Below are 56963 nucleotides of genomic sequence, written 5' to 3' on the forward strand. Positions count from 1 at the left end.
GCGGTTCCGGCCGCAAATACAAGGTCTGCCACCTCGGAAAGGCCGATGAATCCGTCAAGGCGGACGGTCGGTGGCTGTACAAGAAGGCATGCCTGTTTGCGTTTGCCTCCGAATTCGTCGACATCGTGACCGGGCTCGACGATCTCGAAAACGAAAATCTCTCCGAGGACGAACTGATCGCGGCCACGATCTTCGACGGATCGGCACTGGACGTCGCTCTGTTCGAGGGTGGAATCTTTGCCGAATTCTTGGCCAGACGCAGCGAACTACTTCCGGAGGCGGAAGTTGTGACAGCCGCACAGTGGCTCGGAATCCGGAGGTCGGTGTACGAGGTGATCGAAACGTCCGACACCGGCGTCGTGCTGCTCGATCGTGGGTCCAAGGAGACCGTCACGGTTGCTCACTCGGTCGAAGGCAAGCCAGGTGATGTGATCAGTGCTCGGGTCCTGACGGCCCCCACTGGCGCGTTTGCGGTGGGTGTTGTGGTCATGGCAACGGAATCGCAGGCTGCGAGGGTACTCGAAGTTCTCGCTTCCGAAGATCTCGAGGCCGAAGAACTGGTGCGCGAGTTGCGTGGAGGCGCCGATCACTCGACCGATGACCGGTGACGATGTATCGAGTCGACCCCGTTAAAGTTGGATAGGTGAACGAACCGATGGATGCCAATGACTTGATCGCCGAAGCCGCGATGGAGTTGTTGCGTGAGCACGGCCCGCAGACAGCGGCGGACTGGGGCACCCTGTTGGCCGATGCCGGCCACGGTACAGCCGAGGACATGACCGAATTCGTCGAGTACGTCGAGGACCCACTGCTCGGCTACTTGAGTGAGGAGCGGTACGCCGCACTCGACACGTTGTTCGAGCATCGAGTGCTGACCCATCGGCTCACCGAAGCCGAAATAAAGTCCGGCGTTCTCGACGCGAACCCCGATCTGATGATGCTGCGGGTGTTCCTCGATCGTGACGACGACGAGATTCACGGCATCAGCGTCGTGCACCGCGGGATAGACGACGACCTGTTGGCTGATCGTGGGATCGAAGATCCGGAGTTCCCACACGACGAGGGTTTTCTCCTCGACACCGATACTCTCGCCGAATGTTCTGCGGGCGATTTGATCGGACTGTTCGTCGCTGACCGTGAGCTGACGCTCTGCACCATCCCCGAGGTACTGGATCCCGCACCCGGATTCGGCGAGCACCTGGCGACGGTCCTTGCCGACATCGGTGCTGACACCCTCGATGCCATTGTCTGGCAGTTGATGCTCGACGAGCCGTCGCTGTTCCGTCAGCCGACCGCCCCGCTGGGCGAGATGCTCGAGGCGTCAGGTTACGTCCGCGACGGTGACTACGTTGCGGTCGACGGATTTGATTTCGAGGCATACCACCTGGCGAACCGGGCCCGCATGCTCGAGGTCCGCGAGAATCTGCACCCCGAAGAAGCCGCGTCGGTGATCGCCTTCGTCGATGTGGTCATGGCCGCGAAAGCCGAAGGCGTCGAGGATGTCTCGGACTGGGCGCGCAAGCAGATCAAGGAGGATCCGCAGGCCTTCGCCGGCCTCGCCGAGCCGCCCGCGGCTGCGGCAGCGTTGGAGCTGTTGTCCGAACTCGACGATCATGATTCCGTATTGCATTCTGTTGCAACTGCTCTCGCCGAGAAAGGGTCGCGTCGTGTCAAGCCGGCAGCGCACTGGCTGGCGGGCAAGGCTTCGGATCGTCTCGGCAAGATCCTGGCCGCTGAGGCGTCGTACGAATCAGCGCACGATCTCGATCCCGACTGGACTCCCGCGATCTTCGATCTGGCGCTACTGGCCGCCGATCGAAGCGATGTGACGCGCGCGCTGGCTTTGCTGGGCCGAATCGAGGGTGGCGAGTCCGAGGTTCTGCACGAGGTTCTTCAGCGCTACGCCCCGGCCGAGCACCCCGAACTCGGACGAAATGACAAGTGCTGGTGCGGTTCCGGTCGAAAGTTCAAGGTTTGCCATCTCGGTAAGTCCGAGGTGACGTTCGACGACCGGGCCAGCTGGCTCTACGTCAAGGCTCAGTTGTTCTCGCGCACGCCGGAGTACTTCGACGCCGTGTTCGATCTTGCGCTCATCCGTGCAGAGCAGTTCAACAGCGAAGAAGCACTGACGCTGGCCGTCGAAGGTGGTTTGGCCGTCGACGCTGCCTTGTTCGATGCGGGTATTTTCGCAGCTTTTGTCGAGCGCCGCGGAGAACTGCTGCCTGCCGACGAACGCGAACTGGCCGATCAGTGGTTGTCGATTCCGCGCTCGGTGTACAAGGTCGCCTCGACGGAGCCGGGACAGTTGGTGACCCTCAGCGACGTCCGCAACGGCCATCTGGTGAAGGTCACGGACGAGTGGGGCTCGCTGAACCTCGAGCCAGGCACACTCGTGTGTGCTCGTGTTCTTCCGGCCGGGTCCACGATGCGCACGTTCGGTGGCATCGAACCGCTTGCGGTAGAAGACAAGAAGGAGTTGATCCAACTGATCGAGTCGGTGGATACCGAACCGGGTCAGCTGGTGGAGTTCCTCAGCCGCGGCCTTGCCGGTGCGCCTTTCCGGTAGCGCGAACTACCAAAAAGGCGCACGGGGCCGGAGGCCCTAGGGCGTTACCTGAGCCAACATCATCTGCTCGAAACCCTCACCGTACGGCGGGAGCATTCCCCATTCACCGCGTGGGTCATGCTGCGCTGCTTCGAATACCGTTCGCGCGTGACTGAACTCCAGGAAACCCTCACGGCCGTGGTAGTGCCCGATGCCCGAAGCCCCGACGCCGCCGAAGGGTGCGTCGCTCAGCCCGGGGTGAGACATCGCGTCGTTGATGGTGACGCCGCCCGAGACGGTGCGTTCGAGTACGGATTCCTTCTCGTCCAGATCGGTTCCGAAGTAGTACAACGCCAACGGTTTCGGTCGTGAATTGATGTCGGCGACGACGTTGTCGAGTTGGTCGTACGGCAAGACGACGACGGCCGGCCCGAAGATCTCCTCCTTCATGATCTGCGCGTCGGTCGGAGGGTCGACCACGATTCGCAGTGGGCGACGACGAGTGTCTGCGGAGAGTTCTTCGTCGGGAACGGTGATGATTCGTGCCCCACGTTCTTCGGCGTCCGCGATGTACCCCTCGATGCGTGCGAGGTGACGATCGCTGACTATCGAGACCATGTCTTTGTTGTCGGCAATCGTGGGAAACAGTCCCGTGAACTGGTCGGTGAACGCGTCGATGAATGCTTCCGTGTTCTCGCGCGGAACGTAGATCAGATCGGGAGAGACACAGAGTTGACCGGCGTTGGTGGACTTCGCGATAGCCAAACGCGAAGCAGCAGAGCTGATATCGGCACTGCGGCTCAAGACGCTCGGTGACTTGCCGCCGAGTTCGAGGGTGACCGGCACCAGGTTCTTCGCAGCATTGGCCATGACCAGCTTTCCGACGGTCGTGCTGCCGGTGAAGACGAGGTGGTCGAAAGGCAGCGACGTCAGCAGATCAGCGACTTCCGGGCCGCCGGTCACCACCGCGACCTCCACGGGGTCGAGAGTTCGACGCGCCGCCTCGGCCAGGACGGCCGCAGTATTGGGCACGATCTCCGACGGTTTGAGAACGGCGCGATTTCCTGCTCCGAGGGCGCAGGCGAGCGGGCTCAGGAGAGTGAACAGGGGAGCATTCCAGGTTCCGATGATGCCGATCGAACCCTTCGGCTGGTACGACACGTACGCCGTGGCACCCAACTGGTCCTGCATCGCTCCGGTAGCTCTCGGTGAGCGAATCATCCACTCTTCGAGCGAATCACGGACGTGCTTGAGTGAAACCATCGACCCGAGAACGTCATTCATCACCGAGTAGGCCGGGATTCGGCCGCCGAAGTCTTCGTTGATCGCCTCGGTCAGATCCTTGTGGTTTGCCACCAGGAGATCGACGACGCGTTGAATGCGCTCGCGTCGTGTCTGCGCGGACGGAAGACCAGCGGCTCGAGTTGCTTCCTGCTGAGCGCGCAGAATCTCTTCGAGATCAGTGGTGACGGCGGCATCGGTGCTCATGGGCACTCCTCGTAGTGGCGAAGTATTGACCGGACCGTATCGACGCGGTGCGAGTGGATGCCCTTTTCGTCTCGTTGACCGGGACGGATTCGATTGGTAGAGAGAACACATGTCGCAGACACAGGTAGAAGACACTGCAGTGAAGATTTCCGTCGAGGAATCGGTGGGACTCGGTTTCCTGACGCTCGATCGGCCGGCGCGGCGCAATCCGCTCTCGGCGGAGACCATGCGTGAGGTGACGGCTGCCCTTGTCGAATTGTCTGTAGACGAGCGCGTGCGGGTCGTGATCGTGCGCGCCGAAGGCCCGGTGTTCTCCGCCGGACACGATCTGACGGAGATGATCGGGAGAACCCTCGAGGACGAGCGGGCGATCTTCGACGGCTGTACCGAGATGATGGAGACCGTACAGCGGATTCCGCAGCCGGTGATTGCCGCAGTACAGGGCCCGGCTATCGCGGCGGGCTGCCAACTGGCCGCGTCGTGTGATCTGGTTGTTGCTGCGTCGAATGCTGTCTTCGGCACGCCGGGCGTCAAGATCGGACTGTTCTGCTCGACGCCCATGGTGGCGCTGAGCAGGGCAGTAGGGCGCAAGCGCTCGATGCAGATGTTGCTCACCGGGCAGACGATCGACGCCGACACCGCTGCGGACTGGGGTCTGGTGAACTTCGTCGTCGCGCCCGAAGACCTGGACCGAGAGGTGCGCGAACTGGCCGCCAAGATCACGACGGCCAGCCCCTTGACGGTGAAGATCGGTAAGCAGGCGTTCTATCGCCAGATCGATCTGCCGCAAGCGCAGGCGTACGAGGCGATGGCGGAAACGATGGCAACCAACGCCGTGACCTGCGACGCTCAGGAAGGTATGCAGGCCTTTGTGGACAAGCGAAAGCCCGAATGGCGCAATAAGTAACGATCGCTCTTCCGGTTTAGTTGGACGTCCTATAACCTGAGGCGCATGAGCCTGGATCCACGCACCAACACTGTCGACGGAGTGCTTCGGCGCTCGGCAGCCAAGTACCCCGACCGTGTAGCCGTCGTATTCGAAGATCGCACTCGCACCTACCGCGAACTCGACGACGCGGTGACGCGGGTCGCCGCATACTTGCTCGGTCTGGGGCTCGAACACGGCGACCGCGTCGCGGCATACGGAACCAACTCCGACGCCTATGCAATCGGATTTCTTGCCTGTGCACGAGCAGGTTTGGTGCATGTTCCGGTCAATTACGCACTGAAGGGGGAGGAACTCCGGTACCTCGTGGCGCAGTCAGGCGCCCGCGCGGTGTTGGTGGATCCGGCATTGGCGCCGACGCTCGACTCGGTACGCTCCGACCTCGATCTCGATCACGTGATCGCACTGCGGGACGCGGAACTGTCCGTGGTCACGATCGGTGAGGCGGGCGAGGTGCCGGTCTTCGAACCGCGTGCGACGTCGACCGATCTGGCGCAACTCCTGTACACCTCTGGCACCACCTCGAAGCCCAAGGGCGCCATGATGTCTCACGGTGCACTGGTTCACGAGTACGTGTCCTCGGTGATCGCGCTCGGCCTCGACAAGAACGACAACCCGCTGATCTGCATGCCGATGTACCACTCCGCGGGCATGCACGTCTTCATGCTGCCGTACCTGTCCGTCGGCGCGACGGTCAGTCTGATGCAGGCGCCGGACATCCCGGAAATCCTGCGCCGCGTCGAAGCCGAAAAGATCGGATCGCTGTTCCTGGCGCCGACCGTGTGGGTACCGCTGGCCAACCATCCGGACCTCGAGACCCGCGATCTGTCTTCGCTGAAGAAGGCGCAGTACGGCGCCTCGATCATGCCGGTCACCGTGCTCAATCGTCTGCGCGAGCGCTACCCGGACATCGGTTTCTACAACTGCTTCGGTCAGTCCGAAATCGGCCCACTGGCAACAGTTCTCCAGCCCAGCGAGCATGCTGATCGCCCGTCTTCCTGTGGTCGCGCGGTGTTCTTCGTCGAAACCCGCGTCGTCGACGCCGACGGAAACGATGTTGCCGACGGTGAGTCCGGCGAGGTTCTCTACCGCTCACCGCAGCTGTGCAACGGCTACTGGGAGAATCCGGAAGCCACCGCCGAGGCCTTCCGTGACGGCTGGTTCCATTCGGGCGATCTGGTCGTGCGGGACGAAGAAGGGTTCATCACGGTCGTCGACCGGATCAAGGACGTCATCAACACCGGCGGCATCCTGGTGGCGTCACGCGAGGTCGAAGATGCGGTCTACACGCACCCCGCCGTGGCAGAAGTTGCCGTGATCGGTACGCCCGACGAGAAGTGGATCGAGGCCGTCACCGCGATCGTCGTGCTCAAGGACGGCAACGACGCGTTGACGCCCGAGGCGTTGATTGCCCACGTCAAGGAGCGAATCGCTCCGTTCAAGGTGCCCAAGCATGTCCGTTTCGTGGCCGAGCTTCCGCGCAACCAGAGCGGCAAGCTACTGAAGCGGGAACTGCGCACCGTCTGAAGCTTGCTATAGGTTCTGCCTTACCTTCGGTTCGTTTTCAGGTCTTTGACTCCGATTGCCTCACGGTATTGACTTCGGGGGACGGCATGGACTTCGGAAACAGCAAGGTGAGTGGTGGGAATGCAGGTCGACGCAGATGACTTCGCAGATATCTTGGCGACTGCGCGGGAGTTCATCCGTAAGGAAGTAGTTCCGCGTGAGCAGGAGATAGCCGACACCGACGCCATTCCTGAGGACATACGCAAGAAGGCCGCAGCTATCGGGCTCTTCGGTTACGCGATCCCTCAGGAATGGGGTGGGCTCGGACTCGATCTCACCCAAGACGTCGAACTGGCAATGGAATTCGGCTACACGTCTCTGGCGCTGCGTTCGATGTTCGGTACCAACAACGGAATTGCCGGACAGGTGCTGGTCGGCTTCGGTACCGACGAGCAGAAGGCTCAGTGGCTCGAGCGCATCGCCTCCGGTGATGTCGTGGCTTCCTTTGCTCTCACCGAACCGGGCGCGGGCTCCAACCCGGCCGGCCTTCGGACCAAGGCAGTGCTGGACGGATCCGACTGGGTGATCGACGGCAACAAGCGGTTCATCACCAATGCTCCACTGGCGCAGCTGTTCGTGGTGTTCGCGCGCACTCGCCCGGCGGATTCCGATGGTCCGGGAATTGCAGTGTTCCTGGTTCCGGCTGACACGCCAGGTGTCACGGTCGGTCCCAAGGACAAGAAGATGGGTCAGGAAGGTGCTTGGACCTCCGAGGTCACCTTCGACAACGTCCGAGTTCCCGAGTCGGCCCTCGTCGGTGGCGACCAGGACACCGGATACCGCGCAGCGATGACGTCTCTCGCGCGCGGACGAGTCCATATCGCGGCGCTCTCGGTGGGAGCAGCACAGCGAGCGCTCGACGAATCTGTCGCGTTCTCCGTGGTCACGGAACAGGGCGGCACCGCGATCGGCGACTTCCAGCTGGTTCAAGCGATGCTGGCAGACCAGCAAGCCGGTGTGATGGCAGGGCGCGCGATGGTGCGCGAGGTGGCCGCGCGGTACGTCAGCGGTGAGGATCGCCGTCTCGGGCCTTCGGCGGCAAAGCTTTTCTGCACCGAGATGGTGGGCAAGGTCGCAGATCTCGCCGTGCAGATCCACGGGGGCAACGGGTACATGCGCGGTGTTCCGGTCGAACGCATCTACCGTGAAGTTCGCCTGTTGCGCCTGTACGAGGGAACCAGCGAGATCCAGCGTCTGATTCTCGGTGGTGGGCTCGTGGCGCAAGCGAAAAAGCAAAACCAGCGCTGACACATTTTCCAGACGAGCTTTAACCTCACGAACGGAGTGGACATGGGATTGTTGGACGGCAAGGTTGCGGTAGTGACCGGCGGAGCCCAGGGCATCGGGCTCGAAATTGCGCGCACCTTCATCAAGGAAGGCGCGACCGTCGTTCTCGGCGACATCAACGAAACCGTGGGAACGGCTGCGGTCGCCGAACTCGGTGGAGAGTCGGTCGCCCGTTTCGCTTCCTGCGACGTGCGTGACTCCGGACAGGTCGAGGCCATGCTCGATCTGGCCGAAAGCGCTTTCGGTCCAGTCGATGTCATGGTCAACAACGCCGGCATGACGCGCGACGCCACGATGCGGAAGATGACCGAGCAGGACTTCGACGACGTGATCGCCGTTCACCTCAAGGGCGCCTGGAACGGAACACGCGCTGCCGCCGCCCGCATGCGCGAGCGTGAGACGGGCGCGATCGTGAACATCTCGTCCATCTCCGGCAAGGTGGGCATGCTCGGGCAGACCAACTACTCGGCCGCGAAGGCCGGGATCGTCGGTCTGACGAAGGCCGCGGCAAAAGAGGTCGCGTTCAAGAACGTTCGCGTCAACGCCGTTCAGCCCGGACTGGTCCGCACGGCGATGACCGAGGCGATGCCCGAACGGATCTGGAACGAGAAGCTTGCCGAGATTCCGATGGGGCGCGCAGCCGAGCCTTCGGAAGTTGCTTCGGTTGTGCTGTTCCTCGCGAGCGACCTCTCGAGCTACATGACCGGCACGGTTCTCGAGATCACCGGCGGCCGCCACATCTGATCCGTCCTGTTCGAGTGCAAGAATTCAGAGTGTGAGAATTCTGGGTGTAAAACTTCTGGGGTGACTACTGACATGGGACAGCCGAACTCGGATCTTCCGCTCGACGGAATCACCGTAGTTGCACTCGAACAGGCGGTGGCGGCACCGCTCGCCACCAGACATCTCGCGGACATGGGTGCGCGGGTGATCAAGATAGAACGCGTCGGCGAGGGTGACTTCGCGCGTCACTACGACCAGGCGGTTCACGGTCAGGCATCACACTTCGTGTGGCTCAACCGTTCCAAGGAATCGATCGCCGTCGACGTGAAGTCGGAAGCCGGCCGGCAGATCCTTCTCGATCTGGTCGCGCGAGCCGATGTGTTCCTGCAGAACCTGGCTCCCGACGCAGCCGCGAGACTGGGGTTCGGCGCGGAGGAACTGCGCGATAAATACCCACGGCTCATCGTGATCGACATGTCCGGCTACGGCAGTGCCGGCCCGCGGCGCGAGCGCAAGGCCTACGACATGTTGGTCCAAGCCGAGACCGGAATGATCTCCGTGACAGGCACACCGGAGACGGCCACCAAGACCGGCATCCCGGTCTCCGACATCGCGGCAGGAATGTACGCGCTGACTTCGATTCTGAGCGCCCTGTTCCGTAGAGAGCGAACGGGCAAGGGAGCGCTCGTCGAGGTCTCGATGTTCGATTCCACCGTCGAGTGGCTGGGCCATCCGATGTACATGAAAATGTATGCGGACAAGCAGATTCCACGTGTCGGTCTCGGCCATGCCGCGATCGTTCCCTACGATTCGTATCCCACGGCCGACGGCGAAATCCTGATCGGCGTCCAGAACGATCGTGGATGGCGAGCGCTGATGGTGGACGTGTTCGAGCGAGAGGATCTGGTCGATCATCCGCGTTACCGCACCAACATCGTGCGCGTCGAAAACCGTGGCGAGGTAGACGAATTGGTGGGCTCTCTGACGCGTCTGTACTCGACGACAGATCTGGATCAGCGTCTGGCCGCCGCTGGTGTTCCGGCCGCGGCACTCAACGACATGGCCGGTCTGCTGGAACATCCGCAGCTGGAGAAGCGTGCCAGGTGGCGGTCCGTGGGCACCGAGAACGGTCCGATCGATGCCGTGCTGCCTCCGATGACGTATTCGGATGTCGAAATGCGCATGGGTGACGTTCCAGCACTCGGCCAGCAGACGGATTCTCTGCTGGCCGAGTTGGGACTTACGGGCGACCGGATCGCGGAACTTCGCCGCGACGGATCGATCGGTTAACGCTTCTAGCGTCGCAGGTTCTCGAACACCGCGGCAATCCCTTGTCCGCCACCGATACACATGGTCTCGATCCCGTACCGTGCCTGGCGCCGGTCGAGTTCGCGCAGCAGATTGGCGAGGATCCGCCCACCGGTAGCGCCGACAGGATGTCCGAGCGAGATCCCGGAACCGTTGACGTTGAAGCGCTCCTCGATGTCCTGCGCGCTCAATCCCCAAGCCTTGGCGCACGCGAGAACCTGGGCGGCGAAGGCCTCGTTGACTTCGATGAGGTCGATGTCGTCCAGCGACAGATCGACACGGGAGAGAGCCTTCGCCACGGCAGGCACCGGTCCGATGCCCATCCGGTTCGGCTCCACACCGGCCACACCCCAGCTGACCAGTTTCGCGAACGGCCGCAGGCCCAGTCGTTCGGCGTTGGCCGCAGTGGTGACGATGGCCGCGGCTCCGGCGTCGTTCTGGCCGCAGGCGTTTCCGGCGGTGACTGTTGCTTCAGGGTCGACGCGACCTCGAATGGGGCGCAGTGCAGCAAGATCGGACAGTTGTATCCCTCGGCGCGGATGCTCGTCTTGGGTGACGACTGTCTGCTCACCACGGCGTCCGGGCACCGAAACGGGAATCGTCTCGTCGTCGAAGTACCCACTGTCTTGGGCGTGAACGGCCCGTTCGTGCGATCGCACCGCGTATCGGTCCTGCTCGTCGCGGGTGATCGAGTACTCCCGGCGCAAGTTCTCGGCGGTCTCGATCATGCCGCCTTCCACCGGAAAGTTGACTCCGCCGGAGTTCGTGCGCGGTTTGGCCAATCGGTCGTGGAACTCGACGGAAGGGCGCTTTGTGCCCCAACGCATGTCGGTGGAGTAGAACTCGGTTCCGCTCATGCTCTCGGCGCCGCCGGCGATGACCAGATCACTCATCCCGGTCTGTACCTGCATCGCGGCGTAGATGATCGCCTGCAATCCCGAACCGCAACGGCGATCGAGTTGTATTCCGGGAACGGACACGTCGAGACCGGCGTCGAGTGCCGCGATTCGCCCGATGGCCGCGGCCTCTCCGTTGGCGTACCCCTGACCGAAGATGACGTCGTCGACATCGGTGGACGCAATGCCGGTTCGTTCGACGAGGCCACGCACAACAGTGCCGGCGAGAGTGGTGACGGGAACGTCCTTGAAGACTCCGCCGAATCCGCCCACCGGGGTGCGAACGGGTTCACAGATGACTGCGTCGTGCATGGAATGCGCCTGTCTCGAGGAGAGGTGGGGAATGCGTCGCGTGAACGGGCCGATCGAAGGGCCCGTCGCGACCTGGCCACTCGAATATCCAGCACGCGTGGCGCGGTTGTCAACAGCAGGAACGACCTGTTCGGACATAGTTTCCGCCATACGGTTCGTATGCGAAATCGACTTTGACACATATACCCTTCGGGGATTGAATGGATACAGCGTCTCTGCCGCACACACGTCGCGGCGGGATGAAAGTTCCTGGAGTCGAATCAATTTCGTCGACCGGGAGGGCACGAAGTACCGACTGACAGGTGGAACAGTGACTCGTTTGGCGCAGACGGCGGGATTGACCGAAACTCAGACCGATATCGTCGGGGCGGTACGCGAGTTCGTCGATCGTGTGGTCATCCCCGCGGCGCAGGAACTCGAACACTCGGATACGTACCCGACCGACATCGTCAAGCAGATGAAGGACATGGGTCTGTTCGGACTGACCATCGACCCCGAGTACGGGGGTATCGGCGAATCATTGCTCACCTACGCGCTGTGCGTCGAAGAATTGGCCCGTGGATGGATGAGCGTGTCCGGTGTCATCAACACGCATTTCATCGTGGCTCACATGATTTCGGCGCACGGGACGCCGGAACAGAAGGCGAAGTACCTGCCGCGTTTGGCTTCCGGGGAACTCACCGGTGCATTTTCCATGTCGGAGCCTGCCCTCGGTTCCGATGTTGCTGCCATATCGACCAAGGCGAAGCGGACGGACTCCGGCGATTACGTGATCACCGGCCAGAAGATGTGGCTGACCAACGGGGGTTCCTCGACCTTGGTGGCAGTCCTGGTCAAGACGGACGAGGGCGCGGAGAAGCCGCACAACAATCTGACGACGATATTGATCGAGAAACCCGCAGGTTTCGGCGAGGTACTCCCGGGCCTGACCATTCCGGGCAAGCTCGAGAAGATGGGGTACAAGGGAATCGACACCACGGAGATGATCTTCGACGGTTTCGAGATCGGAGCCGAGGAGGTTCTCGGTGGCACCCCTGGCTCGGGATTTCGGCACATGATGGACGGCGTCGAGGTCGGCCGGGTCAACGTCGCCGCGCGTGCCTGCGGAATTGCCCAGCGCGCTTTCGAACTGGCTGTCACCTACGCCAAGCAACGCGAGACTTTCGGCAAGCCGATCGCCGAGCATCAGGCCATCGCGTTCCGGATCGCCGAGATGGGCACCAAAGTCGAAGCGGCACATCTGATGATGGTCAACGCTGCCAGGCTCAAGGACTCGGGTGAGCGCAACGATGTCGCCGCGGGTATGGCGAAGTATCTGGCGAGTGAATTCTGCTCGGAGGTCACCCAGGACAGCTTCCGTATCCACGGCGGATACGGCTATTCCAAGGAATACGAGATCGAGCGGTTGATGCGTGAGGCGCCGTTCCTTCTGATCGGTGAAGGCACCAGCGACATCCAGAAGCAGATCATCAGCAAGGGCCTGCTTCGCACGTACAACTGAGCCGAGAAGCGGCACCGCGAATATGCGCGGTGCCGCTTAGTCGTGTCGGGTCAGCGGGAGGACGTCAGCGGGTGAAGGCCAGGGTTGTCACCGGTGACCGGTTGCCGTATGCGTCAACGGCTTCGACGCGGGCTTCGTATGCGGTGCCCGCTGCGGCATCGGGAATCGGAATGTCGAGGCTGTTCGGCCGCGGCATGAAGTAGAAGTCCGAGAGCACCTTCGACGAGACCACCTTCGCTCCGGTGGCTGTGTCCGTGACCTCGACGGCGTAGTGGTGCACCATCTGATCGTCCTTGGCCTGCGCGATCCTCAGTGCGGTCGCACCGTTTTCGCCGGTCGTCACCGAGAGCGGAGTGCTCGAGGTGAACTCCGGCGCGTGCGTGTTCCGTGCGCCCGAGGTGTAGCGGAAGTTGTCCTTGATCTGCTGGTTGGTCGACCCGTCGAGTTCGACCGTCCACCCCGAACCGCTCAGCGTGCCCGCGCTCGAGTACGGCGGCTGCCAGTTGGCTGACCACGCGCCACCGGCGTAGATGTCGTGCTTGTCTGCCGCCATGTTGATTCGGTTGATTTCCGTGCGGTCCTGGTAGACCTCGACGAAGAGCGCTTGGGCAGTGGGTGATTCGAAACGGTTCGCGAGACCGGACTCGGTCACCATCTGGTAGCCGTGATCGATTTCGATGTACGACATCGAGCCGTCGTTGACCGACGTGAAGTCACGCTGATGGATCGACCGGTCGTCGTTGTTGTTCAGATGTGAGTGCCCGGAGAAGAAGATTGCCTGAGGGAAGGCACTCAGGTCTTCGGTCAATCGAGGGTTCGACGCCTGCTGCCCGTCCATGGCTGTGTTGCTTGCCGGCCGGTGTCCCTGGACCAGGATCGGCTTGGTCAGGTTCCCGGACTCCGCGGTGATTTCGGTCAGGCGGGACTTCAGCCAATTGCGTTGCGCTGAATCATTGTTGTAGGTTTCGGTGTTGACCGTGAAGAGATGGACACCATTGACGTCGGATTCGTAGTATCCGCCACCGGAATCCGGGAACCACTCCGCCGGGTATCCGGCTCTGATCGCCGCGAGACTTGCATCGTGATTGCCGTTGGAGATCAGGAGTTGTGTGTCGTTCATGCCCTTCCGGGCGAGGTTTGCCTGGAAGATTTCTGCGACGATCTTGTGGTCGGGCCCCTTGCCGTCTCCGTTGTCGTTGATCATGTCCCCGTTGGAGAGGATAGCGTCGGGTTTCGGGAAGATGGAACCGATTGTGTCGAAGAAGCTTTCGTACTTCTTGTCGTTGTTCGCGTGATCGCCGACGTGGACGTCGGACATCACGACGACCTGAGCCAGCGGCTTTTCCGAGGTCTTGATCAGGTAGCCGAACGAGACGGCCGCACTCGCGTGATCGCCTCGGAAAGCTGCGACAGTGACGTTGGTGTCCTGTGCGATGTGCAGCGGACGTCCCGGCGTGGCAGCTTGGCTGTCGGTGGTGGGTGTCGTTCCGTCCAGGGTGTAGCGGACGGTGGCGCCGCGCTCGGCGGTGAAGGTCAGGTCGACGGGGTGCTCGTACCGTCCGCCGGGGACGCTGACGCCGGGCGCTGCGGGCGGCGTGTTGTTCTCGCCCGAAGAGCTGCCCCATTCGAAGGACGAACTGCCCCAGCCGGGTTCGGCGTGGGATTCGGCGGGGGCGATGCCGGGAACGGCGAGAGCCGCTGTCACGGCTGCTATCGCGATGGTCGTACGTCTCACGAGGATTCCTTGTCTTCGACGCGGTGGTTCAGACCTATCCGTAATTGGTCTGGACCAATTACGGTAGGTGGCGCCGGGTAGAAGAAGGTGTGTCCTGAATGTCCGATTAATGAAGCGTGTGTGAACACCCTGCAGTGGTTGGTACCGGTATACCTGTCTGCGTTTATGGCAAAGTCGATGGAGTGGACCTACGTCAGATCGAGTACTTCCTTGCCGTTGCCGGTGGTGAGTCCTTGTCGACGGCTGCGCAGAATCTGTCGGTCACCAAGCCGTCGCTGTCGCAGGGTATTCGTGGCCTCGAGCGCGAACTCGGAGTCGAACTGTTTCACCGTGTCGGTCGCGGTTTGGTGCTGACGGCAGCAGGTCGGGCGTTGGTAGGGCCGGCGAGGCAGATGACTCGCAGCAGCGCGGCCGCGTTCGACGTCGCGATCGGTACGGCCGACGAGCCTCGTGGCCGGCTCGACATCTGCTCCGCGGCACATGGTCTCGAAGGTCCGATCGCGCGCATCGTGGCAGACTTTCGTGAGCGGTGGCCTGCTGTGACCGTTCGGGTCGGTGAGTTGCCGCAGGGTGCAACGTCTGAGCAGGTGTTGGCAGACGGCGCGTGCGAGGTGGTCTTCAGCTATTGGCCACCCGACATGTCGGCGCTGTCCACGAAAGTGTTGGGGGTGAACGAGTACTGGCTGGCAGTGCCGTCGGGGGTTCATCCCGACGTTTGGCCGAATGGTGTGAAACCCGCTGCGGGAGAGCCGGTGTCATTGACGGCATTGCCCGATCTCCCCGTGGTGGGTGTGCTCAAACACTCGCGGGCTCGGCTTGCCATCGAGTCGTCTCTGCAGGCCGCCGGGGCCCGGACTCGGATGTCGACGGAGTTGGCGCAGCGGGAGACCGTCGGCGCGTTCGTCTTTGCTGGTTTGGGCATGGCATTCATGGAGCGTTCGTTGGCCGAGAGGTCGGTCGCGTCCGGCGCGGAGATATTTCCGGTGGAGCCGGCGATCTCACTGAATTACGGCGTCGAGTTCGATCCGGAGACGCTCTCGCCGTTGGGCAGGCTGTTCGTGGAGGGCTTGTGACGTGGGGAGATGTTCTCGATGTACGCAGACCCGGCCGGTGAGAGCGGGCCGTCGCGGTAGACCAAGATCGTCTGCCGGGTGATCGGTGGGAAAAGCGAGCGAACCTCAGATGCCGGTGAGTCTTGTTCGGCGATCGATCTGGGCAGCAGCGCGGCGCCTACACCTTGCCCGACCATTTCCCGGACAGCAAGGCGATCTGGCACTTCCACGACGACGTCGGTGAGTTCCAGATCGTCGTCGATCGAGTGCCCGCGCCGAACTGCGGATGCCTCGACCACCATTGGCAGGTGCGCGACCACGGTGCGCGGAACCGGATCGGGGAGGTCTGTGGCCAGGCGAATGGGGATCGACAAGACCGTTTCCTGGGTGCTCACGGCAATTTCTCGAAGCCCGTCGGAGACTTCGGTACCCGGGTGGGTCTCGAGAAACCCGAGTTCACACGTACCTGCTCTGACGAGCGCGCGCACGTCCTGTGCGTTGGCGGAGGCGTTCGTGGAGAACCGAATTCCGGGTGCCGTCAGATGGAGGCGTCCGGCGACCTCTGCAACAGGGTCGATGGCGAGATCGGACTGAACTGCTATGGCGAGTTCCCCGGCGCGCAAGGCGGTTACCGCAGCCACCGCGGCCTCGGCCCGAGCAACGTCGGCGAGCAACGTACGGGCAGAATCGGCAACTGCCAGTCCGACCGTGGTGGGAGCCAGACCGCGAGTGGTGCGCTCGAAGAGTGTGGCTCCGAGAGCTCGTTCGAGGTTGCGCACGGCCTGCGAGAGGGACGGTTGCGAGATACGCAGGACGTCCGCGGCGGCAGTGACGCTGCCGTGATCGACGACCGCGACGAGATACTGCGCGCTGCGTATGTCCATGCCGGGTGCCTGCATCTGACGAATTCTCCCAGATGACGGAGCCTTGGCGGCGGTGACTTGCTGCGACCTGCGGACATAGGTCTGAGCTATGGCTCTGTGCGCCTTCTCGTCTTTGTGGCGCAGGCCATAGCGATGGTCGACTGTTCCAGTACCACCGACCGCGGTTCGTGCTCGGTGAGTACCTGAAACACAGGAGCGTGATGTGAGCGAGCTTCACCTACCCAACCGGATACGCCACTCGGCGTCGACACGGCCGTCCGATCCGGCAATCACGTGCGGCGACCGAACGTTGACTTGGGCTGAGCTGGATGGCGAGACCAGCACCTTGGCGAGTGCGCTGGCAGAAGTGACCACAACGGGTGCTCGTGTCGGTGCGCTACTGCGTATGGGGCTCGAAGGTGCGGAAACCTTCATCGCATGTGCGAAGGCAGGCGCTGTGTTCATACCGTTGAACTGGCGGCTCAACCCACTCGAACTCGTCGACATCGCCGAGGACGCGGAGCTCGACGTCTTGATCGTCGATGACGAGTTCGCCGCGGGGGCGGCGGCGATGTCCGCAGCGTTGCCGGACATCGAGGTCATAACCGTGGGAGCTGCAGGGGGCCTGCCGGATTCGCGAACCTGGGCGGAGTTCGTGGCATCAGGTACCGGTGTCGACCCCGGACACGGGCACGATCCGGACGCAGCAGTTCTGCAGCTGTACACGTCCGGGACAACCGGCCGGCCCAAGGGCGTCGTGGCCACGCACCGGAATCTGTACAACGAGCCCGAGGGGTTCGATGTCTACGAATTCGGTTCGAATGCAGTCGCACTCGATGCACTTCCCCTCTTTCACATCGCCGGTGCCGGCTGGATGAGTACATGCTTGTCGGCCGGAGTGCCTTTGGTGCTGCTCGGAGACATGGCGCCGGCTCGGGTCGCTGATGCCATCGCGACCCACCGCGTCACCCACGCATTTCTGGTGCCTGCAGTCATTCAGACGCTGGTAGATCTGCCGACTCTCGACAGTTTCGATCTGACCAGCCTGGAGGTGGTCGCCTATGGGGCGTCACCGATCACTCCGGCGCTCCTCGCCCACGCGATGACTGTCTTGAACTGCAAATTCGTTCAGCGATACGGGATGACTGAGACGACGGGTTCGGTATCCGTCCTTCGTGCTTACGACCATCATGTGAGCGGGCCGCGTTCGGAGTTGCTTCGCTCTGCGGGCAAGCCGATGATCGGCGTCGAGATCTCGATTCGAGACGTCACCACTGGTGAGGAATTGCCGCCCAATAATTCCGGTGAGATCGTCGCGCGCAGTAGAAACAACACTCGCGGATACTGGCGACGTGACCGTGAGACCGCCGAATTGTTCACCCACGACGGTTTCCTCCGAACGGGGGACGCCGGCCATCTGGACGACGAGGGGTATCTGTTCGTCACCGATCGACTCAAGGACATGATCATCACCGGCGGAGAGAACGTCTATCCGATCGAGGTGGAATCCATTCTGGCCGAGCACCCCTCGGTCGCCGAGGTCGCGGTGGTCGGGGTTCCCGACAAGCGCTGGGGTGAATCCGTGACCGCAGTGGTCAAACTGGTCGACGGTGCCGACGTGCCGAGCGTCGACGAGTTGATCGCTTTCAGCACAGCGAAGTTGGCGTCGTACAAGAAACCTCGCCAGATCCATTTCGTGGACTCCCTACCTCGCAACGCGAGCGGAAAACTGCTCAAGTCGAGCCTGCGGACCATGCTGAACGCGAGCGGAGAAGCATCATGATCGTGACCGAAGACGTCGGTGTCGCACAACGTGAGGCATGGGCGAACAAAGTCCTTCCACCGGTCGAACAGGTGCGGGACGGATTGTGGTCGATCCCTGTTCCTATGCCGGACAACCCTTTGCGCTACGTACTCGTCTACGCACTCGCGCTCGACGACGGACTTGCCCTCATCGACGTCGGTTGGGATCACGAACAGTCCTGGCAGGCTCTCGTCGACGGCATAGCATCGATCGGATACCACGTTTCCGAAGTGCGCTATGCGGCAATCACGCACCTGCATCCCGATCACTTCGGCCTGGCGCCGCGTCTTCGGCAGGTCAGCGGCGCGACACTTGCGATGCACGTGGCCGACGCGACGCTCCTCGGGTACCACGGGCCCGAACAGACCCGCGACGACATCAGTGGCTGGAACCTGCAGTTGTCCGAACTCGGCGCACCGGCCGAAGTGCTCGACGCGTCTCGGGTCGACCTGGTGCGGTTCGCTGAGCACGAAACCATCGACATTGTTCTGGGAGAAGGGGATTCACTCGACCTGCCCGGTTGGAATCTCCGCGCCCAATGGACACCGGGGCACACTCCCGGACATCTCTGTTTCGTGGAAGAGGACAGAGGCTTGTTGTTCAGCGGCGATCACATGCTGCCGAGGATCAGCCCGAACATCTCCACGATTCCCGGTGAACTCGAGAACCCACTTCATCGTTATCTTCTCTCGCTCGAGGCGACGACAACACTGGGCGAGTGCGAAGTGCTTCCGGCACATGAATATCGATTCCGTGGGATCGCCGATCGTGCACGTCAATTGATGGGGCATCACGAGGAGCGATTGGCGGAGATCGTGGCTGCGGTGCAGGATGAGCCTGAATCCACGGCCTGGGAACTCTCACGCACGATCTCCTGGTCTCGCCCGTTCGAACAGATGTCGCCGCGACTACTTCGCTTGGCAGTCCGCGAAACCCAGGCTCATCTTGTTGTTTTGGCCAAGCGGGAGATCGTGACACCGTCCGGCGGCACACCCGTGCGCTGGAGCATTCGCGCGCAGTGACCTTTCAAGAATCTCATCACGGAAGTAGGAACCGAACATGAGCGTCGTGCTCACCGACTTCGCCGACGGCGTTGCCGTCATCACCCTCAATCGTCCCGAGGCCAAGAACGCGGTCAACCTGGAACTCGCACAGGCACTCGCCGCCGCGATCGACGAGTTCGAGGAACGCCCCGATCTCACCATCGGCATTCTGACCGGATCTGGTGGAACCTTCTGCGCCGGTATGGATCTGAAGGGATTTGCGCGCGGAGAGCGGCCATCGCTACCGGGTCGTGGTTTTGCCGGTCTGACCGAGGCACCGCCGTCGAAGCCGCTGATCGCAGCCGTCGAAGGTTGGGCACTCGCCGGCGGTTGCGAACTGGCCTTGGCAGCCGACTTGATCGTGGCGTCCACGGACGCGAAATTCGGCCTGCCCGAAGTGAAGCGGGGACTTGCCGCGGCCGCCGGCGGACTCCTACGTCTGCCGAAAATTCTTCCGTATCAGTTGGCCATGGAAATCGCGATCACGGGGGATCCACTCAGTGCCACCGTGGCGCATCATCACGGCTTGGTCAATCGGCTCGCCGAACCGGGACACGCGCTGACCGTCGCACGCGAGCTTGCGGCCCGAGTAGCGGCTAACGGTCCACTGGCTGTTCGCGCGACCAAGCAGGTACTGGCAATGTCCGCCAAGTACACCGATCCGGATGCCTTTGTCGCGCAACGCGAATTCATCGATCCGGTCTTCACCTCTCGTGATGCCAAGGAGGGCGCCACGGCATTTGCCGAGAAGCGCTCTCCCGTGTGGAGTGGTTCATGAGTGCCGAGACGATCGAGCGTGCGGCCGTAAGCATCGAACGAGACGGTGCTGTCGCGACGATTGTTCTCTGTCGGCCGCACCGCCGCAACGCTCTCGATCTCGACGCCTGGATCGCTCTACGTGAAGCAGTCCTCGAACTTCAAGAGGACGCGCAGATTCGCTCGGTGATCCTGACCGGCGCGGATGGGACCTTCTGCGCGGGCTCCGATCTGGACAAGCGTGGCTCGTCGCACCCGCTCGATCGCATGCGTGTCATCAACGCAACGGCAATCGCACTGAGTGAGTTTCCCAAACCTCTGGTGGCGAAGGTCGACGGGTTTGCCGTCGGAGCCGGATGGAACATGGCGTTGCTCTGCGACTTCGTCGTGGCGGCCAAGGGTGCGAAGTTCAGCCAGATCTTTGCCAAACGGGGGTTGTCTGTCGACTTCGGTGGTTCGTGGATCCTGCCGAGACTGGTCGGCCTCCAACAAGCCAAGCGACTGGTGATGCTTGCCGAGACGATCGACGCACAGGAAGCCTACGAGCTCGGGTTGGTGACTTATCTGGTGGAACCGGCCGAGCTGGACGAACACACGTCAACACTGGCGCAGCGGCTCGCCGCCGGCCCGCCGGCCGCACTGAGTCAGTCTGCCGCCATGCTCGAACATCACACCTCCCTCTCGTTGCGGGAGGCCTTGGACAACGAGGCGAGGGCGCAAGCGGTCAATTTTGCGACGGATGCCACCGACGCGGTTCGTGCCTTCGTGGAAAAGCGGGAGCCGATCTTCACCGGAGAGTGGGCCGTACCAGGGGCAACTCGGGTGGAGTGAGCGACGGATCGCTGGTCGTATGATGGATGAGTGGATCTGCACTTCGTCACCTACTTCGTCGCTGTTGTCGACCACGGTGGGATAACGAAGGCCGCTCAGGCTCTCTACATTTCGCAGCCCTCGCTGTCACAGGCAATTCGTACGCTCGAGCGTCGACTCGGCGCCACGCTGTTCGACCGGACGGGCAGGCGGTTGGTTCTTACCGACGCGGGCCGCACGTTCGATCTCGCGGCCAGGAGAATCCTTGCCGACGTCGAGCGCGCGAAGGCGAAAGTGACCGCCGTTCGCGAACTCGAGTTCGGTCGTGTCGACGTCGTCTCGTACTCGGCGTTCTCGATCGATCCGATGGTCGAGTTGGTCCGGCGATTCCGGGCCAACTTCCCGAAGATCGTCGTGCGTGTTCTCGACACGTACGGCCCGGCCGGGGTCGACAATGCGTTGCGGCGAGGGTCGGCCGAGGTCGGCGTCACCGATCTGAGTATCGGGTACGAAGGTTTGGTCACGGCTCCGATTGCCACTCAGGAGTTGGTGCTCGCCACCCATGCGTCGTTGTCCGGCCGACTTGCAACGCCGTTGGCGGATCCGGTTCCGCGAGCGCTCTTGCACAGTTTGCCGCTTGTGGTCGATCTCGGTGATCAATCGAATCAGTTCCGGGGCTTGCTCAGCGAAGGCGCCGAGAACGTAGTCGTGGACTGTGTCCACCCTGTGACCACGTGGGAACTCGTGCGTCGAGGAATCGGCGCCACTGTAGTGCCGAGAAGGGTTGCACAACAGCAGATGACAGACGTCTGCGCCTTCTCCTTCGATCCGCCGCTGACACGCGACGTCGGTATCGTCTATCGCTCGGGCGAGCAATCCCCGGCGGCCGCTGCATTCATCGCGACGGCTGCGGAAATGGCCACCTCCGCCGTTCCGTCCACGGAAGAGGAGTGAACTGTGGAGTTCCGACAGATGGAGTACTTCCTCGCAGTGGTCGAGAACAAGGGGATCAACGGCGCCGCAGCGGCTCTCGGCGTTGCTCAGCCGACCGTGTCACAAGCGTTGCGCGGGCTCGAACGTGAACTGGGAGTGAGGCTGTTCCACCGCATCGGGCGCGGCATGGTGCTCAGTGCTGCCGGTCGCAGTCTGGTCGGCCCGAGTCGACAGGTTTTGCGAGACGTAGCTGCGGCGGCTGAACAGTTGACGGCATCCGATGGCGCCATCGTCGGTCGCCTCGACATCATGGCTTTCCCTGCACTGACCTCGGGGACGATCGTCGATCTGATTGCGGAGTTCTGTCGACGGTATCCGCAAGCACGAGTCAGATTCTCGGAACTCGAGCGTGAGGACAATCTGGAAAGTCTCATCCGGGACGGCCACTGCGAATTCGCGGTGGCTCATCTGCCGCTCGAGGCGGGCGAAGGGCTCGAAATCGTCGAATTGGGGGAGCAGGAATACCGCCTGGTCTACCCGGCTGGAACGGAACTACCCGAGGGGCCGGTACGCCTTTCGGAAATGCCGGACATTCCCATGGTATTCGTTCCTCGCGGGGCAGCGATGGGTGACGCGATCGAAGATTCGATCCGAAAGGCCGGTACCAGAACGGAACTCGCGGTGGTGACCGAGCAACGGGAGTCGCGGCTCCCGATGGTCATCGCCGGACTCGGCGGTTCGTTGGTCGAGCGCTCGGTGGCGAAATCGATGCCTGGTCAGGTGGTGGAACGGGCCTGCGAGCCGAGATTCCTGCGTGCGTACGGTCTCGCCTTCGACCCCTCGACGTTGTCGCCGGTGGGACAGGTATTCGTGAACCTTATCCACGAGTACCTGTCCGACGAACGCCGGTCACAGCACTAGAGTCGGCAGATTCGTTCTCGCGCGGCAGAGTACTCGGCGGCGAGACGCTCTACTACTGCATGCGTCGGAAGGACTGCATCGATCGCTCCGATGCCCTGTCCGGCGCCCCAGATGTCACGCCAGGCCTTGGTATCGGTGTCGTTGGTCGCGAAACTCATTGCGGATGGATCGGATTCGGCCAGGTTGTCGGGGTCCAAGCCGGCGGCAACGATGCTGCCCCGCAGGTAGTTTCCGTGTACTCCGGTGAACAGGTTGGAATAGACGATGTCGGAGGCCCCTGAACCCACGATCATCTCCTTGTACGCAGGATTCGCGTTAGCCTCTTCGGTTGCGATGAAAGCTGATCCGACGTATGCCAAATCGGCCCCGGCCGCGAGCGCAGCGAGAATCGAATCACCATGAGCGATGGCACCTGACAACAGCAGTGGACCGGCGAACCACTCACGAATCTCCCGAATCAGGGCAAACGGTGACTGCCTACCGGCATGACCACCGGCCCCGGCAGCTACCGCGATCAGTCCGTCGGCGCCCTTCTCGATCGCCTTGCGTGCAAAGCGATTGTCGATGACGTCATGGAGAACGATTCCGCCGTATGCGTGGACTGCGTCGTTGATGTCGGTGCGAGCGCCGAGGGACGTGATGACGATCGGAACCTCGAACTCGGCGATGGTCGCCAGATCCTCTTCCAGGCGGTTGTTGGACCGGTGGACGATGAGGTTGACGGCAAATGGCGCCGACGGATTCTCCGGGTGCTCACGATCATGTTCCTCACGAGCCACGGTGATCAGTTTGAGCCAATCCCGAAGTGCCGACTGCGGACGAGCATTCAGTGCCGGGAAGGACCCGATGATGCCAGAGGTGCACTGCGCGATGACGAGGTCAGGAGTCGAGATGATGAACATCGGTGAAGCGAGAACCGGGACACGCAGTTGCGACGTCAGGTCTGCGAAGGTCGTCACCTGGAACCGCCTTTCTGATCGACGGATTCGAGAAGTCTCGAGCGGAGGTCGGTCTTGAGGACCTTACCGGCAGCCGATGTCGGAAGGAGTTCTACCTCGACGACTTCGCGAATCTTCTTGTACGGCAGCACCTGCTCGGCGACGAACGCCTTGATCTGCTCGGCGTCGAACTCGGCACCCGGAATCATCACCACGAAGGCTACGGGCTCCTGGCCGTTGCTCCCCACTTCGCGGCCGACAACCGCGGCAGTCGAGATCGCCGGGTGCGAAACCAGAATCTCTTCGAGTTCCCGCGGATAGACGTTGTACCCCTTGTAGATGAGCATGTCCTTGGCCCGGTCACAGATGAAGAGGTATCCGTCCGAGTCCAGGTACGCGATGTCTCCCGTGTCCAACCAGCCGTCGACGAACTGTTCTGCGGTGGTTTCCGGGTGTCCGAGATAGCCGTCGGTGACCTGAGGCCCACGCACCCACAGTTCGCCGCGTTCGTTCTCGCCCAGAACGGTCTTCCGGTCGAGCTGATCGCGAATCTGGATTTCGGTGTCGAAGATCGGGAGGCCGACGCTGCTCTGCCGATATTCCGAGCCGTTGATCAGCGGAGCGGCCGTGACCACACAGGTGGCCTCGGTCAGCCCGTACCCTTCGACGACGAGCGCTTTGGGAAATGCCCGGCGGAGTGCGGCGAGCGTGACACTGTCGATCGGGGCGGCACCCGAAGACACGACGCACACGCTGTCGGTGTTGCGCACCGTAGCGTCGGGATGAACCGACAGTGCGTGCCACATGGCGGGAGACCCGGTGAGATAGGTGGCCTCGTGCTTTTCGATCAGCTCGAGCATCCGGCCGGGTTCGAACCGACCGGCGAACACCTGGGTGAGACCGGAAATCAACAGGAACGACGTGTTGAGCAACGAATGTGCGTGGAAGAGAGGGGAGACCACGATGGTCGCCCCGGTCCCGGGCGTCGGACCGAGCACGTCGAGGCCGTCGATGCGTCGAGGCGTGACGAGACCGTCAGGACCTGCTTCCAACTCGTGACCGGTTCTCCACCCACACATCTGCGTGATGTTGCCGACGACGTTGCGGTGAAGAACACGAACACCTTTGGAGACTCCGGTGGTTCCGCCGGTGAACGCGATGTGTGCGATGTCGTCGCTACGAACCGAGGCAGGGGTGAATTCGGTGGGTAGATCGGCGATGAAGGAGTCGAATGCGACGACCGACTCCGGTGTGTCGAGCGCGCCCTCGGTGTCCTGGACCATCACGATCGTACGCACGGAGGTTCCTGAAGCGGCCGCGAGCAGTACGTGCAGCTGCGAACTCTGAGTCACTGCAGCAACGGCGGACGTCTCTTCGATCTGCTTGCGCAGGCCGAGCTCTGGCTGCAGTGGGTTGACCAATGTGACTGTCGCCCCGGCCTGTAGGCATCCGTAGTAAGCCTGGAGGAACTCGACGCAGTTCCCGAGGTGCATCAACACCACGTCGCCGACGCCCACCCCGGCTTGCCGCAGTGCGCCGGCGAATTGCGCACTGCGCTGACCGAGTTCGCGGAAGGTGCACGTACGCTCGCCGTCCACGACGGCGAGGCGGTCACCGTAGAGCGCCGCCATGCTGGGCGCCCAGTACGCCATGGTGGTATCCGGGTAGTGCATGTTGTGCCGCAGTTGTGGATTGGCGATCACGCTGGTGCCCGTCACCGGGGAGCCATTCGGATAGCGCCGTCGAGTCTGATGGTCTCGCCGTTGAGGTAGCCGTTCTCGAGCATCGAGACGGCGAGCTGGCCGAACTCGTCCGGACGACCCAGTCGTGAGGGATTGGGAACAGAGGCTTCGAGGGCCGTGCGCACGTCTTCGCGTAGGCGCGCCAGCAGGGGAGTGTCCATGATGCCGGGAGCAATGGTGTTTACGCGGATTCCGCGGCTGGCGAGATCGCGGGCAGCGGTGACCGTCATACCGACGATGCCGGCTTTGGACGCTGTGTAGTTGATCTGACCGATCTGACCTTCGAATGCTGCGACCGACGCCGTCATGATGATGGCACCTCGCTCACCGTCCACTGCGCCGAGTTCCGCCATCCGCTCGGCGCCGAGACGGAGTGCGTTGAACGAACCGACAAGATTCAGCTTGACGACGAACTCGAAATCTTCGACCGATCCGGCTTTTCCGTCCTTGTCGAGAATGCGCATACGACGCCCGGCGCCCGCGCAGTGGACGACGCCGCGGAGGCCGCCGCGCTCGTGCGCCGCGTCGAGTGCTTCGGCGAATTGTTCGCTGTCGGTGACGTCGGCCGGGGCGAATTGTGCGGCAGCACCGAGATCGGCCGCCACCTGCTTACCGTCGGACGAAGGCAGATCGATCAACGTGACCTGCGCTCCGGCGTCGAGCAACCGTCGAGCGGTTGCCAGGCCGAGGCCTGAAGCGCCGCCGGTGATCGCGGTGGAAAGTCCCTCGAGTTTCATGAATCAATTCTTCTTTCCTGCTGGATGACGTGTCGGCCCGAAAGCGTTGTCGGGTCAGATCAATTCGAGAATGGTCGCATTGGCCATGCCGCCGGCCTCGCACATCGACTGGAGACCGTATCGAATTCCGTTGTCGCGCATGTGATGTGCCAGGCGAGTCATCAAGATCGCACCTGATCCGCCGAGTGGGTGGCCGACCGCGATAGCGCCGCCGAGCGGATTCACACGATCGATGGCTGCGCCGGTTTCAGCCTGCCAGGCAAGCGGGACGGGGGCGAATGCCTCGTTGATCTCGAAGGCGCCGATGTCGTCGATGGACAATCCGGAGCGGTCCAATGCCTTTGCGGTGGCGGCAATCGGACCGGTGAGCATGATGACCGGGTCGTCGGCTGCGACCACTGCGGTGTGAATACGAACGAGCGGCTTCCACCCGCGTGCCCGGGCGTACTCGCTGGTCGTGACGAGTGTGGCGCCCGCCCCGTCGGAGATCTGAGAAGAGTTGCCGGCGTGGATGGCACCGTCGGTGTCGAAGGCCGGGGGCAACTTCGCGAGCGACTCCACACTTCCGCCTCGCCGAATGCCTTCGTCCTGGGACAAGCCCGCGATCGGAGTGATCTGCCCGGTGAATGCCCCTTCATCGGTGGCACGGGCCGCGAGTTCGTGTGAGCGGAGGGAGTATTCGTCCAGAGCTGTTCGTGTGAGTGCCCATTTGCGGGCCATCATCTCGGCGCCGGTCCCCTGGCTGAAACCGTCCACCCCGTAGCGTTCGAGTACCGAAGCCGGAAAATGCTCACCGTTCTTGCTGGCGGTACCCATCGGTACTCGTGACATCGATTCGACGCCTCCGGCTACGACCACGTCGTTCTGACCGGAGATGACGGTGGCCGCAGCAAAGGAAACTGCCTGCTGGCTCGATCCGCAGGCCCGGGTCAGCGTGACGCCGGGAACGCTGTCGGGCCAGCCGGCAGCGAGTGCCGCTGTGCGGGCGATGCTTCCGGCCTGCTCGCCGACCTGACTGACGCAACCCCAGATCACGTCGTCGACCGTCGCCGCGTCGAGTCCGGTCCGTTCAGCGAGCGCACGCAGTACATGGGCGGACAACTCGGCCGGATGGATCTCCGAGAGGGCGCGGCCGCGACGGCCGATCGGTGTACGTACTGCGTCGACGATGACGGCATCTCGCATGTATCTCTCCTGCTGTTCGTGCCCGGTTCTGCGACTGTGCGGTCGGGGCGTGTCTCGAGTCGATCACGAGCGGGTCGACCCGGCAATGTCTTTCGGTGAATGGCTTTGTTAGCGAATGGCTATACGTGGAGTACTCAGCCTCGGATGAGCTTGCGATCGCGCTCGGGATTGGCGAAGACGAGGACCAGAACCGCGGCGATCACTCCGATGACGCCGATTGCCTGGAAGGACTGGGCGTAACCGTCGGCCGGGGTTGCAGCGTTGTCCACGATGACTCCCGTTGCGTAAGGAGCAATCAGGCCACCGATCGACATGATGGCGAGGAAGAATCCCATCGTTCCGGCAGTCTGCTGCGGCGGGCACAGCTCCGAGATCGCAGCGTTGATGAGCGGGAAGGTGATTGCCGAGAACCCGTAGCCGATCGAGACCATGGCGACAGCGACGATGGGAGTGGAGATCTGTGGCAGGAACAGGAGAATCGATCCGCAGATCAGAACGCCGACACAGGGAACGATGACGCGAACCGTACGAGAGGTGAAGCCGCGGCCGATCAACTTGTCCGTGACGGAACCGGAGGTGATCATGAGGACGAGACCGACGATCGAGGGCAGCGCGAACATCGAACCGGCCTGCATAGCACTGTATCCGAGGCCGACCTCGAAGTACGACGGCAACCAGGTGAGAACGACGGTGGTCAGCGCGTAGATGGTCGCGATGAGGAAGCAGCAGCTGACGAAGGTGCGGGAGAGCAGGATCTTGCGCCACGGAACGTTGGGCTCGGTGACCGCCTTCGTGGCTGTCCCGGCTGCCTCGGGTGCTTCTGTATCTGCAGTCTTGGTCGCCTTGACGGCCTTGCTCGTGTACGGGCCCTCGGACCAACCGGCCAGCCAGCAACCCATCCACACGAGACCGAGAACGGAGAGCGAGAGAACCGCTGCGCGCCAGCCGTAATGAACGGCGATGAAGGTCAGTACCGGCGCGAGGGCGATCTTTGCGACAGAGGCGGATCCGGCGAGCATTGCGCCGGGAAGGCCGCGCTTGGCCGGCGGGTGCCACGAGTACGCCGCGGTGTGCATCAGCGCCGAACTGGGGCCTTCGGCAAATCCGAGGAGCATGCGCGAGACGATCAACATCGCGAGGCTGGCGCCGAGAACGAGGGGGAGCATGACCACGGACCAGATTGCGGCCAGGATCAACAGCGCCCAACGCAGGGTCAGGTACTTGTTGAGCGGTCCGGCGAGGAATCCACCGATGCAGAACATCAGGAAGAAGAGCGAGCCGACCATGCCGATTTGCGAAGACTTCAGTCCGAGCTCACGAGCGAGGGGCTGAGCGATGATTCCGAGGACTGCCTTGTCCGCGTAGTTGACGATGTAGAGGAAAACGACGAGCCCGGTCATCGTCCACGCACGCTTGCGGGTACCGAAGACGGGAACTGCTGACGAATCTGGCGTTGCTGTTGCTTCGGGCTGGACGTCGTTACGCTGTGGCGCGATGGGGGTCACGTGGCGTCCCTTCGAGACTGGTGGGCGGATGCGATCGTGCTCGAAGCGCGGCCTCGAAGCGATCGATGGTGGTGTGTTTGCCGGCTGACTCATTCAACGTGTTCTGGATCACTTTGAGCAATGTCGCGTCGATGATCGGAACGATAGCGGTTGCCTATGTATCGCAGGTCAGGCCATATTGGTACGCCCTATCGGACGCATAGCCGATGAGTGTTGGATCGAATGCGGAACATTGAGGCAAGGTGAGATCAGGATCACCCTGTCCCCTTGACCGACTGGAGTTCATACATGCAGCGCACCGTGTTCAACGAGGATCACGAGGCATTCCGGGCAACCGTTCGCGATTTCATCGCGAAGGAAGTAACCCCGGTCCACGAGAAGTGGGAAGAGGACGGTCACCCGCCCCGTGACTTCTACCGACGACTCGGAGAGCTGGGCGTACTCGGAATTCAGGTGCCGGAGGAATACGGCGGAGGCGGCGAGAAGTCGCTCAAGTTCAACGTCGTCGTCGCCGAGGAAGTTGCTGCCGCCGGGGCGTCGTTCGGCTCGCAGTCGGTGCATACGAACCTGATCCTGCCCTACCTGCTCGAGTACGCGAACGAAGAACAGAAGAGCCGCTGGTTGCCGGGCTTCGCTTCCGGAGATCTGATGTTCGCGATTGCGATGACCGAACCGGGAACAGGATCGGATCTGGCGAACATCGCGACCACGGCCAAGCTGTCGGAGGACGGTACGCACTACGTGGTCAATGGTTCCAAGACGTTCATCACCGGTGGAGTACTTGCCGACCGCGTCCTGGTGGTGTGCCGTACCGCGCCCAGCACAGCGGAGAACCGGCGCACGGGGTTGTCGATTCTGGTGATCGATACGTCGTCGCCCGGATACTCGGTGGGGCGCAAGATCAACAAGATCGGGCTCAAGACCTCCGACACTGCGGAGCTTTCGTTTGTCGACGTCAAGGTGCCCGTCGAGGACCGACTCGGAGAAGAGGGCGACGGCTTCAGCTATCTGACCCACAACCTGGCTCAGGAGCGGTTGACCATCGCGTTCGGAGCGGCCGCCACTGCCAGTGCAGCGCTTCGCTTTGCCATCGACTACGTCAAGGACCGCAAGGTGTTCGGCAAGCCGGTCGCGGCCTTCCAGAACACCAAATTCGTTCTGGCCGAATGCGCTACCGAGGTTGATGCCATCCAGCTGGTGTCCGACAACGCACTCGAATGTCATGACCGCGGCACTCTGACGATTCCCGACGCAGCGAAGGCGAAACTGTTCTGCACCGAGGCGGCAGGTCGAGTGATCGACAAGTGCCTCCAATTGCACGGCGGGTACGGCTACATCACCGAGTATCCCATCGCGCGTCTTTACGCAGACACGCGTGTCACACGAATCTACGGTGGCACAAGTGAAGTCATGAAGACCATCATCGCGAAGGATCTTGGTCTCTGACGCACTCTCGACATGTTCTCGGCCTCGGAACAAATGTTCCGAGGCCGAAAACATCTTCCGGGTAGGTCAGTTCGCCGGAACCCCGACGACGCCGTCCGCGATCAGCGTCGAGGCGTGATCGGCGTTGGTTCCGAGGATGTCGGCGAGCACCGCGATCGAATCGCCGCCGACCTCGGAGGCGGGTCCGGTACCCAGGTGTGCGCCGTCGAACGAGGCAGGATTGGCGGCAGCCAGGTAGCTTCCGATTCGAGGTTGATCGAGTGCGGAGAACATCGGGTTGTTCTCCAGTTCGCCAGATTTCACCACTTCCTCGAAACTGCGGTACCTCTCGAACAGAACCGACGATGTGTCCAGCGCTGCAGCGATCTCGGCGCCGTTGTGTTCCCGGAACCAATGTGAGAACAGAGCAGTGAGTACCTCTCGATGACGGTAGCGATCCGCTTCGGTGGAGAAGTCGGCTCTGAGTGCAGCTTCGACAGCGTCGACAGCCGCCGTGGTGCCGGTGACCGACGCGAGGTCGCGGAAATGGCGGGTAGTGAGTGCAACGATCATGAACCGGTCGTTGTCGCTGGAGACGAAATCGATTCCGTACGTGCCGTAGACGGCGTTTCCGCCGGACTCGCGACTGCGACCGTTCACTTGTACCTCGGTGAGGTAACCGAGGGTTCCCGCGGTGGCCAATGCGACGTCTTCGAGTGGGAGCGTGATCCGAGATCCATGTCCGGTCGAGTCACGTTGGCGCACTGCGGCAGTGATCGACAGGGCGGCGTAGAGCCCGCATGCGACGTCCCAGGCGGGCAGTGCGTGGTTGACAACTCCGGCGTAGTCGGCGGGGCCGGTGATCTGTGGAAATCCCAAGGCGGCGTTGACCGTGTAGTCGACTCCGGGGCTGCCGTCGCGGCGTCCGAGGATCTCGAGGGTGATGACGTCGCTACGCAACTGGGCCAGGGAGTCGTGGCTCATCCACTTACGGCCGCCGGCGTTGGTGACCAGGATTCCGCCGCCAGGTCCCGGCGCCGTGACCAGTTGGCGTATCAGTTCTTGGCCGCGTTCGGCGCGCATGTCCACTGACAGTGACCGTTTGCCTTTGTTGAGTCCGGTCCAGTAGATGCTCTCGCCCTTGTCTGTGACGGGCCAGCGATTGTAATCGGAGGCACCTCCGATCGGGTCGATCCGGATCACCTCGGCGCCGAGTTGGGAGAGCGTCAGTCCGCACAGCGGCGCGGCGACAAAGCTCGAGACCTCGGCGATGCGAAGCCCGGACAGCGGGCCTGGGCTATGAGTCATGTGTGGTCCTCCGTGATAGAAGAGTGTGTGCTCATGCCATCAACACGGTGAAACGCCAGTCGAGAACCGGAGTTTGTGTTGCAGAAGCATTGTGGGAGAACACGAGCGAACGCAGTTGCACTGCAGTTCCGTGTTCGAGGGGCGACGAGTTTTCGACGTGCAGTTCGCTCGTGAGGGTATCGCCCTCGTGAACGGGTCCGGTGTGATTGCACGAGTGCCACCCGAGAACCGTCACCACGTTGGGCAGAGCGCGAGTCGCCTGGGCGAGTGCGATCCCGATGGTGTGGCCGCCGTAGACGAGGCGACCGTGGGCGCCGACGCGATCGTCGTGGTGCGTCGCTGCGATGTTCAAGCTCAGCCGGGCAAGTTCGGGTGCGCTGGAGACGACGTCGCCGCTGCTGTGGAAGACGGAGCCCACCAAATCGGAATCGAAGTGCCTGCCGGGTACCCGCTCTCGATACGTGTCGAGGTCCCAACCGTCAGGTGATACGTACGGAGCCGGTTCGGACGGACCGATCGCCCCGAGGTCGTCGGCGTGGCGAGTTCTCGCCTCGATCGGGTCGGGGCTCAGGGGGAGCATGGCGCAGCGGTAGAAGTCGAGGACCGTGTTGCCGTTCTGATCAGCAGACGTCATCCGTAGCGCGGCAAGTCCGGTGGCGCCGCGTCCCGGCTTGGCCGAGTTCTCGCGTAGACCGACAACCTCGGTGCGCGTGTACAGGGTGTCGCCGAGTACCGGGAAACGGTGGAATCGCAGTCCACGGTAGAAGAGGTTCGCCTTGACGTGGTGTGTGACCACGGTTGACTGGCCGATGGCGATGTCGGTGACCAGTCCTGGATTTGCCACTGGTGCACCGGAACCCGTGACGCTCGACGACAAGTGTGCGTCGAGAGGCAGGCGCATGCGGTCACCGAGGATCGCCTGATGGGAGGCGGCGAGTCCACTGGTCAACGTCACCGCGGGGGCTTCGTCGAAGATCTGACCATGGGTGAGCTCGTCGAAGTACGGGCCTCCCACGTAGTGCTCGCTCATACGGTGACTCCTTCGGCTCGGGCAACCGTACGACGCGCTGCCACGGCCACAGCTTCGTCGAGCATCTGGCCGTCGAGTTGGGCGGCACCCGAACCCAGGGTTTCGGCTTCTTCGAGTGCGGTCAGTACCCGTCGGGCGTCATTGACGGCGTCGTCCGAAGGAGTGAATGCGGTAGTGGCCGAGTCGATCTGTGCCGGGTGGATGACCCATTTGCCGTCGAACCCGAGGGCGCTGGTCCAGTGCGCGGCATGGCGGAAAGCGTCGTCGTCGGTGATGCCGAGAAAGGGCCCGTCGATGGCTGCGACGCCGGCTGCGCGGCAGGCGATCAGAATTCTGTCCTGGACGGCAAGCCAGTGTTCAGGCAGTGCCGAGCGTGAACGGCCAAGCGCTGCACCGAGATCGGCGTATCCGATGATTGCGGCTTGGAGACGAGGAGTCGCGCGGGCGATGGAGTCGGCATTCTGGACGCCGAGCGGAGTTTCGATCAGGGCTTGCAGGGTGGTGTGGTGCCCACCGGCAGTGAAGAGGATGTGCTCGGCCTCGAGTAGTTCGTCGGCGGACTCGACCTTCGGGACGATCACGCTCGTCAGCGATTCTCCGAGGGCGCCGCAGGCGATCAGGTCGTCGCGGGCCCATGGTGTGGTCAGGCCGTTGATTCGGACCGAGATGGTGCGCGCCCTACCGAACTCGTGCACCAAGGTGCTCACGAGGGTTCGCGCCAGGTCCTTGTTCGTCGAAGTGACGGCATCTTCGAGGTCGAGAATCACCTCGTCTGCGTTCGAAGAGAGTGCTTTGCGTGCCTTGCGCTCGTCTGAACCCGGCGCGACCAGGGACGCGCGACGTCTGGTGGCGCGGTAGTGGTTCTCGTCCATAGTGTGTCGATTACCTCGATCTGGAAATCAAATGTACGGCCAGTTGTGAAGTGGATGAGCTGCCGTGAACGGCGTTGATGTGCACCGAACTGCCTCGATGCTGGCAGTTGCTGCGTATCGATGTCAAGGCGCGGTATTGACATTGCGCGAACAATATCGAAATATGGCCGTACAAACTTATTTCAAGTCGAGGCGGATTCATGCTCAAGCTCAACGACGAAGAGACATTCCTGATCGAAACCGTGCGCCGGTTCGTCGACCGAGAGGTCAAGCCCACGGTCCAGGAGGTGGAGCACGCGAACGAGTATCCCGAGAAGTGGATCGATCAGATGAAGCAGATCGGGATCTACGGGCTCGCGATTCCCGAGGAATACGGCGGATCGCCGGTGTCCATGCCCTGTTATGCGCAGGTGACGCAAGAACTGTCGCGCGGATGGATGTCCCTGGCGGGAGCGATGGGCGGGCACACTGTGGTCGCCAAGCTCATCTCGCTGTTCGGTACCGAAGAGCAGAAGGTGAAGTACCTGCCGCGAATGGCAACCGGCGAGATCCGGGCAACGATGGCCCTCACCGAGCCCGGCGGAGGTTCCGATCTGCAGGCCATGACAACCAACGCCAAGAGCGACGGCACAGATCTGGTCGTCAACGGCGCCAAGACATGGATCACCAATGCCCGCCGATCCGGCGTGATCGCCTTGCTGTGCAAGACCGATCCAAGCGCAAGCCCTCGTCATGCGGGCATCTCGATCGTTCTCGTCGAGCACGGCGAAGGGCTGACCGTCTCCCGCGACCTCCCGAAGCTCGGATACAAGGGCGTCGAGAGTTGTGAACTGTCCTTCGACAATTACCGCATCTCCGAGTCGGCCATTCTGGGCGGTACTCCCGGAAAGGGTTTCGGTCAGATGATGAAGGGGCTCGAGACCGGCCGTATCCAGGTGGCTTGCCGTGCACTGGGCGTCGCCACGGCCGCACTCGAAGATTCACTTGCGTACGCGCAGCAGCGCGAGAGCTTCGGCCAGCCGATCTGGAAGCACCAGTCGATCGGCAATTACCTCGCCGACATGGCAACGAAGCTGACGGCCGCACGGCAGCTGACGTGGCACGCGGCGCAGATGTACGACAGTGGGGAGCGGTGCGACATGGAGGCGGGCATGGCCAAGCTGTACGCCTCCGAGGTGGCGATGGAAATCGCGTTGTCCGCCGTCCGCATCCACGGCGGTTACGGCTACTCGACGGAGTACGACGTCGAGCGGTATTTCCGTGATGCACCACTGATGATCGTCGGGGAGGGAACCAACGAAATTCAGCGCAACGTGATCGTTTCGCAGCTGGTTGCCCGCGGCGGTCTGTGACGGATCGGTGAGCAAGTAGGATCATGTCGCTATGAGCGGTAAGGAAAGAGAGACGGAGCCGGCGTACCAACGCCTCTCTCGTGAGCTTCGTCAGCAGATCTCTGCCGGTACCTACCGCGACGGCATTCAACTGCCCACCGAATCCGAACTGGCGCAGCATCACGGCGTGAGTCGGCAGACGGTCCGCCGAGCCTTTCACGATCTGGTTGCCGAGGGCATCGTGTACCGAGTACCCGGGCGCGGAACGTTCGTGACCGAGAACAGCGGCCGCTATCTCCGTCATCTCGGATCCATCGAAGATCTCATGAACCTTTCGCGGGACACGACGATGGAAGTGGTGTCACCGCTGCAACGGCGCGTGGACATCGAGGCGGCCAGTCGGCTTCGGCTCGACACCGACGTCGTGTACACCGTGGTCTTCCGGCGGATACACGAGGGAGTTCCGTTCGTGCAGACGACGGCGCATCTGCCGGAGGCGATCGCGCGGCAGATCATCGACCTGCCCGCCATGGCGGCCGGTGCGGTGAGCGCCAATACGGTGATCGGCTTGCTGGAACCGCTGATCGACAGTCCGATTGTCGAAGCAGCACAATCGATCACGGTGTCCCCGGCCACGGCGGACGTTGCCAGGGACGTCGATTGCGAAATCGGCCACGCCATGTTGCGGGTGGACCGTTTGTACTCCAACGCGCAGGGCGTTGCCAACGAGTTGTCGGTGAGCTATTTCTTGCCGGAGCAGTACACGTATCGGGTCACGCTGCGCCGCGGCGCACATTGACGCTGCGCCGCGGCGCACATTAGCGCTGCACTTTTCTTTGCTGTTCAACACCTTTCAGGAGAGAACTATGCGAATTTTCAACGGAATCGACGAAGTAGAGACGGCTGTCGGTGAGCACTTGGGCTACAGCGCGTGGTTCCCGGTCACACAGGATCGGATCGACAAGTTCGCCGACGCCACCGAGGATCACCAGTGGATTCACGTGGATCCCGAGCGCGCAGCGCAGGGTCCGTACGGCGGCACCATCGCCCACGGCTATCTGACTCTCTCGTTGTTGCCGGTGCTCGGCGCTCAGGTGATGCGTGTCGACGGAATCTCCATGACCGTGAACTACGGAAGCAACAAGGTGCGATTCCCCGAACCGGTCAAGGTCGGTTCTTCGGTGCGGGCAGGTGCGGAGATTCTTTCCTTCGAGCGCACCGCGAAGGGCGCGACGATAGTCGTGCGGTACACGATCGAAATCGAAGGAGCGGGTAAACCTGCGCTGGTAGCGGATACCGTGCGCCTGTTGGTCTCCTGAATCCTTTTCCATTCTTCCAGAACGAGATTCGAGGTCAGTTGTGAAACGAGCAGCATTGGTCGCGCCGGTCAGAACCGCGGTGGGCCGTTTCGGAGGGGCACTTCGTGACGTGCCTGCGGAAAGTCTGGCTGCCACCGTCGTCAAGGAGACCGTGCGTCGTAGCGGAATCGATCCGTCCCGCATCGACGACGTCGCGATGGGGCAGTCGTATGCCAATTCGGAGGCACCGTGCATCGGAAGGTGGGCGGCGCTCGAGGCCGGGTTGCCGATTTCGGTAGCCGGCTTCCAGACGGATCGCCGATGTGGAACGGGTCTGCAGGCCATCGTTTCCGCGGCCATGATGGTCCAGACGGGTGCGGCCGACGTGGTTCTCGCGGGTGGCGTCGAATCGATGAGCGGGATCGAGCACTACACCACCGGAGCGCGGTGGGGCACCAGATCCGGTGGGCTGCAACTGTTCGACCGCCTCGATCGTGGCCGCGAGCGCTCGCAACCCGAGTGGCGATTCGGTCGGATCAGCGGAATGATCGAAACGGCCGAGAACGTCGCGACACGCTGCGGGATCACGCGGGAAGAGTCGGACACCTTCGCCGTCGACAGCCACCGAAAGGCAACACTGGCAAGAGAATCCGGCCGCTTCGATGCCGAAATCGTCGCCGTCGAACTGACGGATCGAAAAGGGAACGTCACACAGTTTCGTGCTGACGAGGGGATTCGTCCGGATACCTCACTCGAAACCCTGGCACGGCTGCGTGCGGTGACCGAGGGAGGCGTCGTGACCGCCGGTAACGCCAGCCAGCAGAACGACGCTGCGGCAGCGATGTTGGTTGTCGCCGAGGATCGTCTGGACGAGCTGGGGCTGGAACCCATCGGGTTCCTCGACAGTTGGGCCGCGGCCGGTTGTGAACCGGCGCTGATGGGCCTCGGGCCGGTTGCCGCCGTCTCGAAACTGTTTGCTCGCACCGGGGCACGCTTTGCCGATTTCGATCTGGTCGAGCTGAACGAGGCGTTTGCGTGCCAGGTTCTCGGCGTCGTGAAGGAATGGGGATTCGAGGACCTCGATCGCCTGAACGTCAACGGTTCCGGCATCTCGCTCGGGCACCCCGTGGGAGCGACGGGTGCGCGTATGGCAACAACCGCGCTTCACGAACTCGGCCGACGCGGCGGCGGAAAAGCGCTGTTGACCATGTGTATCGGCGGTGGCCAGGGTATGGCGGCCGTGGTGGAGTCTGCCTGACGAGGTTCGCTTCTGGGTACACTTGCGGCGGGGGATCGGAAGTTCTACGGAGGCAGTCGGTTGACGAATGCAGGCGCAGCAGACACCAGTGGCGCGCTGAGCGTCGAGGATGTTCGTCGCGCCAGGGCCGCACTCGAGGGTTTGGACGTCACCAGTTGGTCCGGTCGCTTCGAGCTTCTCTCCGACACCAATCGTCTGCGTCTGTTGCTCTGCCTTCATCACGCACCGGGTATCTGCGTCACGGATTTGTCCGTGGCGCTGGGGATGAGCGGCACAGCCGTCTCACATGCGCTGCGGCTACTGCGTAGCCAGGGGTGGGTGAGCGCGACCCGCGACGGCCGATCGATGCGATACCAACTGGCGGACGACACCGTTCACCAGCTGCTGCATTCGATCGGCGCCACACATTTTCACGACGAGACACCCACCCCCGGGCACACGCACAGCTGAGCGCTACTCAAGGAGTCGCGAAGAACTTCTCGACGGCCGGCGCAGCGTTCGGGTTTCCGTTGGTGATTCCTGCGCCGACTCCGGCAACCGTGCCGATGACTCCACCGACGATGCAGCCGGCGATGAAGTTCGGGAAGATCGACAGGCAGCCGATTCCGACGCCGAGGTTGGCTCCGATCAGGGTCGACTGCAGACCACCGTTGTTCCAGCCGATATTGACCTCGTTGGCCATCGTGTCGAACGCGGCCTGCTTCGGATCGTTACCGGGGAAGAGCATCAACGCCGCCTGGCTGTTCGACTCTGCGGTCGGTGTCAGTAGGGGTTGGGACGGATCGAAGCCCGCATTCGGGGGCGCTGCGACCGCGGTGCCGGCTCCGGCGCCGACTGCGGCGACGACGAGAACGGACATGGTGAGAGTTCGGGACAGTTTCATGGGGACGGCCAATCTGTCTGTGTGGAACCAGTCGTGAATGGTGGCGGTGCAGTTCGTTAACCAGAACTCCACCGTCTGGATCGATCGTGCGGACCTCCTCGGGCACAACGGGACCCGTCGTCTCCGCGCGACGGGCCGTGTTTGGTGGCTACCCGACTCCGAGTGCCCTGAAACCGCCTAGTCTCATTCGTTTTTCGACAACCGCGCACGCAATTCTTCGACCTCGGCAGTAAGCCGATCTACCTCGGCTTGCAGGGGTTGGCGTGCCAGAGCGAGGGATTCGTCCATGCGCTCCTTGTCGAAGCGTGGCGTGATGTTTCGACTGCAGTTCCAGTCGAACGCTTCGACGTCGATGACGATGGAACGCTGGGCTTTTGCCGTCATGGTGCCGCCGGGGACTTGCAAGAGCTGTTGCAGTAGTGCAGGGTCCTCGTCCGCTTCGATCACCTGCGCACGCCCGTAGATCTTCAATCTCGTTCGCGTCGGGTAATCGATGACGAACAGCGAGATGCGATTGTTCTCTTCCAGATTGCCGAGCGTCACGAATTGCTGATTGCCGGGGAGATCGGCGAATCCGATTCGATTCGGGCCCAACACATGCAGGAATCCGCGCGGGCCGCCGCGATGTTGGACGTACGGCCAACCGTCGGGCGTCACCGTGGACATGAAGAAGGAATCCACGGATTTCACGAATCCCTGCGCGCGGAAATCGAATTCCATCGGGCCCTCGTCGGGCTGATCGAGTTTCGAACCGTACACGGTGAAACTTCCGGTCGACCGCTGACGCTCCACCGCAGCGGGGGAGAAGGCGATGTGTGCGTATCGGGTCGACATTTTCCAACTCCTGATGCTCAGTGCCAACGGTGGTCGGCAACGGCAGTTCGCGGACCGAACTTGGGTTTGACGGCTTGCCCGCTGACCTGCAGAAGCCTCACGGCGCGGTATCGATGCGGTTGAAGGGGAGCGAGGTACTGCACCATCTGGGCGTCGTCGATCGGTTCACCCAGCAGTGACCACCCGACGACGGCAGCGAGGTGGTAGTCGCCGACCGAGAGTGCATCTGAATCGCCGAATGCACGCTGAGCCACTTCGGCGGCAGTCCAGATCCCGACGCCGGGTACCGCTCGCAACCGTTTGGTCGCCTCGGTTCTGGGGAACGTGGATGCCTGCTCGAGGCGGTCGGCGACGCGAGCGCACTGAACGATCGTCTTGGACCTCGCTGGATCGACGTTCGCGCGATGGAATTCCCATGACGGCATTCGACGCCATTGGTCCGCGGTGAGTGGAACTCGCATTCCGTCGGGCGCGGGGCCGGGTGGGCGCTCCCCGAACTTGGTCAGCAGGCGGCGCCACGCGGCAAATGCGTCGATGCCGTGGACTCGTTGCTCGAGGATCGCGGGAACGAGAGCTTCCATGACGCGGCCGGTGCGGCCGATGCGCAGATGAGGGAAGCGTCGATGAGCTTCGGCGAGCTTGGGATGTTCGGGGGCAAAATCTTCGGCTTCGTCGTCGAGACCGAGCAGCGCTTCGGCGCCGTTCAGGAATTCCGTGGCGCCGGGACCCCAGGCCTGTACCCGGACCGTATGGCGATCCGACTGGGTGATGCGGTAGGTCACAGGACCCGAAAGTTGGCGGGAAACTCGCCAGATCGCTCCGTCGGCTGACCGTCGATGTGCGGGGTCGCCGGGTCCGCGCTGATGCGGGCTGAGCGTCAGCGCGGCATCGAGCGGTCGCTGAGAAGTCACCGTGACTTCGTCGACCGGAGATAGCGGCGTCATCGAGGTCAGCGTATCGCCACCGTCCATCCTCCGTTAAGGCGTGTGTCGGTGGCGCAACGTATTGTCCGAGCCATGATCATCGTGAGCACCGACGGATCCTGTCTGCGAAACCCCGGTGGGGCTATCGGCTGGGCGTGGGTCAATCACGAGGGTCCGAGCATGTCCGGCGGAGAAGCGTCCGGCACCAACCAGATTGCCGAGTTGCGTGCTCTGTTCGAGGCCGTCGTCGCCCATCCCGGTGCTGATCCTCTACTCATCGAATCCGACTCGCAGTACGCCATCAAGTGCGCTTCCGAATGGTTGCCCAGTTGGAAGCGCAAGGGCTGGAAGACCGCGAGCGGCGGGGCGGTCAAGAACCTCGAACTGGTGCAGAGTATCGATCGAGCCATCACCGATCGTGTCGGACCGGTGCGCTTTCGCTGGGTGCGCGGGCACGTCGGCAACCACTACAACGAAATGGCAGACAAGCTGGCCGGCGAAGCCGCACGCGCCATCGTCTCGGGGGACATCGCATCGGTGCCGCTTGCTGCCCCGGTGAAGAAGGAACCGACCGCCGTGAACTCCCCCTACAAGGAGAAGTCCACGACGGCCGAAGAACCAGCAGATTTGTTCACACTTTTCTGAGCGGTTCAGAACCCGTCGGCAACCTGAACCAGCGCCCGGCCGGTGTACTTGCCTTCGCGGACCTGATCGATCACCGAGACGACGTCGCGGACGGCAACGAGGTTCGTGATCTCCTTCAGATGACGTGGGGCCAAGTCGGAGCCCAGACGGGCCCACAGCGCGCGACGGGGTTCGATCGGCATCAATACCGAGTCCATGCCCAGCAGTGAGACTCCGCGGAGAATGAACGGCAGCACGGTCGTAGGCAGCGCGGCGCCACCGGTCAATCCGCTGGCAGCGACAACACCGCCGTAGTTGATCGTGCTCAGAACGTGAGCGAGGGTCTTTCCACCGACGCAGTCGACGGCCGCCGCCCACTGAGATTTTCCGAGCGGGCGAGGCTTGGCGTCGGGATCCTCGGGGAGCCGGCCGATCACCGAAGACGCACCGAGTGACGTCAGAAGGTCTGCCGCGCCTGGCTTGCCGCTGGAGGCGACCACGTCGAAGCCCGCGCTTGCCAGAAGGTCGACGCTGACGGTGCCGACTCCGCCGCTCGCGCCCGTCACCAGGACGGGACCGTCGGCTGGCTTCACTCCGCCGGCCAGAATGGCTTGGACGCTCATGGCTGCGGTGAATCCTGCCGTGCCGATCGCAGCAGCGTCGGCGGTGGAAATGCCGTCGAGCTTCACGACCCACTCGGCAGGCAAACGGGCGATCTCGGCGTAGCCGCCGTTGCGGGCGGTCCCGATCTCGTAGCCATGTGCGACCACCTTGTCTCCCGGGGCGAATGCGTCGGACTCGGAGGCAATGACCTCGCCGGCGACGTCGATGCCGGGGACGATCGGGTACTCGCGAACCACCCCGCCTTTCGGCGTGACCGCGAGCGCGTCCTTGTAGTTGACGCTCGAGTACTCGACGCGAATGGTGACCTGACCTGCCGGGAGGAAGGATTCGTCGACGGTTTCGGGGGCGAAGTCGATGGTGCCGTCGCTGTCGCGGGCGACCCAGGCGTTGAAAGTAGTCATGGGTCGAACATAAAGGCCTTCGGCCCTGTGCGCCTTTTTGGTAGTGCGAACTACCGGAAAGGCGCACAGGGGCGGAGCCCCTAGATCAAGCTGCCCTCATGCACCGCTCGATCGAACGCCGGTAGCGGGCCACCGGCGCGCAGGGTAGTTGCCAATGCAGGATCGGCGAGATGGAGACGGCCGATCGCGATCAGATCGAACTCTCCGCTGCCGATGCGCTCCTCGAGCTGTGGGATGTTGTCGACTACAGGTGCGACGCCTTCGATGCGGCTGTCCCGCAGCGACTTTCCGATACCGACGCTGCCGACGGCCATCGTGACGGCGCCGGTCAGCTTCTTCGCCCAACCCGCCAACGAGAGATCGCTGCCTTCGAAGGCCGGCACGTCGAAACGCCTGATGCTGGCGTCGAGAACGTCGACTCCGGCGTCGACCAGCGCGCCCAGGATGACGCCCAACTCTTCGGGGGTTTCGGCGATCTTCGCGGTGAAATCTTGCTGCTTGTGCTGTGAGAAACGGTAGATGATCGGCAGATCCGGTCCGATGGCCGCGCGGATCGCGGCGACGACGGCGGCCGGGAACCTGGTACGACGCTCCAGGTCGCCTCCCCACGCGTCGTCGCGCTGGTTGGTGCCCTCCCAGAAGAAGGAATCGAGGAGGTAGCCGTGACCGCCGTGGATCGCGATGCCGTCGAAGCCGAGTTCGACGGCGTGCTTCGCGCTACGGACGTACGCGTCGATGACGTCCTGGATGTCCTGCTCGGTCATCGCTTCGGTGCTGGCCTGTGCGCGTTCGACGTAGGCAGCGGAGTACGAGGTGACGCCGAGCGGGCCCCATTCGCCAGAGGGGCGCATCGGCTTGAGTGAGGGGTCCATCTGCGTCATCGCGCCCCACAAAGGTCCGACGTGCCAGAGCTGAGGCACGATCTTGCCGCCCGCAGCGTGCACGTCGTCGACTACCTTCCGCCATCCGGCCTGAGCAGCGGGAGTGTGGAGGTTGGGGACGTTGGCGTGGTCGACAGCAGTCTCGTGATCGATCGCGACGCCTTCGGTGACGATCAGTCCGGTGCCGCCCTCAGCTCGTCGGCGGTAGTAGTCGGCAACGTCGCGGCCGGGCACACCTTCGATGGAGTACGTGCGCGTCATCGGCGACATGACTATGCGGTTGGACAGTTCGAGCGAACGGATGCGGAGCGGTTGGAACAGCGGGTTGGTCACTTCGTCACAGCGCTTTCATGAATCGGAAGAATCCGGGGTCCTGGTCGACACGGAGCCGGGTGAGGGTTCGGTAGCTGATCAGCCACTTGCCGTCTTCTTTGCGGTATTTCTCGTGGTAGTGGCCGTAGCCGTGTAGGTGCAGTTCTTTCTCGCCGTCGTTCCACCACAGCATGTCCTCCATCGCCCAGATGCCGGTTGCGGTGGTGGGCGAGGTCAGCACGATTTCGGGAGTGTGTGCGTGGTGCGCCGTGGTGAGGGGGATGTCGCCGTCGAGCATGTTCCGAATTGCCGCGGTGAGTTTGTCGATGCCCACTACCTGGTTCGAGGTGTCGCCGGTCTTGGGTTGCTTGTCTGTCGGGAGTCCGCCCCACGTCTCGCTGACGACGTCTGCGGTGTGCAGGGTTGGGTAGACGTGCCACTGCTTGGTGTCCATGCAGCGTAGGCGCGCGGCGAACACACGCTTGATTTCCTCGATTGCGAGCAGTTCCTCGACGGCACTGATCGACCCCACTTCGGACTCGGCCTGAGACATTCAACCTCCAACGGTGATCGGCAAGATGGGTTCACATTCGGGTGCTCCGGGCGGGCCGTCAACGACCTGTCCCGGTGAGCGCGACGGCACTCGGTATGGTCGAGCGAACGAAAGGGGTGTCAGACGTGTGTACCGAAGAGGTCCCATCGACTGGACCGGAGGAGATCGCCGAGGTTCGGGCTTTTTGGCGCGAGTTGGGTGTTCCTGGCGTGATCGACGTCCATACCCATTTCATGCCGAAGAGCGTCATGGACAAGGTGTGGGGTTACTTCGATTCGGCGGGACCGATGATCGGTCGTCCTTGGCCCATCGCCTACCGACTTGCCGAGGAGGAGCGGGTACACCGTCTCCGCGAGTTCGGTGTCCGGGCTTTCACGTCGATGATCTACCCGCACAAGCACGCGATGGCAGAGTGGCTCAATCAGTGGGCCGTCGAATTTGCCGCGCAAACACCTGATTGCCTGCACACGGCCACGTTCTATCCCGAGGAGTCGGCGGCGTCGTACGTCGGAAAGGCCCTGGATTCGGGCGCGCGAATCTTCAAGTCCCACATCCAGGTCGGAAACTACGACCCGAACGACCCTCTGCTCGACAAGGTCTGGGGTCAGCTCGAGGACTCCGAGACGCCCATCGTGATCCATTGTGGATCGGGACCGGCGCCGGGGGAGTACACGGGACCTGATCGCATTGCTTCGCTGCTCGCACGGTACCCGCGCCTGTCGTTGATCGTCGCCCACATGGGGATGCCCGAGTACAGCGAATTCCTCGATCTGGCAGAGGCTTACGGCAATGTCCGCCTGGATACGACCATGGCGTTCACCGACTTCACGGAAGAGCAGTGTGCCTTCCCGAAGGCGGACGTATCACGGCTCGTCGACATGCAGGACCGGATTCTGTTCGGTAGCGACTTCCCGAACATTCCGTACCCGTATCTCACAGCCTTGCAAGCGGTTACGCGCTTCGATCTCGGAGACGAATGGCTGCGAGCCGTCGTGCACGACAACGCTGCGAAACTCTTCTCGGTGAGCTGAGCCCACCGAGAAGTATTTCGACTCAGCGCAATTTGATGCTGCCGCCGTCGGCCATCAACGTCTGTCCGGTCATGTACTTGGAATCGTCGCTCGCCAGGAATACCACGACGGGAGCGATGTCGGTTTCGGGATCACCGATGCGTCCGAGAGGCACCTTGGCAACCGATGCGGCTGCGCGCTCAGGGAAGGCTTCCTGCCACTTGACGACGCCTTCGGTGGCGGCGAACGGGCAGACCACGTTGACCCGAATGCCTTCCGGCGCCCACTCGTTGGCGACGACGCGCGTCAGGCCTCGCACAGCTTCCTTGGCCGCAGCGTAGGACGTCTGGGTCGGCATTCCGTCCAAACCTGAACCCGACGCGAAGTTGACGACCGAACCCTTGGTCTTCGCGAGTTCGTCGTGGCACGCCTGCATGAGGTGGACAACGGGGTAGAAACCGGTGTTGAAGGACAGGTCGAACATGTCCTGCGTGGTTTCGAGCAACGGAGCCTGACGGGACGCGTGAGCGTTGTTCACCAGGATGTCGAGCTTGCCGAAAGCCTCGAGCGCGGCGTCACGGATCTGCTCGGCCGAACCGGCGGCAGCAAGGTCGACGTTCAGGAACTTGCCGGAGCCGGCCAGTTCTTGTTCGAGGGCCTGGCCCTGCTCGTCGTTGATGTCGACGAACAGGACCTTCGCGCCTTCACGGGCGAAGACTCGGGTGATGGCACGACCGATTCCACCGGCGCCGCCGGTGACGATCGCTACCTTGCCGTTCAACCTCATGAAACGCTCCTCTTTGTAAGTGCTGCTCAAACTGTTGCGGTCTCGTCGACTGCAAGTGCAATCTTTTCGAGGCCGGCGATGCTGTAGGCGGCGTAGGTCTCGTACGGCCCACGGCCGGAGAAGTAAGACGAGAGCTGGCCACCGAGTTCTTCGACGGTGAACGCGGATCCGGCTGCGTCGAAACGGTTCTCGACCTTGGGTGCTTCCATCAACGCCACCATCTTGCCGTAGACGACGAAGACCTGTCCGTTGATCTCGTCGGAATCGGGGGATGCGAGGTAGCTGACCAGGGTCGCGACGCGCTCGGGTGCAAGCGGATCGAGGCCGACGACGCCGGTGTTGTTCTCGCCGAAGGCTTCTGCCGTCATGGCGGTGCGGGCACGAGGGCAGATCGCGTTGGTGCGGACGCCGTAGCGGGAGAGACCTGCTGCGCTCGAGAGCGTCAGCGCGGTGATACCGGCCTTGGCTGCCGAGTAGTTGGGCTGCCCGGCGCTGCCGAAGAGGAAAGCCTCGGAAGAGGTGTTGATGATGCGGCCGTAGACCGGTGCGTCGGCTGCCTTGCTGGCTGCGCGCCAGTGGACTGCGGCTGCGTGCGAGGTGGCCGCGTGGCCCTTGAGGTGCACGCGGATGACGTCGTCCCAATCGGATTCGGTCAGGTTGAAGATCATCTTGTCGCGCAGGATGCCTGCATTGTTGACGAGGATGTCGAAGGATCCGAAGTTCTTGACAGCCTCTTCGATGATGCGCCCGCCGAGCGACCAGTCGGAGACGTCGCCGGTGATGGCGAGTGCCTGTCCACCTGCGGCCTTGATCTCGTCGACCACGTCGTTGGCCGCTGCACCCATGTCGTTGACGATGACGGCTGCACCGGCAGCCGCGAGTCCGAGTGCTTCGGCGCGACCCAGGCCGGCGCCGGCGCCGGTGACGGCGGCAACTTTGCCTTCCAAGCTCAGTGATTGCGTCATGTCGTGCTCCTTCGATCCGGGCGGTCGGGTACGTCTTGCAGAATTAGTATTCATTCTAATTTGAAGTCGAGAGTTCGGTAGTCGTTCCGAAAAAATCATTCGAGCGAAATCAGAATTAGTTCTAGTTTTGAACAGAAGTTTGGCCGACTGAGGAGGAGTCTCACTCAGCGGGAGCGGTGATCTGGGTCACGAGCGCTGCATGCCACCTTGGGGCGACGCGGCGATCCCACCGCGTACGCGTTTGCGTCACCACCGATCCGCTCAGTTCTCGGCCACATTCGTCGGCTCCAGGGTCGGATAGTTCTCACCGAAAACGCAGTACGGTCGGCCCCGAATTCACCGGGCCGGACATCAAGGAAGGCACCAGCAGTGTCACTGAATTTGGCAGATCTGTACGAGGGCATCTCGGATCTGATTCCGGACCGCACGGCGCTCGTGTGCGATGGTCGTCGTCGCACATACGTCGAGCTGGACGAGGGCTCGAATCGCATCGCCCGCCACCTGGCGAGTGTCGGTGTCGGGCCCGGCGATCACGTTGCTCTGCACATGCGCAACAGCATCGAGTTCGTCGAGAGTTTGCTCGGGTGCCTCAAGATTCGCGCGGTCCCGATCAACGTCAACTATCGCTACGTCGACGCCGAACTGACCTATCTGTACAACGATTCGCAGTCGGTAGCACTGATCGTGGACGAGGAGTTCGTTTCCGTCGTGGAGACGGTTCTCCCGGCCGCGCCCGGCATCAAGCACGTCGTTGTCGTCGGCGAGTCAGCCGTCCGCGATATCGAAGGCGTCGACGTCGTTCGATTTGCCGACGCTGCCGCGGAGCAGCCCGCTACTCGTGACTTCGCGCCCCGCAGCAACGACGACCTCTTCGTCATCTACACCGGCGGCACGACGGGGATGCCCAAGGGTGTCATGTGGCGTCATGAAGACTTCTACTTCGCGGCGCTCACCGGCGGAAATCCGTTCGGTCCGCCGCACACGACCGCTGAGGCTCTGTTCGCCGCGGTGCCGAACGTCCCCGCGATGAACATGCTCAGTACCGCACCCCTGATGCACGGTGCGGCGTCGTACTCGCTGTTCACCGGATTCTTCATGGGCGCCAACGCAATTCTCATGGCGCGGTTCGACGCGAAGGCGACGCTGCAGCTCGCCGGAAGTGAGAAGGCCGTCTCCATCACCGTCGTCGGAGACGCGATGGCACGTCCGCTCGCAGACGAATTGGCAGCAAACGCAGCAGATTACGACCTCAGCACGGTCGGAATGGTCTCGTCCGGCGGAGCCTTGTTCTCGCTCTCACTGCGGGAGCAGCTCAAGTCGATGCTTCCGAACCTGGTGATCCGCGACGGATTCGGCTCCTCGGAGTCGGGCGTCGACGGCAATCTGGAGATCGGCGAAGACGGCCTGATGCGCATCGCCGCTCGCGACGAGACCCGCGTCGTGGACGAAAGGATGCGGCCGCTGGAGCCGGGATCGCCCGAGACCGGTTACATCGCTCGCAGCGGTCACGTGCCGGTCGGCTACTTCAATGATCCGGTCAAGACCGCGGCTACGTTCCCGGTGATCGACGGGGTGCGGATGTCGGTGCTCGGCGACGTCGGGCGCGTGGAAGCCGACGGCTCGATCGTCTTGCTGGGGCGTGGTTCTCAGTGCATCAACACCGGCGGGGAGAAGGTGTATCCGGAAGAGGTCGAGCAGGCGCTCAAGAGTCACCCGGCGGTGCTCGACGCTCTGGTCGCGGGAATTCCGGATGCGAAGTTCGGTGAGCGCGTCGCTGCGGTCATCACGACCCGCGAAGGCTTCGACGTCCCGGACGCTGCCGAGATCGGTGAGCATTGCGCGTCGCAGGTCGCTCGGTACAAAGTGCCGCGCACCGTCATGAACGTTCCGTCGATCAGGCGTTCTCCCAGCGGAAAGGCCGACTATCGCTGGGCCAAGGCCACTCTCGCCGAGCAAGTCTCCTAGTCCGGCCGGAGCCGTCCAGCGCGTTTGTGAGGGACGCGTTGGGTGGCTCCGGTGCTCTAGCCTGTCACCGTCAGAACCAGCAGAGCGACGTTGAGTGCAACGATCAAGCCCGCCGCAATCCACGCCGCGACGGTCGTGAGCGGGGCATTGCGCGCGTCGCCCATGAGTTCGGGGTCCGAGGTCATTCGCACCAGCGGGATGATCGCGAAGGGGATGCACAGGCTCAAGACCACTTGGCTGAGCACGAGCGCCAGCGTCGGGTCGACGCCGAGTCCGAGCAAGATCAGTGCCGGGATGAGCGTGACGATCCGGCGTGTGATCACCGGAATGCGAATGGCCAGAAGACCATGCATGATCTCGGCGCCGGCCGCGCATCCCACGGAGGTTGACGCGAGTCCGGAGGCGAGGAGGCCGATCGCGAACACCACGGCTATGCCCGGGCCGAGCGAATTCTCGATCGCGGCATGCGCGCCGTCGATGGTGTCGGTGCCGGGTACTCCGCGCAGCGCCGAAGCGGCCAGCAGCAGCATGCCGATGTTCACGCCACCGGCGATGATCAACGCGACGACGACATCCCAACGGGTGACTTTGAGTAGTCGCTGCAACCGTGGGCCGGGTTTGATGTGGCCGTGGCGATCACGTGCCAATGCGGAGTGAAGGTAGATCGCGTGCGGCATGACCGTTGCTCCGAGCATGCTGGCGGCGAGCAGTACGGTCTCGGTTCCTTCGAAGCGGGGGACCAGTCCGGCGACGGCCTCGCTGCCGGAGACGTCGGTGAAGGCGAGCCCGGTCAGGAAGCCGATGGTGATGATGGCCAGCAATCCCATGACCACGAACTCGAAAGTGCGCTGTCCGCGCCGACTTTGGATCGTCAGGATGACCATCGACACGCATCCGGTGATCAGTCCGCCGAGGAAGAGCGGGATGTTGAAGAGCAGGTTGAGTGCGATGGCGCCGCCGATGACTTCGGCGACGTCGGTCGCGATCGCCATCATCTCGGCCTGGAGCCAGAAGGCGCGGCGGTTGTTCTTACGCAGGCGCTGACCCAGCATTTCGGGCAGGGATCTGCCGGAGACGAGACCGAGTTTCGCGGACAGATACTGCACGAGGACGGCCATCGCGTTGGCGAGTACGAGTACCCAGATGAGGAGGTAGCCGTACTTGGCGCCGGCGGTGAGGTTGGCGGCGACGTTGCCCGGATCGACGTACGCGATTGCCGCGACGAACGCCGGACCGAGCAGGGCGATGGATCTCCCCGTGGGTCGTCGGCGCGGAGTCGTCGGCTCTTGCGTACTGGTGCTCATCGGTCTCCTGGTCACACGTACTCGGACCTGTTGGTTCGAATACGTGAACTATAGAGTTCGGGGAGCCGAACTTTCAACAGCTGTGCGCGGTCAGCGACCGCAGAGGGTCCCTAACCGCGCACAGGCCGGTTAGGCCGTCACGCCGGCAGCCAGGAGAGCGCGAGCCTCGGGTCGGCCGTCGAGGAGGGCGTTGGTACGCAGTTCGACCTTCCACTCGCCATCCGTCTTGATCAGTTCCCAGCGGTTCGCGGTGATGCGGAGGACCTTGAATCCCGTCGGGTTCTCGGGGTCTTTGATGACCAACTGCGAATGGCAGGTCGCGACGGCCTTGTTGCCGTCGATGCGGATGTGCGCGGGTGTCATCATGTGAGCCGCGCCGTTCATGATCCAGTTCTGGTGTGAGGCGCTGTGAACCATCGCGCGCAGTTCGCCGCGGCCGTGCATCGCACCGGTATCGACGTCGTAGACGCCGTCCTCGAGCCACAGGTTCGCGACCTCGTCGGCTGATCCGCTGTCGACGGCAGGGCTGTATGTGGTCAGCAGTTCGGTGATCGCGAGCTTGTCCTCGAGCAATTCCACTCGGGCGAGCAGGGATTCGATCAGGGCGGTCGAGTCGGTCATCGGTACGTCCTTTGCATTGAATTGTCGGGGAATCAGGAAGTGGTGAAAGCGAAGCCCTCGGTGAGGGCGATTCGGTGAAGTTCTTCGAGTTGTTCGCAGTAGTGCTCGACGCTTCGAGCGCCGACCGAGCAGCTGGCGATGGTCGCCCCGGCGTCACGGACGCGAGTCAAGGCGCGAAGGGTGGATTCGCGATTGCCGAGAGGATCGAGCGGCGCACCGGCGGGAAGCACCACGTCGAATCCGTCGGGGAGCGTCGTGGCATCGAGCATTTCCTTCAGTTCGGAGAATCGCAGCCCGAACGGCACCCACCCGTCGCCGTGTGTGGTGGCCCGGCGCAGCGATCTCTTGGTCCGGCCGCCGATCCACAGCGGCACCCGTTTCTGGACGGCGTGGGGTTCGACGACAAATCCGGAGTAGTCGTAGAACTCGCCGTGATACTCCGGAGTCGGCGTCGACAGTGATGCCCGAAGTGCGGCCAAGGCATCGTCAGCGCGCGCTCCTCGGTCGGCAAATGGAGCATTTATGAGATCGAATTCTTGTTTCAGAGTCCCCACCCCGAGGCCGAGTATCAGGCGTCCATTGCTGACGCGATCAAGCGTTCCGTAACGCTTGGCGATCTCGAGGGGGTGGTGGTAGCCCAACACCAGCACCTGGGTCGCCAGCAGGATTCTTGATGTACGCGCGGCGAGAAAACCAAGGGTGGCGAGCGGATCCCAGTAGGTTCCGCCGCGCTCGGCGGCAATCTCCTCGGGGACCGCCACGTGTTCACTGCAGGTCAGATGATGGAAACCGAGTCGATCCGCCGTGGCGGCCACTGTGGCGATCTCGCCGATGTCAGCACTTGCCTCCCACTCCGAGCGCGTGCTCGGGTGCTGAATCAGGACCGGTGTGACGATTCCCAGGTGCATCGGGCGTTTATAGCGTCCCCACACGCCCGGTGGCAGGTGAATTACCGCTGATCGGGATCGAAAAGATCGATTCACTTTCCAGAAACTGTGACCTGGGTTATAGTCGGTAGAATCAATTCCAGTTTTCGGGAGGCGTCCATGACCATTGTTGACATGAACGACACACTGTCCACCGTCCAGACTGCCGGTGGGCAACCCAAGAAGGATCTGCCGCCGTCGATGGTCGAGCGGATGACACTGATTCTCGACGCCTTCGACGGCCGCGCCGCGCGGCTGACGCTGGAAGAGGTCGCGTGCCGTACTCAGTTGCCGCGCTCCACGGTCCACCGCATTCTCGATCAGCTGGTCAAGCTGGACTGGGTCGATCACGCATCGTTCGGCTACTGCCTCGGGCGTCGCGCGCTCGGCCTCGGTGGTGGCGACGGCGGCCACAGCCAGATCCGCGAAGCCGCTGCACCGCTTCTGCACGAACTGCACCTGCAGACCGGCATGGTCGTTCACCTGTCGGTGCTCGACGGACGCGAGAGCGTCTATCTCGACAAGGTCGGCGGACGATTCGCCGCGGCGCTCCCGTCCCGCGTCGGCGGCAGAGTGCTCGCTCATTCGACGGCTGGTGGCAAGGCGATGCTGGCGTGGATCGACCCCGAGCGCGTCGACGCTCTGTTCGGGGCTTCTCTTCCCCGCTGTACCGAGAACACGATCACCGACGTCGCTGTGCTCCACCAGGAACTGAACCGCATCCGTCAGCGTCGGGGACTGGCCTTCGAACGCGGGGAGTCGGCGCGTGGAGTCGCTTGTGTGTCTTCGGCAATTCGCGGACACGAGGGCCCCGTCGGCAGCATCGCGTTGTGTGGTGACATGCGGACCGCTCAGCTCGAGCGAGTTGCTCCGCTGGTCGTCGACGCGGCTCGCGAGGTCTCGCGGACGCTGTACCCCGAACTGGGTGCTCCTCGCCGCGGCCGCAAAACGCCTCCCGTTCCGACCAATACGTTCTCGGCGGAGACGATGGATCGCCTGCTGGCAGCGTCGTCCGACCACTGGATCTGACGTATTTTGATCGACTTGTCTCGCTGATCGGGACGAGTCATAGCAGCTCAGCGGTACTGATGGCACCGTTCGGACCATGACGACTGAACTGAGCTACGAGGGAACTCTGAAGGAACTGCAGACCGATCTCGGTGTGCTCCGGTACCACGAAGCCGGCGACGGCCCGCCGCTCCTGCTGCTGCACGGATCGGGCCCCGGCGTCACCGGTTGGCGTAACTACCGCGGCGTTCTCGCGGACTTCGCGAAGCACTTCCACTGCTACGTTCTCGAGTTCCCCGGATTCGGCGTCAGCGATCCCGGCCCCGACCATCCGATGATGATGGCGCAGGCGTCGGTCGGGATGTTCCTCGACGGCCTCGGCCTCGGCCCGGTCCACATGATCGGTAACTCCATGGGCGGCATCGTCGCCACCAAGGTCGCGATCGACGAGCCGCACCGGGTGAGCAAGCTCGTCACCATCGGCGGCATGGGAAAGAACACCTTCTCGCCAGGCCCCGGTGAAGGCATCAAACTCCTCATGGAGTTCACCGACAACCCCACCCGCGAAGCTCTGGTCCGCTGGTTGCATTCGATGGTCTTCGACCGTGCCGTCGTCACCGAGCAGCTCATCGAAGAGCGTTGGGCCCTGGCCACCGAGCCGACGACGCTCGAGATCGCCCGTCGTATGTACAGCAGCAAGGCCATGGCCGCCATGGGCGCGGCTGCCGCTGCGTCGACCGCCGTGCCGTACTGGGCGCAGCTGAACAAGATCAAGGCGCCGACGCTGTTGACCTGGGGACGCGATGACCGCGTCAGCCCCGTGGACATGGCGATTCTGCCGATGCGCGACATCCCCAACGGCGAAGTTCACATCTTCCCCAACTGCGGACACTGGACGATGATCGAAGCTCGCGACGCCTGGGTCGCGTCCGTTCTGGCATTTCTGACGCGTCCAGAAGGCAAGTAAGGCCCGTGCGCCTTTTTGGTAGCCCCCACTACCAAAAAGGCGCACAGGGGGTGCTCCCACTCACCGGGAAGCGTTTCTGCACTTCGGTGGGCTACCTGCCACCGTTTCACCAACAGATTTTCATTCTGCCCAGGCACTCGCCGGGTAGCGAAACCAGAAAGCCGGAAAAATCATGGGTCAGGTTCTGGACAACATCTCACAGTTCGCCGACGAGATCCGCGCCGACGGAGTCGAGGGTGACAAGCTGATGCGCTTGACGGACGGCAGCGCGAAGCGCTTGCGCGACTCCGGCGTCATCCGGATGTTCCAGCCGAAGGAGTTCGGTGGCCTCGAGGCGCATCCGCGTGAATTCGCCGAGACGGCAATGGCTATCGGCGCGATGGACGGTGCCACGGGCTGGGTCAGCGGCATCGTCGGTGTGCATCCGTGGGAGCTTGCGTTCTTCGACCGCAAGGCTCAGGAAGAGGTGTGGGGAACCGATCCCGATACGTGGATGGCGTCACCGTATGCGCCGATGGGCGTGGCGAGGCCGGTCGAGGGTGGGTACATCCTCAACGGTCGTTGGTCGTTCTCGTCCGGCACCGATCACTGTGACTGGATCATGATCGGCGCGATGGTCGGTGACGAGTCCGGCAAGCCGTTGATGCCGCCGAAGCACCTGCACGTACTGCTGCCGCGCTCCGATTACGACATCGACCAGGACAGCTGGAATGTCGTGGGCCTGCGCGGAACCGGGTCGAAGGACCTGATCGTCAAGGACGCGTTCCTGCCCACCTACCGCACGATCGACGCCGGAAAGGTGTACGACGGGACGGCGTGGAAGGAAGCGGGTCGTACGGAGACGTTGTACAAGTTCCCGTTCTCGTGCATTTTCCCGTTGGGGATCACCTCGTCGTTGATCGGTATCGCCGAAGGTGCGTTGGCGTGCAACATGGCGGCGCAGCGTGAGCGTGTGACGGTCAGTGGTGTTCCGATCAAGGAAGATCCGTACGTGCTGTTCGCGATCGGTGAGGCGGCGGCCGAGATCGCTGCTTCTCGGGCTGCGATCTTGGAGACGGTGGATCGTTTCTGGGACATGACCGAGAAGGGGCAGGAAGTTTCGTTCGAGCTTCGTGCGATCGGTCGCCGTACGCAGACTGCTGCCGCGTGGCGTGCGGTGCGGGCGGTGGACGAGATCTTTGCTCGTTCCGGTGGTGGGGCTTTGCAGTTGAACACGCCGATGCAGCGGTTCTGGCGTGACGCTCATGCCGGTTTGGCGCACGCGATCCATGTACCCGGTTCCATCTTCCATGCGTCGACGCTCTCGCAGCTCGGCGGCGAGCCGCAGGGTATCCACCGCTCGATGATCTAGTCCCACAAATACTTTCGAAGCAAGGACGGTTAGGCATGACTGAAATTCGGGGCCTGGGGTATCTCAGGATCCAAACGCAGGACGTGGCTCGCTGGCGCGAGCTCGTGGTCGACGGACTCGGCCTCGCGGTCGGTAGTGGCCCGGAAGCCGACGGCCTCTACTTGCGCCTGGACGAGCGTCGTGCGCGACTGATCGTCCTGCCCGGTGAGACGGACAAGGCTCTCGCAGTGGGCTGGGAAGTGCGAGATCAGTTCGCGCTCCAGCGTGTTCGTGAAGCAGTGGAGAAGGCCGGAGTCGAGGTCGAGGTTCTTTCCGAGGTCGACGCCAGCTACCGCGATGCCGAGCAGGTCATCGCATTCGACGATCCCAACGGCAACCGAGTCGAGGTCTTCTTCGGACCGGTACTCGACCACAGCCCGTTGGTCACCCCGCACGGCGGCCGTTTCGTCACCGGCGATCAGGGCCTCGGCCATGTGGTGCTTCCGGTTACGCGTTTCGACGAGGCATACACCTTCTACACCGAGGTGCTCGGATTCCTCCCGCGCGGTTCCATCCGTCTCGGCGGTATCGATGCGCCGCCGCCGGCTCGCCGCGTTCGCTTCATGGGTGTCAACCAGCGCCACCACAGCCTGGCGTTGTGCCCGGCGCCGCCGGTTGACGAGCCCGGTCTCGTGCACCTGATGATGGAAGCCGAGACTCTCGACGCCGTCGGTCAGGCTCTCGATCGTGTTGCCAAGCTCGGCTTCTCGATCTCCTCGACGCTGGGTCGCCACACGAACGACAAGATGGTGTCGTTCTACGTGCGCGCACCGGGTGGATGGGATCTGGAGTTCGGTTGCGAAGGCATGCTTGTCGACGAAGCCTTCTACACCGCTGAGGAAATCACGGCCGACAGCTACTGGGGCCATGACTGGTCCGAGAGTGAACCGCTGGCCGCGTTCACTCCCAAGAGCTAGCTCTTACGCAACGAAAAAGCTCGGTCCCAATGGCATATCGGGGCCGAGCTTTTTCGTGCGATAGATCAGGAAGCTGCTGCGGCCAAACCGGTTTCGAGGTCGGCGAGAATGTCGTCGATCCCTTCGATGCCGACCGCAAGGCGGACGAGCCCCGGGGTGACGCCCGAAGCGAGCTGCTCCTCGGGGGTGAGCTGCGAGTGCGTCGTCGACGCGGGGTGGATGACGAGTGAGCGAACGTCACCGATGTTGGCGACGTGGCTGTGCAACGTCAGTGCGTTGACGAACTTCTTGCCTGCGTCGACTCCACCGGCGAGCTCGAACGCGACGATGGCGCCGGTTCCCTTGGGAGCCAGCTGCTTTCCGCGCTCGTGCCAGGGCGAGGATTCCAGTCCGGCGTACGCGACCGACGTGACCTCGGCGCGGCCCTCGAGGAATTCCGCGACCTTCTGGGCGTTGGACACGTGGCGCTCGATGCGCAGGCTCAGTGTCTCGATACCCTGCGAGATGAGGAAGGCGTTGAACGGTGCGATGGCCGAGCCGAGGTCGCGCAGAAGCTGAACGCGTGCCTTGAGGGCGTAGGCGGGTGCGCCGAGATCGGCGAAGGTGACGCCGTGGTAGCTGGGGTCGGGGGTCGTGAAGTTGGTGTGGCGTCCCTGGGTCCAGTCGAAGGTGCCACCGTCGACGATGACGCCGGCGATCGCGGTGCCGTGTCCGCCAAGGTATTTGGTGGCGGAGTGGACGACGATGTCGGCGCCGTGCTTCAGCGGCTGAATGAGATACGGAGTTGCGACCGTGTTGTCCACGATCAGTGGGATGCCGTGCTCATGGGCGACTGCGCTGATGCCGGGGATGTCGAACACGTCGTTCTTGGGGTTGGAGATGGTTTCGCCGTAGAACGCCTTGGTGTTCGGACGGATTGCCTCACGCCAGTGATCGAGGTTGTCCGGGTCCTCGACGAAGTCGACGGTGATACCGAGCTTGGGCAGCGTGTAGTGGAAGAGGTTGTACGTGCCGCCGTACAGGCGAGGGCTTGAGACGATGTGGTCCCCGGCCTCGGCGAGGTTGAGGATCGCGAAGGATTCGGCGGCCTGACCGGACGCAACCAGCAGAGCCGCGACTCCGCCTTCGAGGGCGGCGATGCGCTGCTCGACGGCGTCCTGCGTCGGGTTCATGATGCGGGTGTAGATGTTGCCCGGCTCGGCGAGGCCGAAGAGCGCCGCCGCATGGTCGGTGTTGTCGAAGACGTAGCTGGTGGTCTGGTAGATCGGAAGCGCCCGAGCGTTGGTAGCGCTGTCCGGGCCCTGTCCGGCGTGGACCTGCTTGGTTTCGAACGACCAATCGGCGGTCGGATCGGTATCGACGGGGGTGTTCTCGCTCATGAATTCATACTCCGTGGTGAAGGTGGGTTGGTGCGGGTCAGGCGGTTTCGACGACTGTATGCACTGGGACGGGATTGCGGGTGAGATCGAGTACGGGGCAGTGTGCGTCGACCGTTTCCTGCAGTTCCAGGTAGCGCTCGCGGGTTTCGGGGCCGGTCAGGGTGACGACCACGCGGACCTCGGAGAATCCCGGGCGGACGGCGTCGTCGAAGCCGAAGAATCCACGAACGTCGAGGTCACCTTCGGCTCTGGCCGAGATGTCGTCGAGAGCGATACCGAGTTTGTCCGCCCAGACGCGGTAGGTGACCACCTGGCAGGAGAGCAGGGAAGCAAGGTAGTACTCGACAGGATTGGCTGCGGTGTTCTCGCCGCCGAGGGCCGGCGGCTCGTCGACCTCGACGCTGTACTTACCGAGAGAAATGGTGCTGGCAACGGCGTCGTGCGCCTGGGCGGAAGCCTTGAATACGACGTGCGCTTTGCTGGCGTCTTTGTCGATGGCGTCGGCGTTGGCTGCTACGACGGAACTCAGGTGTGAGATGGAGGCGGTGGTCATGACAGAATGTCCCCTGAT

The 56963-nt window shown here is 62.8% G+C and carries 53 protein-coding genes (1 of these 53 running past the window's edge); 28 read left to right on the plus strand and 25 right to left on the minus strand.

Annotated elements, in window-relative coordinates; genetic code table 11:
* Together ATN37_RS25565 and ATN37_RS25570 are read left to right on the plus strand one after the other, a co-directional pair.
* Window positions 1–608 carry the end of an SEC-C domain-containing protein gene (locus ATN37_RS25565; protein WP_081558453.1) on the plus strand. The gene continues 1285 nt to the left of window position 1, outside the view, so 608 of the gene's 1893 nt are visible here — the last part of the coding sequence; the start codon falls outside the window, past its left edge; the stop codon is at window positions 606–608.
* 35 nt (window positions 609–643) lie between these two features.
* The gene (locus tag ATN37_RS25570) at window positions 644–2566 is read left to right on the plus strand and encodes an SEC-C domain-containing protein (protein ID WP_308125235.1); all 1923 of its coding nucleotides are present in this window, start codon (window positions 644–646) and stop codon (window positions 2564–2566) included.
* A gap of 36 nt (window positions 2567–2602) precedes the next feature.
* Here ATN37_RS25570 and ATN37_RS25575 read toward each other — a convergent pair whose 3' ends face one another.
* On the minus strand, window positions 2603–4033 hold the full coding sequence (locus ATN37_RS25575) for a coniferyl aldehyde dehydrogenase (RefSeq protein ID WP_007729546.1): 1431 nt from the start codon (window positions 4031–4033) through the stop codon (window positions 2603–2605).
* A gap of 109 nt (window positions 4034–4142) precedes the next feature.
* On the opposite strand from ATN37_RS25575, the gene ATN37_RS25580 reads away from it, so the two are divergent.
* From ATN37_RS25580 to ATN37_RS25600, 5 genes are all read left to right on the plus strand, one after another.
* Window positions 4143–4940, plus strand: coding sequence for an enoyl-CoA hydratase (locus ATN37_RS25580; protein ID WP_003939812.1), 798 nt, complete (start codon window positions 4143–4145; stop codon window positions 4938–4940).
* Window positions 4941–4985: 45 nt separating this feature from the next.
* The gene (locus tag ATN37_RS25585) at window positions 4986–6506 is read left to right on the plus strand and encodes an acyl-CoA synthetase (protein WP_007729540.1); all 1521 of its coding nucleotides are present in this window, start codon (window positions 4986–4988) and stop codon (window positions 6504–6506) included.
* A gap of 120 nt (window positions 6507–6626) precedes the next feature.
* Window positions 6627–7793 carry an acyl-CoA dehydrogenase family protein gene (locus tag ATN37_RS25590; protein WP_007729538.1) on the plus strand — a complete coding sequence of 389 codons (1167 nt, stop codon included), beginning with the start codon at window positions 6627–6629 and terminating at the stop codon, window positions 7791–7793.
* 42 nt (window positions 7794–7835) lie between these two features.
* Complete coding sequence (fabG, locus tag ATN37_RS25595; protein WP_003940214.1) at window positions 7836–8576, plus strand: 3-oxoacyl-ACP reductase FabG; 741 nt, start codon at window positions 7836–7838, stop codon at window positions 8574–8576.
* A 72-nt stretch (window positions 8577–8648) separates the two neighbouring features.
* Window positions 8649–9845, plus strand: a complete 1197-nt coding sequence (locus ATN37_RS25600; RefSeq protein WP_007729534.1) for a CaiB/BaiF CoA-transferase family protein — start codon at window positions 8649–8651, stop codon at window positions 9843–9845.
* A gap of 5 nt (window positions 9846–9850) precedes the next feature.
* Here the strand turns inward: ATN37_RS25600 and ATN37_RS25605 are convergent, their stop codons facing one another.
* Complete coding sequence (locus ATN37_RS25605; protein WP_007729531.1) at window positions 9851–11071, minus strand: acetyl-CoA C-acetyltransferase; 1221 nt, start codon at window positions 11069–11071, stop codon at window positions 9851–9853.
* Window positions 11072–11381: 310 nt separating this feature from the next.
* Between ATN37_RS25605 and ATN37_RS25610 the strand changes: the two genes are divergently transcribed.
* Window positions 11382–12572 (plus strand): acyl-CoA dehydrogenase family protein, encoded by a 1191-nt coding sequence (locus ATN37_RS25610; protein WP_007729528.1) that lies wholly within the window; start codon window positions 11382–11384, stop codon window positions 12570–12572.
* A gap of 64 nt (window positions 12573–12636) precedes the next feature.
* Here the strand turns inward: ATN37_RS25610 and ATN37_RS25615 are convergent, their stop codons facing one another.
* Window positions 12637–14307, minus strand: a complete 1671-nt coding sequence (locus tag ATN37_RS25615; protein WP_042448556.1) for a chitobiase/beta-hexosaminidase C-terminal domain-containing protein — start codon at window positions 14305–14307, stop codon at window positions 12637–12639.
* Window positions 14308–14489: 182 nt separating this feature from the next.
* Between ATN37_RS25615 and ATN37_RS25620 the strand changes: the two genes are divergently transcribed.
* On the plus strand, window positions 14490–15380 hold the full coding sequence (locus tag ATN37_RS25620; protein WP_030537198.1) for a LysR family transcriptional regulator: 891 nt from the start codon (window positions 14490–14492) through the stop codon (window positions 15378–15380).
* Here the strand turns inward: ATN37_RS25620 and ATN37_RS25625 are convergent.
* Window positions 15314–16258, minus strand: a complete 945-nt coding sequence (locus tag ATN37_RS25625; RefSeq protein WP_058037633.1) for a LysR family transcriptional regulator — start codon at window positions 16256–16258, stop codon at window positions 15314–15316. The two genes, ATN37_RS25620 and ATN37_RS25625, sit on opposite strands and share 67 nt — an antisense overlap.
* Window positions 16259–16445: 187 nt before the next feature.
* Between ATN37_RS25625 and ATN37_RS25630 the strand changes: the two genes are divergently transcribed.
* Genes ATN37_RS25630 through ATN37_RS25655 form a run of 6 tightly spaced genes read left to right on the plus strand, consistent with a single transcriptional unit; the run spans window position 16446 to window position 22489 of the window.
* Complete coding sequence (locus ATN37_RS25630) at window positions 16446–18005, plus strand: long-chain-fatty-acid--CoA ligase (RefSeq protein ID WP_003939977.1); 1560 nt, start codon at window positions 16446–16448, stop codon at window positions 18003–18005.
* Window positions 18002–19048, plus strand: a complete 1047-nt coding sequence (locus ATN37_RS25635; RefSeq protein ID WP_058037634.1) for an MBL fold metallo-hydrolase — start codon at window positions 18002–18004, stop codon at window positions 19046–19048. Before ATN37_RS25630 ends, ATN37_RS25635 begins: the two co-directional genes overlap by 4 nt.
* 37 nt (window positions 19049–19085) lie before the next feature.
* A complete protein-coding gene (locus ATN37_RS25640) occupies window positions 19086–19847 on the plus strand; it encodes a crotonase/enoyl-CoA hydratase family protein (RefSeq protein WP_030537194.1) in 762 nt (253 codons plus the stop codon).
* The gene (locus ATN37_RS25645) at window positions 19844–20656 is read left to right on the plus strand and encodes an enoyl-CoA hydratase/isomerase family protein (RefSeq protein WP_003939691.1); all 813 of its coding nucleotides are present in this window, start codon (window positions 19844–19846) and stop codon (window positions 20654–20656) included. Before ATN37_RS25640 ends, ATN37_RS25645 begins: the two co-directional genes overlap by 4 nt.
* Window positions 20657–20686: 30 nt before the next feature.
* Window positions 20687–21589, plus strand: coding sequence for a LysR family transcriptional regulator (locus tag ATN37_RS25650; protein ID WP_007729501.1), 903 nt, complete (start codon window positions 20687–20689; stop codon window positions 21587–21589).
* A 3-nt stretch (window positions 21590–21592) separates the two neighbouring features.
* Complete coding sequence (locus ATN37_RS25655; protein ID WP_003939949.1) at window positions 21593–22489, plus strand: LysR family transcriptional regulator; 897 nt, start codon at window positions 21593–21595, stop codon at window positions 22487–22489.
* On the opposite strand, the gene ATN37_RS25660 is transcribed toward ATN37_RS25655, so the two are convergent.
* From ATN37_RS25660 to ATN37_RS25680, 5 genes are all read right to left on the minus strand, one after another.
* A complete protein-coding gene (locus ATN37_RS25660) occupies window positions 22486–23391 on the minus strand; it encodes a nitronate monooxygenase family protein (RefSeq protein WP_256933533.1) in 906 nt (301 codons plus the stop codon). The two genes, ATN37_RS25655 and ATN37_RS25660, sit on opposite strands and share 4 nt — an antisense overlap.
* 53 nt (window positions 23392–23444) lie before the next feature.
* A complete protein-coding gene (locus ATN37_RS25665; RefSeq protein WP_172827034.1) occupies window positions 23445–25100 on the minus strand; it encodes a class I adenylate-forming enzyme family protein in 1656 nt (551 codons plus the stop codon).
* Window positions 25101–25141: 41 nt separating this feature from the next.
* A complete protein-coding gene (locus ATN37_RS25670; protein ID WP_081558452.1) occupies window positions 25142–25906 on the minus strand; it encodes an SDR family NAD(P)-dependent oxidoreductase in 765 nt (254 codons plus the stop codon).
* 54 nt (window positions 25907–25960) lie between these two features.
* Window positions 25961–27091: a thiolase family protein gene (locus ATN37_RS25675; protein WP_030537190.1), complete on the minus strand. Its 1131-nt coding sequence runs from the start codon at window positions 27089–27091 to the stop codon at window positions 25961–25963.
* Between the two features lie 134 nt (window positions 27092–27225).
* A complete protein-coding gene (locus ATN37_RS25680) occupies window positions 27226–28689 on the minus strand; it encodes an MFS transporter (protein ID WP_007729490.1) in 1464 nt (487 codons plus the stop codon).
* Between the two features lie 195 nt (window positions 28690–28884).
* Here ATN37_RS25680 and ATN37_RS25685 point away from each other — a divergent pair, with 195 nt between their 5' ends.
* Window positions 28885–30042, plus strand: a complete 1158-nt coding sequence (locus tag ATN37_RS25685) for an acyl-CoA dehydrogenase family protein (protein ID WP_003940617.1) — start codon at window positions 28885–28887, stop codon at window positions 30040–30042.
* Window positions 30043–30108: 66 nt separating this feature from the next.
* Here the strand turns inward: ATN37_RS25685 and ATN37_RS25690 are convergent, their stop codons facing one another.
* Genes ATN37_RS25690 through ATN37_RS25700 form a run of 3 tightly spaced genes read right to left on the minus strand, consistent with a single transcriptional unit; the run spans window position 30109 to window position 33231 of the window.
* Window positions 30109–31329, minus strand: coding sequence for a CoA transferase (locus ATN37_RS25690; RefSeq protein WP_218695763.1), 1221 nt, complete (start codon window positions 31327–31329; stop codon window positions 30109–30111).
* 31 nt (window positions 31330–31360) lie between these two features.
* Window positions 31361–32359 carry a MaoC family dehydratase gene (locus ATN37_RS25695; RefSeq protein ID WP_073513349.1) on the minus strand — a complete coding sequence of 333 codons (999 nt, stop codon included), beginning with the start codon at window positions 32357–32359 and terminating at the stop codon, window positions 31361–31363.
* A complete protein-coding gene (locus ATN37_RS25700; RefSeq protein WP_064687745.1) occupies window positions 32356–33231 on the minus strand; it encodes a CoA ester lyase in 876 nt (291 codons plus the stop codon). Before ATN37_RS25700 ends, ATN37_RS25695 begins: the two co-directional genes overlap by 4 nt.
* A gap of 200 nt (window positions 33232–33431) precedes the next feature.
* On the opposite strand from ATN37_RS25700, the gene ATN37_RS25705 reads away from it, so the two are divergent.
* The 5 genes from ATN37_RS25705 to ATN37_RS25725 all read left to right on the plus strand — a co-directional run bounded on the left by ATN37_RS25705 (window position 33432) and on the right by ATN37_RS25725 (window position 37568).
* The gene (locus tag ATN37_RS25705) at window positions 33432–34583 is read left to right on the plus strand and encodes an acyl-CoA dehydrogenase family protein (RefSeq protein WP_003940468.1); all 1152 of its coding nucleotides are present in this window, start codon (window positions 33432–33434) and stop codon (window positions 34581–34583) included.
* A 31-nt stretch (window positions 34584–34614) separates the two neighbouring features.
* Window positions 34615–35361: a GntR family transcriptional regulator gene (locus tag ATN37_RS25710; RefSeq protein WP_003940169.1), complete on the plus strand. Its 747-nt coding sequence runs from the start codon at window positions 34615–34617 to the stop codon at window positions 35359–35361.
* A gap of 67 nt (window positions 35362–35428) precedes the next feature.
* The gene (locus ATN37_RS25715; protein ID WP_003940415.1) at window positions 35429–35881 is read left to right on the plus strand and encodes a MaoC family dehydratase; all 453 of its coding nucleotides are present in this window, start codon (window positions 35429–35431) and stop codon (window positions 35879–35881) included.
* A 40-nt stretch (window positions 35882–35921) separates the two neighbouring features.
* On the plus strand, window positions 35922–37118 hold the full coding sequence (locus tag ATN37_RS25720; protein WP_063315757.1) for an acetyl-CoA C-acetyltransferase: 1197 nt from the start codon (window positions 35922–35924) through the stop codon (window positions 37116–37118).
* A 60-nt stretch (window positions 37119–37178) separates the two neighbouring features.
* A complete protein-coding gene (locus tag ATN37_RS25725) occupies window positions 37179–37568 on the plus strand; it encodes a metalloregulator ArsR/SmtB family transcription factor (protein WP_003940184.1) in 390 nt (129 codons plus the stop codon).
* 7 nt (window positions 37569–37575) lie between these two features.
* On the opposite strand, the gene ATN37_RS25730 is transcribed toward ATN37_RS25725, so the two are convergent.
* The 3 genes from ATN37_RS25730 to ATN37_RS25740 all read right to left on the minus strand — a co-directional run bounded on the left by ATN37_RS25730 (window position 37576) and on the right by ATN37_RS25740 (window position 39806).
* Window positions 37576–38073 carry a hypothetical protein gene (locus ATN37_RS25730; protein ID WP_003940625.1) on the minus strand — a complete coding sequence of 166 codons (498 nt, stop codon included), beginning with the start codon at window positions 38071–38073 and terminating at the stop codon, window positions 37576–37578.
* A 111-nt stretch (window positions 38074–38184) separates the two neighbouring features.
* Entirely contained in the window at window positions 38185–38835 is a 651-nt protein-coding gene (locus ATN37_RS25735; RefSeq protein ID WP_003940212.1) for a pyridoxamine 5'-phosphate oxidase family protein, read from the minus strand.
* 17 nt (window positions 38836–38852) lie between these two features.
* Complete coding sequence (locus tag ATN37_RS25740; RefSeq protein WP_081558449.1) at window positions 38853–39806, minus strand: DNA-3-methyladenine glycosylase; 954 nt, start codon at window positions 39804–39806, stop codon at window positions 38853–38855.
* Between the two features lie 45 nt (window positions 39807–39851).
* Between ATN37_RS25740 and ATN37_RS25745 the strand changes: the two genes are divergently transcribed.
* A complete protein-coding gene (locus tag ATN37_RS25745; RefSeq protein WP_007729467.1) occupies window positions 39852–40403 on the plus strand; it encodes a ribonuclease H in 552 nt (183 codons plus the stop codon).
* Between the two features lie 5 nt (window positions 40404–40408).
* On the opposite strand, the gene ATN37_RS25750 is transcribed toward ATN37_RS25745, so the two are convergent.
* The 3 genes from ATN37_RS25750 to ATN37_RS25760 form a co-directional block, all read right to left on the minus strand.
* The gene (locus ATN37_RS25750) at window positions 40409–41407 is read right to left on the minus strand and encodes an MDR family oxidoreductase (protein ID WP_081558448.1); all 999 of its coding nucleotides are present in this window, start codon (window positions 41405–41407) and stop codon (window positions 40409–40411) included.
* Between the two features lie 80 nt (window positions 41408–41487).
* Window positions 41488–42621 carry a 12-oxophytodienoate reductase gene (locus tag ATN37_RS25755; protein ID WP_003940612.1) on the minus strand — a complete coding sequence of 378 codons (1134 nt, stop codon included), beginning with the start codon at window positions 42619–42621 and terminating at the stop codon, window positions 41488–41490.
* A gap of 4 nt (window positions 42622–42625) precedes the next feature.
* A complete protein-coding gene (locus tag ATN37_RS25760; RefSeq protein WP_003939692.1) occupies window positions 42626–43153 on the minus strand; it encodes a nuclear transport factor 2 family protein in 528 nt (175 codons plus the stop codon).
* Window positions 43154–43278: 125 nt separating this feature from the next.
* Between ATN37_RS25760 and ATN37_RS25765 the strand changes: the two genes are divergently transcribed.
* On the plus strand, window positions 43279–44184 hold the full coding sequence (locus ATN37_RS25765; protein WP_172403435.1) for an amidohydrolase family protein: 906 nt from the start codon (window positions 43279–43281) through the stop codon (window positions 44182–44184).
* A 22-nt stretch (window positions 44185–44206) separates the two neighbouring features.
* Here the strand turns inward: ATN37_RS25765 and ATN37_RS25770 are convergent, their stop codons facing one another.
* Together ATN37_RS25770 and ATN37_RS25775 are read right to left on the minus strand one after the other, a co-directional pair.
* Complete coding sequence (locus ATN37_RS25770; protein ID WP_030537180.1) at window positions 44207–44950, minus strand: SDR family NAD(P)-dependent oxidoreductase; 744 nt, start codon at window positions 44948–44950, stop codon at window positions 44207–44209.
* A gap of 26 nt (window positions 44951–44976) precedes the next feature.
* Window positions 44977–45915 carry a 3-oxoacyl-ACP reductase gene (locus ATN37_RS25775; protein WP_007729451.1) on the minus strand — a complete coding sequence of 313 codons (939 nt, stop codon included), beginning with the start codon at window positions 45913–45915 and terminating at the stop codon, window positions 44977–44979.
* Window positions 45916–46284: 369 nt separating this feature from the next.
* Here ATN37_RS25775 and ATN37_RS25780 point away from each other — a divergent pair, with 369 nt between their 5' ends.
* Entirely contained in the window at window positions 46285–47880 is a 1596-nt protein-coding gene (locus ATN37_RS25780; RefSeq protein WP_218695764.1) for an acyl-CoA synthetase, read from the plus strand.
* Between the two features lie 56 nt (window positions 47881–47936).
* Here the strand turns inward: ATN37_RS25780 and ATN37_RS25785 are convergent, their stop codons facing one another.
* From ATN37_RS25785 to ATN37_RS25795, 3 genes are all read right to left on the minus strand, one after another.
* Entirely contained in the window at window positions 47937–49184 is a 1248-nt protein-coding gene (locus ATN37_RS25785) for an Nramp family divalent metal transporter (protein ID WP_081558446.1), read from the minus strand.
* Between the two features lie 129 nt (window positions 49185–49313).
* Window positions 49314–49805, minus strand: coding sequence for a nuclear transport factor 2 family protein (locus tag ATN37_RS25790; RefSeq protein WP_003939809.1), 492 nt, complete (start codon window positions 49803–49805; stop codon window positions 49314–49316).
* 32 nt (window positions 49806–49837) lie between these two features.
* The gene (locus ATN37_RS25795; RefSeq protein WP_099698976.1) at window positions 49838–50713 is read right to left on the minus strand and encodes a TIGR03619 family F420-dependent LLM class oxidoreductase; all 876 of its coding nucleotides are present in this window, start codon (window positions 50711–50713) and stop codon (window positions 49838–49840) included.
* Window positions 50714–50851: 138 nt separating this feature from the next.
* Here ATN37_RS25795 and ATN37_RS25800 point away from each other — a divergent pair, with 138 nt between their 5' ends.
* The 4 genes from ATN37_RS25800 (at window position 50852) to bphC (ending at window position 55013) form a co-directional block, all read left to right on the plus strand.
* On the plus strand, window positions 50852–51760 hold the full coding sequence (locus tag ATN37_RS25800; protein ID WP_218695765.1) for an IclR family transcriptional regulator: 909 nt from the start codon (window positions 50852–50854) through the stop codon (window positions 51758–51760).
* Between the two features lie 76 nt (window positions 51761–51836).
* Window positions 51837–52706: an alpha/beta fold hydrolase gene (locus ATN37_RS25805; RefSeq protein WP_003940235.1), complete on the plus strand. Its 870-nt coding sequence runs from the start codon at window positions 51837–51839 to the stop codon at window positions 52704–52706.
* A 172-nt stretch (window positions 52707–52878) separates the two neighbouring features.
* Window positions 52879–54057, plus strand: coding sequence for an acyl-CoA dehydrogenase family protein (locus ATN37_RS25810; RefSeq protein ID WP_003940250.1), 1179 nt, complete (start codon window positions 52879–52881; stop codon window positions 54055–54057).
* A gap of 35 nt (window positions 54058–54092) precedes the next feature.
* Window positions 54093–55013 (plus strand): biphenyl-2,3-diol 1,2-dioxygenase, encoded by a 921-nt coding sequence (gene bphC / locus ATN37_RS25815; RefSeq protein ID WP_003940493.1) that lies wholly within the window; start codon window positions 54093–54095, stop codon window positions 55011–55013.
* Between the two features lie 65 nt (window positions 55014–55078).
* Here bphC and ATN37_RS25820 read toward each other — a convergent pair whose 3' ends face one another.
* Both ATN37_RS25820 and ATN37_RS25825 read right to left on the minus strand, forming a co-directional pair.
* A complete protein-coding gene (locus ATN37_RS25820; RefSeq protein ID WP_003939848.1) occupies window positions 55079–56392 on the minus strand; it encodes a bifunctional o-acetylhomoserine/o-acetylserine sulfhydrylase in 1314 nt (437 codons plus the stop codon).
* A gap of 37 nt (window positions 56393–56429) precedes the next feature.
* On the minus strand, window positions 56430–56945 hold the full coding sequence (locus tag ATN37_RS25825) for an OsmC family protein (protein WP_007732784.1): 516 nt from the start codon (window positions 56943–56945) through the stop codon (window positions 56430–56432).
* Window positions 56946–56963: the final 18 nt, after the last annotated feature.

It is taken from the genome of Rhodococcus sp. MH15 (genome assembly GCF_019266045.1).
GTDB lineage: Bacteria > Actinomycetota > Actinomycetes > Mycobacteriales > Mycobacteriaceae > Rhodococcus_F > Rhodococcus_F qingshengii.

Excerpts from the sequence above, each read along its gene's own strand:
- ATN37_RS25665 (WP_172827034.1), bottom strand. The coding sequence starts at position 25,100 with ATGCACTACCCGGATACCACCATGGCGTACTGGGCGCCCAGCATGGCG.
- ATN37_RS25820 (WP_003939848.1), bottom strand. The coding sequence starts at position 56,392 with ATGAGCGAGAACACCCCCGTCGATACCGATCCGACCGCCGATTGGTCG.
- ATN37_RS25750 (WP_081558448.1), bottom strand. The coding sequence starts at position 41,407 with ATGACTACTTTCAACGCCTGGGTCGCCCGCGACAGCGACGGCACCATC.
- bphC (WP_003940493.1), top strand. The coding sequence starts at position 54,093 with ATGACTGAAATTCGGGGCCTGGGGTATCTCAGGATCCAAACGCAGGAC.
- ATN37_RS25605 (WP_007729531.1), bottom strand. The coding sequence starts at position 11,071 with ATGCACGACGCAGTCATCTGTGAACCCGTTCGCACCCCGGTGGGCGGA.
- ATN37_RS25585 (WP_007729540.1), top strand. The coding sequence starts at position 4,986 with ATGAGCCTGGATCCACGCACCAACACTGTCGACGGAGTGCTTCGGCGC.
- ATN37_RS25575 (WP_007729546.1), bottom strand. The coding sequence starts at position 4,033 with ATGAGCACCGATGCCGCCGTCACCACTGATCTCGAAGAGATTCTGCGC.
- fabG (WP_003940214.1), top strand. The coding sequence starts at position 7,836 with ATGGGATTGTTGGACGGCAAGGTTGCGGTAGTGACCGGCGGAGCCCAG.
- ATN37_RS25660 (WP_256933533.1), bottom strand. The coding sequence starts at position 23,391 with ATGTTCATCATCTCGACTCCTGACCTCGTCATCGCGCAGTGCACCTCT.
- ATN37_RS25805 (WP_003940235.1), top strand. The coding sequence starts at position 51,837 with ATGACGACTGAACTGAGCTACGAGGGAACTCTGAAGGAACTGCAGACC.
- ATN37_RS25645 (WP_003939691.1), top strand. The coding sequence starts at position 19,844 with ATGAGTGCCGAGACGATCGAGCGTGCGGCCGTAAGCATCGAACGAGAC.
- ATN37_RS25775 (WP_007729451.1), bottom strand. The coding sequence starts at position 45,915 with ATGACGCAATCACTGAGCTTGGAAGGCAAAGTTGCCGCCGTCACCGGC.
- ATN37_RS25790 (WP_003939809.1), bottom strand. The coding sequence starts at position 49,805 with ATGACCGACTCGACCGCCCTGATCGAATCCCTGCTCGCCCGAGTGGAA.
- ATN37_RS25745 (WP_007729467.1), top strand. The coding sequence starts at position 39,852 with ATGATCATCGTGAGCACCGACGGATCCTGTCTGCGAAACCCCGGTGGG.
- ATN37_RS25705 (WP_003940468.1), top strand. The coding sequence starts at position 33,432 with ATGCTCAAGCTCAACGACGAAGAGACATTCCTGATCGAAACCGTGCGC.
- ATN37_RS25800 (WP_218695765.1), top strand. The coding sequence starts at position 50,852 with ATGACCATTGTTGACATGAACGACACACTGTCCACCGTCCAGACTGCC.
- ATN37_RS25785 (WP_081558446.1), bottom strand. The coding sequence starts at position 49,184 with ATGAGCACCAGTACGCAAGAGCCGACGACTCCGCGCCGACGACCCACG.
- ATN37_RS25810 (WP_003940250.1), top strand. The coding sequence starts at position 52,879 with ATGGGTCAGGTTCTGGACAACATCTCACAGTTCGCCGACGAGATCCGC.
- ATN37_RS25640 (WP_030537194.1), top strand. The coding sequence starts at position 19,086 with ATGAGCGTCGTGCTCACCGACTTCGCCGACGGCGTTGCCGTCATCACC.
- ATN37_RS25590 (WP_007729538.1), top strand. The coding sequence starts at position 6,627 with ATGCAGGTCGACGCAGATGACTTCGCAGATATCTTGGCGACTGCGCGG.
- ATN37_RS25795 (WP_099698976.1), bottom strand. The coding sequence starts at position 50,713 with ATGCACCTGGGAATCGTCACACCGGTCCTGATTCAGCACCCGAGCACG.
- ATN37_RS25710 (WP_003940169.1), top strand. The coding sequence starts at position 34,615 with ATGAGCGGTAAGGAAAGAGAGACGGAGCCGGCGTACCAACGCCTCTCT.
- ATN37_RS25700 (WP_064687745.1), bottom strand. The coding sequence starts at position 33,231 with ATGGACGAGAACCACTACCGCGCCACCAGACGTCGCGCGTCCCTGGTC.
- ATN37_RS25685 (WP_003940617.1), top strand. The coding sequence starts at position 28,885 with ATGCAGCGCACCGTGTTCAACGAGGATCACGAGGCATTCCGGGCAACC.
- ATN37_RS25690 (WP_218695763.1), bottom strand. The coding sequence starts at position 31,329 with ATGACTCATAGCCCAGGCCCGCTGTCCGGGCTTCGCATCGCCGAGGTC.
- ATN37_RS25760 (WP_003939692.1), bottom strand. The coding sequence starts at position 43,153 with ATGTCTCAGGCCGAGTCCGAAGTGGGGTCGATCAGTGCCGTCGAGGAA.
- ATN37_RS25825 (WP_007732784.1), bottom strand. The coding sequence starts at position 56,945 with ATGACCACCGCCTCCATCTCACACCTGAGTTCCGTCGTAGCAGCCAAC.
- ATN37_RS25580 (WP_003939812.1), top strand. The coding sequence starts at position 4,143 with ATGTCGCAGACACAGGTAGAAGACACTGCAGTGAAGATTTCCGTCGAG.
- ATN37_RS25770 (WP_030537180.1), bottom strand. The coding sequence starts at position 44,950 with ATGAGGTTGAACGGCAAGGTAGCGATCGTCACCGGCGGCGCCGGTGGA.
- ATN37_RS25635 (WP_058037634.1), top strand. The coding sequence starts at position 18,002 with ATGATCGTGACCGAAGACGTCGGTGTCGCACAACGTGAGGCATGGGCG.
- ATN37_RS25715 (WP_003940415.1), top strand. The coding sequence starts at position 35,429 with ATGCGAATTTTCAACGGAATCGACGAAGTAGAGACGGCTGTCGGTGAG.
- ATN37_RS25625 (WP_058037633.1), bottom strand. The coding sequence starts at position 16,258 with ATGCAGGCACCCGGCATGGACATACGCAGCGCGCAGTATCTCGTCGCG.
- ATN37_RS25735 (WP_003940212.1), bottom strand. The coding sequence starts at position 38,835 with ATGTCGACCCGATACGCACACATCGCCTTCTCCCCCGCTGCGGTGGAG.
- ATN37_RS25675 (WP_030537190.1), bottom strand. The coding sequence starts at position 27,091 with ATGCGAGATGCCGTCATCGTCGACGCAGTACGTACACCGATCGGCCGT.
- ATN37_RS25740 (WP_081558449.1), bottom strand. The coding sequence starts at position 39,806 with ATGGACGGTGGCGATACGCTGACCTCGATGACGCCGCTATCTCCGGTC.
- ATN37_RS25680 (WP_007729490.1), bottom strand. The coding sequence starts at position 28,689 with ATGAGTCAGCCGGCAAACACACCACCATCGATCGCTTCGAGGCCGCGC.
- ATN37_RS25695 (WP_073513349.1), bottom strand. The coding sequence starts at position 32,359 with ATGAGCGAGCACTACGTGGGAGGCCCGTACTTCGACGAGCTCACCCAT.
- ATN37_RS25670 (WP_081558452.1), bottom strand. The coding sequence starts at position 25,906 with ATGAAACTCGAGGGACTTTCCACCGCGATCACCGGCGGCGCTTCAGGC.
- ATN37_RS25600 (WP_007729534.1), top strand. The coding sequence starts at position 8,649 with ATGGGACAGCCGAACTCGGATCTTCCGCTCGACGGAATCACCGTAGTT.